At 44.7% G+C, this 57,671-nt stretch carries 46 protein-coding genes (1 of these 46 cut by a window edge); 20 read left to right on the forward strand and 26 right to left on the reverse strand.

The genetic code is table 11. The annotated features are described in order from the left end of the window. Positions 1-380: the beginning of an ABC transporter substrate-binding protein gene (locus LIX84_RS16870; RefSeq protein WP_047008619.1), read on the reverse strand. Its footprint begins 781 nt before the window's first position; only the first 380 of its 1,161 coding nucleotides appear in the window; the start codon lies at positions 378-380; its stop codon lies off the left edge, out of view. 466 nt (positions 381-846) lie between these two features. Further along, a complete protein-coding gene (locus LIX84_RS16875) occupies positions 847-1,293 on the reverse strand; it encodes an META domain-containing protein (protein WP_005393252.1) in 447 nt (148 codons plus the stop codon). Between the two features lie 210 nt (positions 1,294-1,503). Between LIX84_RS16875 and LIX84_RS16880 the strand changes: the two genes are divergently transcribed. Beyond that, positions 1,504-1,752, forward strand: coding sequence for a DUF1289 domain-containing protein (locus LIX84_RS16880; protein WP_012841935.1), 249 nt, complete (start codon positions 1,504-1,506; stop codon positions 1,750-1,752). Between the two features lie 98 nt (positions 1,753-1,850). On the opposite strand, the gene LIX84_RS16885 is transcribed toward LIX84_RS16880, so the two are convergent. Both LIX84_RS16885 and ushA read right to left on the reverse strand, forming a co-directional pair. Next, positions 1,851-2,072, reverse strand: coding sequence for a hypothetical protein (locus tag LIX84_RS16885; RefSeq protein ID WP_005393249.1), 222 nt, complete (start codon positions 2,070-2,072; stop codon positions 1,851-1,853). Between the two features lie 414 nt (positions 2,073-2,486). Beyond that, entirely contained in the window at positions 2,487-4,175 is a 1,689-nt protein-coding gene (ushA, locus tag LIX84_RS16890) for a bifunctional UDP-sugar hydrolase/5'-nucleotidase UshA (RefSeq protein WP_104974244.1), read from the reverse strand. Between the two features lie 749 nt (positions 4,176-4,924). Here ushA and LIX84_RS16895 point away from each other — a divergent pair. Further along, positions 4,925-5,440: a GNAT family N-acetyltransferase gene (locus tag LIX84_RS16895; RefSeq protein WP_145474226.1), complete on the forward strand. Its 516-nt coding sequence runs from the start codon at positions 4,925-4,927 to the stop codon at positions 5,438-5,440. A gap of 147 nt (positions 5,441-5,587) precedes the next feature. Here the strand turns inward: LIX84_RS16895 and rplY are convergent, their stop codons facing one another. The 5 genes from rplY to LIX84_RS16920 form a co-directional block, all read right to left on the reverse strand. After that, positions 5,588-5,866, reverse strand: a complete 279-nt coding sequence (gene rplY, locus LIX84_RS16900; RefSeq protein ID WP_047008623.1) for a 50S ribosomal protein L25 — start codon at positions 5,864-5,866, stop codon at positions 5,588-5,590. A 284-nt stretch (positions 5,867-6,150) separates the two neighbouring features. After that, positions 6,151-7,500: an ATP-binding protein gene (locus LIX84_RS16905; RefSeq protein WP_226421802.1), complete on the reverse strand. Its 1,350-nt coding sequence runs from the start codon at positions 7,498-7,500 to the stop codon at positions 6,151-6,153. Continuing rightward, positions 7,490-8,149 (reverse strand): response regulator transcription factor, encoded by a 660-nt coding sequence (locus tag LIX84_RS16910; RefSeq protein ID WP_005378073.1) that lies wholly within the window; start codon positions 8,147-8,149, stop codon positions 7,490-7,492. The genes LIX84_RS16905 and LIX84_RS16910 overlap by 11 nt, the downstream gene beginning before the upstream one ends. A 76-nt stretch (positions 8,150-8,225) precedes the next feature. Continuing rightward, positions 8,226-8,651 (reverse strand): PepSY domain-containing protein, encoded by a 426-nt coding sequence (locus LIX84_RS16915; protein WP_012841930.1) that lies wholly within the window; start codon positions 8,649-8,651, stop codon positions 8,226-8,228. 95 nt (positions 8,652-8,746) lie between these two features. Beyond that, positions 8,747-10,498, reverse strand: coding sequence for a DEAD/DEAH box helicase (locus tag LIX84_RS16920; protein ID WP_226421803.1), 1,752 nt, complete (start codon positions 10,496-10,498; stop codon positions 8,747-8,749). A 121-nt stretch (positions 10,499-10,619) separates the two neighbouring features. On the opposite strand from LIX84_RS16920, the gene rsuA reads away from it, so the two are divergent. From rsuA to LIX84_RS16935, 3 genes are all read left to right on the forward strand, one after another. Then, entirely contained in the window at positions 10,620-11,321 is a 702-nt protein-coding gene (gene rsuA / locus LIX84_RS16925) for a 16S rRNA pseudouridine(516) synthase RsuA (RefSeq protein WP_226421804.1), read from the forward strand. A gap of 436 nt (positions 11,322-11,757) precedes the next feature. Continuing rightward, positions 11,758-12,960 carry a Bcr/CflA family multidrug efflux MFS transporter gene (locus LIX84_RS16930; protein WP_226421805.1) on the forward strand — a complete coding sequence of 401 codons (1,203 nt, stop codon included), beginning with the start codon at positions 11,758-11,760 and terminating at the stop codon, positions 12,958-12,960. Beyond that, complete coding sequence (locus LIX84_RS16935; protein ID WP_005393239.1) at positions 12,960-13,619, forward strand: DUF2913 family protein; 660 nt, start codon at positions 12,960-12,962, stop codon at positions 13,617-13,619. Before LIX84_RS16930 ends, LIX84_RS16935 begins: the two co-directional genes overlap by 1 nt. 86 nt (positions 13,620-13,705) lie before the next feature. Here the strand turns inward: LIX84_RS16935 and LIX84_RS16940 are convergent, their stop codons facing one another. The 3 genes from LIX84_RS16940 to LIX84_RS16950 are packed head-to-tail and all read right to left on the reverse strand — an operon-like array spanning position 13,706 to position 18,996. Next, on the reverse strand, positions 13,706-15,688 hold the full coding sequence (locus LIX84_RS16940) for an MtrB/PioB family decaheme-associated outer membrane protein (RefSeq protein WP_226421806.1): 1,983 nt from the start codon (positions 15,686-15,688) through the stop codon (positions 13,706-13,708). A gap of 9 nt (positions 15,689-15,697) precedes the next feature. After that, complete coding sequence (locus tag LIX84_RS16945) at positions 15,698-16,678, reverse strand: DmsE family decaheme c-type cytochrome (protein WP_025604768.1); 981 nt, start codon at positions 16,676-16,678, stop codon at positions 15,698-15,700. Between the two features lie 53 nt (positions 16,679-16,731). Next, a complete protein-coding gene (locus LIX84_RS16950) occupies positions 16,732-18,996 on the reverse strand; it encodes an OmcA/MtrC family decaheme c-type cytochrome (protein WP_226421807.1) in 2,265 nt (754 codons plus the stop codon). Positions 18,997-19,448: 452 nt separating this feature from the next. On the opposite strand from LIX84_RS16950, the gene LIX84_RS16955 reads away from it, so the two are divergent. Both LIX84_RS16955 and LIX84_RS16960 read left to right on the forward strand, forming a co-directional pair. Beyond that, positions 19,449-20,072 carry a c-type cytochrome gene (locus LIX84_RS16955; protein ID WP_139059472.1) on the forward strand — a complete coding sequence of 208 codons (624 nt, stop codon included), beginning with the start codon at positions 19,449-19,451 and terminating at the stop codon, positions 20,070-20,072. A gap of 22 nt (positions 20,073-20,094) precedes the next feature. Beyond that, entirely contained in the window at positions 20,095-20,679 is a 585-nt protein-coding gene (locus tag LIX84_RS16960) for a NapC/NirT family cytochrome c (RefSeq protein WP_226421808.1), read from the forward strand. On the opposite strand, the gene LIX84_RS16965 is transcribed toward LIX84_RS16960, so the two are convergent. Then, complete coding sequence (locus tag LIX84_RS16965) at positions 20,636-22,114, reverse strand: DUF2867 domain-containing protein (RefSeq protein WP_012841926.1); 1,479 nt, start codon at positions 22,112-22,114, stop codon at positions 20,636-20,638. The genes LIX84_RS16960 and LIX84_RS16965 overlap by 44 nt on opposite strands. Before the next feature lie 95 nt (positions 22,115-22,209). Between LIX84_RS16965 and LIX84_RS16970 the strand changes: the two genes are divergently transcribed. The 8 genes from LIX84_RS16970 to fabV all read left to right on the forward strand — a co-directional run bounded on the left by LIX84_RS16970 (position 22,210) and on the right by fabV (position 34,574). Then, complete coding sequence (locus LIX84_RS16970) at positions 22,210-23,586, forward strand: MATE family efflux transporter (RefSeq protein ID WP_226421809.1); 1,377 nt, start codon at positions 22,210-22,212, stop codon at positions 23,584-23,586. A 187-nt stretch (positions 23,587-23,773) separates the two neighbouring features. Beyond that, complete coding sequence (locus LIX84_RS16975; protein ID WP_005393230.1) at positions 23,774-24,445, forward strand: ABC transporter ATP-binding protein; 672 nt, start codon at positions 23,774-23,776, stop codon at positions 24,443-24,445. Next, positions 24,426-26,879: an ABC transporter permease gene (locus LIX84_RS16980; RefSeq protein WP_005393229.1), complete on the forward strand. Its 2,454-nt coding sequence runs from the start codon at positions 24,426-24,428 to the stop codon at positions 26,877-26,879. Before LIX84_RS16975 ends, LIX84_RS16980 begins: the two co-directional genes overlap by 20 nt. Further along, positions 26,879-28,003 (forward strand): lipocalin-like domain-containing protein, encoded by a 1,125-nt coding sequence (locus LIX84_RS16985; RefSeq protein WP_005393228.1) that lies wholly within the window; start codon positions 26,879-26,881, stop codon positions 28,001-28,003. The genes LIX84_RS16980 and LIX84_RS16985 overlap by 1 nt, the downstream gene beginning before the upstream one ends. A gap of 329 nt (positions 28,004-28,332) precedes the next feature. Continuing rightward, complete coding sequence (gene nhaA, locus LIX84_RS16990; protein ID WP_006742626.1) at positions 28,333-29,484, forward strand: Na+/H+ antiporter NhaA; 1,152 nt, start codon at positions 28,333-28,335, stop codon at positions 29,482-29,484. Positions 29,485-30,207: 723 nt separating this feature from the next. Beyond that, positions 30,208-30,852: a TetR/AcrR family transcriptional regulator gene (locus tag LIX84_RS16995; RefSeq protein WP_005393225.1), complete on the forward strand. Its 645-nt coding sequence runs from the start codon at positions 30,208-30,210 to the stop codon at positions 30,850-30,852. A 62-nt stretch (positions 30,853-30,914) separates the two neighbouring features. Further along, a complete protein-coding gene (locus tag LIX84_RS17000; protein ID WP_226421810.1) occupies positions 30,915-33,197 on the forward strand; it encodes an acyl-CoA dehydrogenase in 2,283 nt (760 codons plus the stop codon). 174 nt (positions 33,198-33,371) lie between these two features. Next, entirely contained in the window at positions 33,372-34,574 is a 1,203-nt protein-coding gene (gene fabV / locus LIX84_RS17005; RefSeq protein ID WP_006742624.1) for an enoyl-ACP reductase FabV, read from the forward strand. 76 nt (positions 34,575-34,650) lie between these two features. On the opposite strand, the gene LIX84_RS17010 is transcribed toward fabV, so the two are convergent. Beyond that, positions 34,651-36,333, reverse strand: a complete 1,683-nt coding sequence (locus tag LIX84_RS17010) for an aspartate:alanine antiporter (protein WP_006742623.1) — start codon at positions 36,331-36,333, stop codon at positions 34,651-34,653. A 174-nt stretch (positions 36,334-36,507) separates the two neighbouring features. Next, positions 36,508-36,774, reverse strand: coding sequence for a GrxA family glutaredoxin (locus LIX84_RS17015; RefSeq protein WP_005378026.1), 267 nt, complete (start codon positions 36,772-36,774; stop codon positions 36,508-36,510). Positions 36,775-37,151: 377 nt separating this feature from the next. On the opposite strand from LIX84_RS17015, the gene LIX84_RS17020 reads away from it, so the two are divergent. Further along, positions 37,152-38,396 carry an iron-containing alcohol dehydrogenase gene (locus LIX84_RS17020; RefSeq protein WP_005393219.1) on the forward strand — a complete coding sequence of 415 codons (1,245 nt, stop codon included), beginning with the start codon at positions 37,152-37,154 and terminating at the stop codon, positions 38,394-38,396. A 78-nt stretch (positions 38,397-38,474) separates the two neighbouring features. Here LIX84_RS17020 and LIX84_RS17025 read toward each other — a convergent pair whose 3' ends face one another. The 5 genes from LIX84_RS17025 to LIX84_RS17045 form a co-directional block, all read right to left on the reverse strand. Next, positions 38,475-39,329, reverse strand: coding sequence for a MurR/RpiR family transcriptional regulator (locus LIX84_RS17025; protein ID WP_005378021.1), 855 nt, complete (start codon positions 39,327-39,329; stop codon positions 38,475-38,477). A gap of 311 nt (positions 39,330-39,640) precedes the next feature. Further along, a complete protein-coding gene (gene panP, locus LIX84_RS17030) occupies positions 39,641-41,287 on the reverse strand; it encodes a pyridoxal-dependent aspartate 1-decarboxylase PanP (protein ID WP_006742621.1) in 1,647 nt (548 codons plus the stop codon). A gap of 199 nt (positions 41,288-41,486) precedes the next feature. After that, positions 41,487-41,999 carry a hypothetical protein gene (locus LIX84_RS17035; RefSeq protein WP_012841922.1) on the reverse strand — a complete coding sequence of 171 codons (513 nt, stop codon included), beginning with the start codon at positions 41,997-41,999 and terminating at the stop codon, positions 41,487-41,489. 206 nt (positions 42,000-42,205) lie between these two features. Continuing rightward, complete coding sequence (locus LIX84_RS17040) at positions 42,206-43,111, reverse strand: lysine exporter LysO family protein (protein WP_006742620.1); 906 nt, start codon at positions 43,109-43,111, stop codon at positions 42,206-42,208. Between the two features lie 152 nt (positions 43,112-43,263). Continuing rightward, positions 43,264-44,184: an HDOD domain-containing protein gene (locus LIX84_RS17045; protein ID WP_005393212.1), complete on the reverse strand. Its 921-nt coding sequence runs from the start codon at positions 44,182-44,184 to the stop codon at positions 43,264-43,266. A 369-nt stretch (positions 44,185-44,553) separates the two neighbouring features. On the opposite strand from LIX84_RS17045, the gene LIX84_RS17050 reads away from it, so the two are divergent. After that, a complete protein-coding gene (locus tag LIX84_RS17050; RefSeq protein WP_005393210.1) occupies positions 44,554-45,141 on the forward strand; it encodes a TfoX/Sxy family DNA transformation protein in 588 nt (195 codons plus the stop codon). A gap of 190 nt (positions 45,142-45,331) precedes the next feature. Here LIX84_RS17050 and LIX84_RS17055 read toward each other — a convergent pair whose 3' ends face one another. The 3 genes from LIX84_RS17055 to LIX84_RS17065 all read right to left on the reverse strand — a co-directional run bounded on the left by LIX84_RS17055 (position 45,332) and on the right by LIX84_RS17065 (position 48,604). Further along, positions 45,332-45,880, reverse strand: a complete 549-nt coding sequence (locus LIX84_RS17055; RefSeq protein WP_226421811.1) for a hypothetical protein — start codon at positions 45,878-45,880, stop codon at positions 45,332-45,334. Positions 45,881-46,169: 289 nt separating this feature from the next. Then, positions 46,170-46,667 (reverse strand): response regulator, encoded by a 498-nt coding sequence (locus LIX84_RS17060; protein ID WP_012841921.1) that lies wholly within the window; start codon positions 46,665-46,667, stop codon positions 46,170-46,172. Next, positions 46,664-48,604: an ATP-binding protein gene (locus LIX84_RS17065; RefSeq protein ID WP_226421812.1), complete on the reverse strand. Its 1,941-nt coding sequence runs from the start codon at positions 48,602-48,604 to the stop codon at positions 46,664-46,666. The genes LIX84_RS17060 and LIX84_RS17065 overlap by 4 nt, the downstream gene beginning before the upstream one ends. Positions 48,605-48,790: 186 nt before the next feature. Between LIX84_RS17065 and LIX84_RS17070 the strand changes: the two genes are divergently transcribed. From LIX84_RS17070 to LIX84_RS17080, 3 genes are all read left to right on the forward strand, one after another. Continuing rightward, a complete protein-coding gene (locus tag LIX84_RS17070; RefSeq protein ID WP_005393205.1) occupies positions 48,791-50,059 on the forward strand; it encodes a DUF945 family protein in 1,269 nt (422 codons plus the stop codon). Between the two features lie 138 nt (positions 50,060-50,197). Then, positions 50,198-51,292, forward strand: a complete 1,095-nt coding sequence (gene serC / locus LIX84_RS17075; RefSeq protein WP_005393203.1) for a 3-phosphoserine/phosphohydroxythreonine transaminase — start codon at positions 50,198-50,200, stop codon at positions 51,290-51,292. Between the two features lie 83 nt (positions 51,293-51,375). Continuing rightward, positions 51,376-52,707, forward strand: a complete 1,332-nt coding sequence (locus tag LIX84_RS17080; protein WP_226421813.1) for a D-serine ammonia-lyase — start codon at positions 51,376-51,378, stop codon at positions 52,705-52,707. A 97-nt stretch (positions 52,708-52,804) separates the two neighbouring features. On the opposite strand, the gene cydC is transcribed toward LIX84_RS17080, so the two are convergent. The 3 genes from cydC to trxB form a co-directional block, all read right to left on the reverse strand. Further along, the gene (gene cydC, locus LIX84_RS17085) at positions 52,805-54,526 is read right to left on the reverse strand and encodes a heme ABC transporter ATP-binding protein/permease CydC (RefSeq protein ID WP_226421814.1); all 1,722 of its coding nucleotides are present in this window, start codon (positions 54,524-54,526) and stop codon (positions 52,805-52,807) included. Then, positions 54,519-56,306, reverse strand: coding sequence for a heme ABC transporter permease/ATP-binding protein CydD (cydD, locus tag LIX84_RS17090; RefSeq protein ID WP_139060751.1), 1,788 nt, complete (start codon positions 56,304-56,306; stop codon positions 54,519-54,521). Before cydD ends, cydC begins: the two co-directional genes overlap by 8 nt. A 103-nt stretch (positions 56,307-56,409) precedes the next feature. Next, positions 56,410-57,369, reverse strand: coding sequence for a thioredoxin-disulfide reductase (gene trxB, locus LIX84_RS17095; RefSeq protein WP_005393195.1), 960 nt, complete (start codon positions 57,367-57,369; stop codon positions 56,410-56,412). Positions 57,370-57,671 lie beyond the last annotated feature (302 nt).

Below are 57,671 nucleotides of genomic sequence, written 5' to 3' on the forward strand. Positions count from 1 at the left end.
AAACCTTCAACAAAAGGACCAAACAGCAATTGGTTATCCTTCATAGATTTGAAGTTTTCGCCATTGATCCAAACCATATCAACACTGCCACCGCTGTTTTTACCTGCGGCTTTTTCTGCGATAAGTCGAGTGGTGGTCTCAGAAATATCGGTGACTTTAACGTGGTTTAGCGTCACGTTATAACGCGATTTTAGCTCTCTACTCGCCCACTGGATGTAGCGATTAATTTCTTGGCTTCCGCCCCAAGCATGAAAGTAGACGGATTGTCCGTCGGCTTGTTGTTCGATTTTTTGCCATTCACTAGCAACCGATGAGTTGGCAAAAGAAGATGTCGCGAAAGTGGTGGCTAAAATGCCAACGGTACTGAGTAGCTTTTTCATATCTATTCCGTGTTATGTCTTTTTATTCTCGTTTCCGGCGTTATTGACGTCTAAACAAGTCGCTCCGCTTTGTTACAAGGATAGTAATCCATCTCTCTCTATTATCAATGCCAATCCCAAACGGAATCACTCATTGATTCAAAGAATTATTCTCAATGTGAAGCAAAACGAAGAAAGGACAATTCTGGTGTCGTTTTAGGTATACAGGAGCGGACCGCTTGTTTGACGATATTCTTTCAAGTAATTGAAAATTATTGTCCTCAAGCAACTTCGATATGTTGATTTGGAAGACTGAACCCGCGTCGTAGACGTGGCGTTGAGGGCGTAAAGAGGGAAAGAGTTTGTCGTTTTAAACGATTTTGCTAACCGAAACGTGCGAAACAGACATCCTGCCTGCTTTGATATGGATTAGGAGGCATAAAAAAAGCAGCCATTTTATGGCTGCTCTTAGAATATGAAATGGGACTTAGTTTACCCAATCACGCAACTGAAACGTTAGTTCGTGATCGTCATTTTTAAGCATTAGCCCTTCTTTGGTTAGCGTTATATCACTCCATTCAGTAAGAGTTTCAGACATCGCTTGCTCAATTTTCATTTGGTCATCCATACACATCTTCATGGTCATTCCCATTTTTTCGATGCGTAGTTGATTGTTTTTTAGTTCAGCTTGACCAAAGAAGTTGTTACACCCCGCGTTACCATTTGCAGTCAGATTTTCTCCGATTTCTAAGCGAGGCGCTTGCTGACGTTCTTTTAATTCGATGTTTTTACCATCAATCTGAACCAGCTCCCAATTATGGTGCTGTAAATCTTGAGCCGTAATTTCTTTCACATTGTCACCGTTGCTAGCACATGCAGTCATAAGAACAGGAAGAGAGATTGCTGTAACTAACGTTTTTAGGCTAAGCTTCATTTTATAGACTCCGTTTTTAGAAAACGTGGTAAGTATAGGTAATAAAACACTGTTTTTGTCAGCATAAGGTAATAGTTTCGTATTACTGTGACAGAGTCCAGTTTATATACTCAAACGGCTTCAAGGTGCAAGATGTATAGCACTGTTGGGAGCTTATATTGAAGTCGTTATAATATCATTACAGCACAGCGAGCAAAAAACGGTTAGAGCATGGAGCAACTAGAGTTTTTTACCGTCCCAAACCCTTGCGTTGGTATTTGTAGTGTGGACGAAAAAGGGTATTGCAAAGGATGTATGCGTAAAAGAGAAGAGCGATTTAACTGGCTCACTTATACCCCTGCTCAACAGTTGCATGTAATTAAGCTATGCCGTCAGCGCTATAGAAGAAAGGTATTGGCAGGGAAGGGCAAGGCAGAAGAGTCTCAAGAAGAATTATCACCACAGCAAGATCTCTTTTAAATTTCGAATTATCCCGGCTCGGCAATAATCAATGATGAGCCGGGACTGTATTAGCTCTTACTATGCGGTGCGTGTAAGGCATACTCGTTAAATTAGCGCTACTTCATTGACCAACGGTCACTGACCCATCCCCCAGCATGTTCGTCAAAGTGGCTTCCTGAAAATCGATGATTGAATTCAACATCTAATTTACTTGTCGGGCGTTCATCCATCAGCTGATGAATGTATCTCGCCATAGGATCCGTGCAAGCTTCGCGCTCTCTACGGGTAACCACTTCTTTGATCATTTGAAGTCTGTAGCTATTGCTGGCTCGTTTCATTTTTGACCTCCTGAACTCGATGGCAGCAGTTTGAACATATTGACGTCCAGATCGCTGCTCATTGGTGAACGCTTGGCGGCGAATCACCTTCGTTTTAGGTCAAAAAGACAAATTGTTTGAGAGCAGTGTTTGTAACGCCATTCACATCTTTCCTAGAATCATCCACTAAGCTACGAAACTTCATAGCGAAAAGTTAGTTGATGAATCTGTATTTTCGAAAGACCTTATCAAACATAGAAGCCCAGCACATGGGCGTCAACAACACAAATGAATAATTTTTGAACACTTTATGAAGGGCGATAATTTTCAGCACTTTAACGAAAATAAAAAAACCGAAGCGTCACGCTTCGGTTTTTAGGGAGGCTCTGACGGAACAACTTCTAAAAGCTCTTCACGTCAGAGTGTAAGGTGTTTTTAGCTATTAGTTGCTGGGCAACCTTTCACAGCTTGACCGTTACTGAAGTACTTGATGTTTTCTAAGTTCTTGTTGTAGCTATCCGCAGAGATCTGTGGGTTATTTACGAAGAACTCACGTAAAACGTATGCATCGGTTAGCTGGGTAGATTGAACATCGATGATTGGATAGTTATCGCCACCAGCAGCACTGAAGCTGATTACAGAGAATGTGTACGTTGCGTCTAGATCGAAGCCTTTATCGTTAATGTCGGTAATGGTTACTGAGCCAGCATCACAATCTACATCTAAAGTGATGTTATCTAGTTGAGCGTAAGCGCCAGAGCCTGCAGATTTCGTTGCTACGACATCAAGGTACTCTTTTACTTCTTGACCAGTCATTGTCGCTTTAGTCACGAAGTTACCGAATGGTTGCACTGTTAGTACGTCACGGTAAGTGATGTCACCATCTTGGATTGAATCACGCACACCGCCAGAGTTCATCACACCAAAGTCAGCACCTACCGTTTTGTAAGTACGGTATGCCTCGCCCAGTAGATGACCTAGGTTAGTTTGTTGAGAGCGAACTACGTTACGATCACCTTCTAACTTACCCGTCGTATTAGAAATCTTCTCATCTAATAACTCTTGACCTTGCTGTTGGTATGGCAGTAGTAACGCTTTTACCGTCGCATCTTGTTGAATGCGTTCACCGATCACTTCATCGTTGTCGTCCAAAAGGTTTACAGGAATCAGTGCGTAGTTCGCTAAGTGAAGCTTGCCGTCGTAATATTCGAAGTCCGCACGACCCACATATTTACCCCACTCATGCGCTTGCATAATCCAAGTGCCTTTTTGTTGGTCTGGCGCGCAATCATCACCAGGTTTGAAATCAGCATACTCATTGGTACCTGGCTCCATACACACTGGGTTTTGTGAGTGACCACCGATGATAGCGTCTAGTTGTCCCTCTTCGAGAGAGCGAGCGAGCTTCACGTCCCCTGGTGCTTCACTACCATTATTACCATCTTGGTAGTGACCCATGTGCGTCGTTGCAAATACTAGGTCTACTTTTTCGTTTTCTTCGATTTCCTTAAGTACTTTTTTGATTTCAACTTGAGGGTCTTCGAAGTGGATGTTTGATACGTTGTCTGGATTAACTAGCTTCGCCGTGTCCTGGGTGGTTAGACCAATAACAGCGATCTTAAGGCCGTTGATAGTAAATACTTTGTAAGGGTCGAAGTAACGCTCATTGGTATCTTTCTTATAGATATTCGCAGCCAGCATAGGGAAGTCAGCTAGCTCAGCTTGCATATCGAGAATATCTAGTGAGTTATCAAACTCGTGGTTACCGACAGCCATTGCATCGTAACCAAGTAGGTTCATCCCTACGAAGTCTGGAACCGCATCTTGCATGTCTGATTCTGGTACGCCGGTATTAATATCACCGCCAGATAGCAGAATGGTTTCACCGCCTTTTGCTTCGACTTCTGCGCGAATAGATTCGATTAAAGTGTGACGCGCAGCCATGCCATATTCGCCGTCGCTGTTATGCCAAAAGCGACCGTGGTTATCGTTAGTGTGGAGAACGGTGAACTTAGTACAAGAATCTGCAGTCTCGCAGGTTACTGGAGAATTATCGCTGTCTGAGCCGCATCCTGCTAGCGCAGCGCCCACTGCCATTACCAAAAGAGATTTGGAAAACTTCATAAGGGATCCTTTCTTTGTGATTTTGTTATTGTTACGGCGTGAAATATACGGAATTAATGTGAAACTTTAGTGATCTATCTCTTATTTATACTTCTATCGGAGACATGAATTAATAAGCCTGCAAACTACGTCTCCAATTAAACAGAAATAGTTTTTAGTATGTTGAAATTAGAGGGAGGGGGTTATTTTGTGAAGTGGCCAATTGAATGAATGTGGTTTGTGTGAATCAATGCGCATTTTTGCGAAGTATAGCGCTGATTTTGGTGATTATTTTGCCAAGTTCATGTTTTTCTTAGCAGCTATGACACAAATCGTTATAAATTTTCGCTCTGATGATGAGGGAAATGTTTTGTATATAAAATGATCACTGTAAAACCCAAACTCGTTTGATCTTGGCTTACTCTGTTTAATACAACCAGAAAGGGTATTTCTCTCTGTACTATAATTGCGACCGTTTAGAAATCTTATGCCTTAGATATCGTTTATTTATTCTTATTCGATACCTTACCGTGTTTATCCCGCTTTCGATACCCGGATGTTAAAACAAATAGATTCAATCTAATGAGCGAAAGTGAAACGTAAATAACGAGGCGTTTTCTTCGGATATTACGATGTGCACTATCATTGAATTAATGAAAATGAAATGGAGTAATGTAAAGCGTTGCATCTGTGGCTGCTCGCTTTGAGCTTCGATCTAAAGAGTAGGGTTGAAAGAATTTGTAAGTGGTGAATTTTAAGAAAGGATAGTAATGAGATACACAGTAAGGAACGCAGTCAGAGAGGAAGCAACTCAAATCGCCAAGATACATGTTGATTCGTGGCAGGTAGCATACAAAGGGTTAATGCCACAGAGCTACATCGATCAGTTTACGATTGAGCGCCGAGAAAGGATGTGGACGCAAGTCATGACTGAGCAACTGGCCCAATTGATCGTCGTTGAGAGACAAGGGGAAATCGTCGGCTTTTTAAGTTACGAACTACCTAACCACACCTGTGAAGATAAAACGGCGTGGGTAACATGTTGCTATGTCTCTCCTTTGCATTATGGGCAAGGGGCAGGGAGTGCATTGTTAGATGAACTAGAAACGCGTCTACTCTCTACGCCCGTTATGCAGATAAGCCTGAAAGCACTGGATACCAATAAACAGGGGCTTAACTTCTACAAGAAGTGTGGTTTTGTACGTACTGGAGAGGAAGAGACGGAAATCATAGACCGTATGACGCTGACGGATCTCACTTTAGTGAAGTACGTTGCCCGTTCATAAATCAATTGTTATATGCCACATATAGTAAAACCCCGGAGGTGGTAAGACTCCGGGGTTTTGAAATTTTTTAGATGTCTCGGTTGGTAAGTCCGATTATCTTTAATGCAAAAGGTTTGGATTTAATCCGATTAATTCCTTGGTAGGGAATTAGATACGGATGAAGTCCATGTGTTCAACTTTTGGCTTGAACGCGTGACGTTGAACGTCTTGTGGCTTAACTTTAACTTCTTTGCCATCGATAACTAGAACTAGGCCTTCGTAGAATTCAGGCTTGTCCATTTGGTTTACGATCTCGTCGTGGTTAAGAACGATAGCTACTGCTGCTTCTTCACCGCCGTATACAACTGCAGGGAATTTGCCAGCGTGACGTAGGCGGCGGCTCGCACCTTTACCTAGTTCAGTACGTACTACTGCTTCGAATTTCATAGTATTTACTCTCAAATTAGTAAAAATCAAATGTTCACAATCAACAATGCGACCTTGTTGTTCGTGGTAAAGCTTGAAACAGGAACTGTTCAAGCGAGCGCGGATACTATCATTCCACTTATAAATGGGCAACCCAAATCGTATCCAAATCAACAAAAAGGTATGATTTGGCTAGGTGTAAGGCTATCCCTTTTAACGCTTTGCTTGGATTTTGTTCACATCGGCTTCATTTTCATCGGTTTACTAATCATGGTCCGAAGAACAAAGTTTATGCGTTATATGCTTTATGTTCGGCTGAGGTGTAAGACTAAAGATGCTTTTAAGCCACCTAAAGCGCTCGCTTCCAGTGTTAATTGACCTCGGTAACTGTGTGCCATTTCACTGACTATATTTAGACCAAGACCTGAACCAGGGGTTGCTTCATCCAATCTAACACCTCTCTTGATTACTTGACTCAGTTTCTCTTTAGGGATACCTGGTCCGTCATCTTCAATGATGATGTGTATGTTGTCTTTATCCTGAGAGGAGTGCACACGAATCATGTTGTTGGCCCACTTATAGGCATTTTCAAGCAAGTTACCCAGCATTTCGTCGAGATCGGTCTGCTCTACCGCTACATTCAGCTCTGAATCAAGTTCATTAATTAAGGAGATATCTCGGCTCGCATACACTTTATCAAACGCCATTGAGATAGCATCCACACGCTCTGCTGGGTTCGATTTCACTGATAAAATATTCATAGACCCCGCCATGCGGGCACGGCCCAGATGGTAATCGATATGATCTTGTATTTGATTGATCGGAGTACGCAGACGGGATTGCGTATCAGGTTCTAACGTCTGTACTTCATTTTTTAGGACAGAAAGGGGGGTTTTTAGCGCGTGTGAAAGATTGCCTGCATGATTCCTAGCTCGTTCTAACAATTCCTGATGATGGAAAAGCAGAGCGTTGAGGTCGAAGATAAGAGGAGAAATCTCTTTCGGATAGGTTTCTTCTAGACTCTTTTTGTTACCAGACTTCAGCTCGGCCAACTCTTTTTGTAACTTTGTAAGCGGACTCAATGACCATGCAATTTGCAGCAAAATGACGGCAAGAACCCCTGCGAATAATAAGCCTAAAATAAGCCAGAGCTGCCCGATTAGCGTTTGCAGGGTGCTTTTGATAGGCTCTTCGTCAATACCAATAATGATATGGATAGGCCCATCGTAATCTGGTAAGTACAGAGCTTTTTCGATGGTAATCAGCCTTTCGCCTCTCGCGCCGTAAGCATCGTTATCCAGACCTTTATATTCGATTTTTTTGTCCCACAAAGAACGAGAACGCTCGAGACTCGTCTCGGTAGAGGCACTCCAATATAAACCACTGTAAGGTCGGTTAAATCGAGGGTCTGAGAGCAGAGCAGCGAGTGAGAGGTGCCCAGTCTCATCGACTTCTAACTGAGCGGCGATTTCATCCATAAAAATGCTCAGCTGTGAGCGAGTGTCGTCAACCATATAGTTGTACACTTGGGTCGGTATCGTCACACCAGCTGCGAGGATCATTGCCGTCAACCAAACGATCGCCGCTAAAACGAGGCGACTTTTGATACTCAGTCGTTTTATTGCGTTCAACGGTAGCCTGTTCTTATTCGGCATTTAATTGGTATCCCAACCCTCGGACAGTTTTTATGATCTTTGGCGCGATTTTTTTGCGAATTCGGCCGATAAAAACTTCGATTGTGTTGGAGTCACGATCAAAGTCTTGTTTGTAAATGTGCTCGACGAGTTCGGTGCGAGAAATTACTTTTTCTGGGTTATGCATAAAGTAAGCGACCACTTTATACTCCAGCGCCGTTAAGCTTACTGCTTGCCCTTGCCACATGACTTTAGAAGTGCGCGTATCCAAGCTCAAGTCGCCAATTTGCATCACAGGAGAGGCGTTACCTGATGCTCTTCGTAGTTGTGCGCGAATACGAGCGATAAGCTCAACCATTTCAAACGGCTTAGTTAGGTAATCGTCTGCACCTGCGTTTAGACCTTCAACTCTCTGCGTTAGGGTATCGCGAGCACTCAGGATAACGACAGGGGTATTGATGTTTTCATCACGAATGCCTTTTAGCACGGTGAGGCCATCCAATTTCGGCAGTCCTAGATCAAGAACAATAGCGTCCCATTCTTCCGATGTCGCGCGATACAGAGCGTCTATGCCATCTTGAGATAATTCTGGTACCCAGCCGGTACTTTCTAATGTTTCGATGATTTGCTCGCCTAAACGAGGGTCATCTTCAACGACAAGTATTTTCATATTGGTGATTCTTATTATGTTTGGAGTGTTATCGAAGTAAGCTACGCATTGCGTCGGGATTACGCATTAGACCAGTTTAGTTGTTTTGTGGCTTTAACGCTTTGTTAAAGCTGCGACCTTTGATCTCAAGCATTTCCAGCGTGGCGGCGTCATACTCAACTTTCAGGACGCTATTGTTGTACAGGATTTTCAATTCATACACCCAAGCATCATCATCTTCTTCAAGCTCAACCTTGATGATACGGCCGTATAGGTCGTTTTCTACTGCGGCGTAAAGGTCCGAAAATGGTCGTATATATCCTTGTTGAACCGCGCGATAGACCTCATCTTGATCTTCATCGAATTCAATACGTGTTCCAGGCTTTTCGACATCTTGCACGATGGCGTGACCATTTTGTGATGCATAGTAGTCGTCATGCTTGGCGAAACTTGGTGCACACATCAATGTCGTGATAAGGCCGAAAAGTAACGCAGAATGTTGAGAAGTCGTTGCTTTATACATAGTCAAACCTTTTCTAGAACGTTAGCCGCAGTATATCGGATATAGATGAACAGAGAGTGAATCATCGAGTTCAGTTTTACTAAATGTTGCAGACGTTATTTCAACTCGTCTTCAAAAATTTTGTCTCGCAATTTCCAAAAGCGACCGGATTTCCTTGCAATAACAAACTGAGGTAAACGGAAACGATGTTGATTGGCAACAACACGTGTCGGTGAAGCCTCTTCAAAAGGGCGATGCTTGTCTGCCAAGTGAGGGCGCACAAATTGGTCTTTAAACGTTTGTTTTTGTTTTTTGGTACTCAATGACCAAAACTCATGAACTAACGCATTGCCTTCGCCTTGGTATGGTTCGCCAGAATACGTCACCTTGAGTTGAGATTTACCGTCACTGGACTTGAATACTGACAGGTCCATTTCTGTGCATTCAAAGATTAATGCATCTTTCAGATTAAGGGCTTCTTTTAATTTTTTATCTGGATCAACAAGCGTTGCGTCACACTCATGACAAATGCGCGCAGCGATATCGTTGTCGGCACCACATTCACCACAGTATTTGGCACGAAAACGGTATCCACAGTGTTCACGCTCGCCTGTGTCTTCATCTTCAAAGTAACCTTGGCAACGTCTGCCAAAGTGTTCAACCAAGAAACCGTTACTATCCAATTTACCCCAGAAGTTGTTATTGAATCCGCAAGCCGGGCAGGGAATCGTGATAATTTCACTGTCAGAGTCTGGTTTGGGATCACCGACTTCAGGTTGGTATAAATCGTAACTGTTACCTGCATAATCAAGTACTAAGCATTCTGATTTTCTGTCTGATAAGCGTAATCCTCGCCCTACAATCTGCTGGTATAGACTGACTGACTCTGTTGGTCGCAAAATCGCGATTAAATCGACATGCGGCGCATCAAACCCGGTAGTCAGTACCGAAACATTGACCAAATATTTTATTTGACGATTCTTGAACGCTTGGATGATCGCGTCACGTTCCGGCGTAGGTGTATCACCAATGACGATTTCAGTTTCTCCTTCTGGCAGTAAACTGTGGATCTCTTGTGCGTGTCGGACAGTCGCGGCGAAGATCATGACACCTTGACGTTCTCTCGCATATTGCATGATTTGCTCAACAATTTGCGGAGTCGCACGTTTGGCTTTATCGATCACCATGTCCATTTCTGCTTCTTTGTAGCGTCCGGTGTTTGCGGGTTTCAGTTGCGAGAAGTCGTAAGACAAAACGGGCGCGTCCATAATGCGGGCTGGAGTGAGGAAGTTTTCGTCGAGCAAGTAACGGATCGGCAGTTCGAAAATACAATCGCGGAAGAATCGCGGCTCTTCGGTGCGTACTTGACCTCGGGTATGGTACTGATAAATCCAGCCCATTCCTAAACGATAGGGCGTTGCAGTTAGTCCCAGCACCTTAATGCCTGGGTTGAGCTCCCGAAGGTGCGTAATCACTTTTTGATAGCTGCTGTTTTTATCGTCTGGCACACGATGGCACTCATCAATAACGAGCAGAGAAAACTGGTTTTTGAACGAATCTAAGTTACGTACGACCGATTGAACTGAAGCAAACACGACTTGCTGATCAGTTTCTTTTCGTCCTAATCCCGCTGAGAAGATGGAACCTTTTAAACCATAACCTTCATACTTCGCGTGGTTTTGCTCGACCAGCTCTTTTACGTGGGCAAGGACTAACACTCGTCCTTTCGCAAGGCGAGCAAGCTCTGCGATCACCAAGCTTTTTCCGGCACCAGTAGGCAGTACGATCACTGCTGGTGTCGAGTGTTTACGAAAGTAGTGAATGACGGCTTTAACCGAGTCGGCTTGATAAGGGCGAAGTGTGTACATGAAAATATGTGAAATTGCTCAACTATTCGAACGAGGAACGCTATAATACCTGACTTTTATACCCAAGTGACCTTTAAACCGAGATTTGGAGGTTACTTGGGTATAATTCAATGAGGTATTCATGCGTTTAGATAAATATTTGTGTGACGCTCTGGGTGCAACACGCAAACAGGCAACAAAGATCATCAAAAGTGGTGACATCACCGTTGACGGTGAGGTTCAAAAAAGTGGTGCATTTAAAGTACCTGAAGGTGCGGAAGTAATGTGGGAAGAGCGTGTTATTGGTGCTCCTGGCCCTCGCTACATTATGTTGTACAAGCCTGCTGACTTTGTTTGTTCACATGAAGATGGCTACAACCAAACTGCATTCGCATTGCTCGATGAGCCTAAAATTGAAAACCTTCACTTTGCAGGCCGATTAGACGTAGACACAACCGGTTTGGTGTTGATTACGGATGATGGTAAGTGGTCTCACCGTATTACCTCACCTAAGCATAAGTGTGAGAAAACGTACCGTGTTTGGCTTGTCGATGCGATTCAGCCTGATTACGCGGAAAAGCTCGAACAAGGCATCATTTTGCGCAATGAATCAGAAGCAACATTACCTGCTCGTTTGGAGATCGTGAACGAGGCCGAGAATGAAGTATTGTTAACTATTGTGGAAGGTAAGTATCACCAAGTGAAACGCATGTTTGCGGCGTTAGGAAATAAAGTTGAGTACTTACATCGTGAGCGTATTGGTTCGATTGAACTCGATGAGGCACTAGAACCTGGCGATTATCGCTACCTCACGCCGGAAGAAATTGATTCTATTTGGAATTAATTATCGGCATGGGAAATTCTTTAGTTCCCAATTGGAACTAGTTTTTTGGTAGGAATTGGCTCAAAATTAATTTTCCTACCAAAATTAGTGCCTAGACGATTCCGGTGTGCTTACTCATCTCAGTGATATGCCTTTGCATTTAGCTGAGCCATGCATACTCTTATTGCAAAGCCTTCGGCTGTGGTGAATAAATGGTGGAATCAATTCCATCATTTTTATTGCATTGTGTTTATTTCCCATAAACACACTTCGCTTTCACACGCTTTTCTATGTCGAGTTCGTCAAGGTCACACCTTGGTACATATTTGCCCTTATGATTCTCGAACGTTGATAGAACAGGCCTTTGGCTTCTAGATATCAGCGATATGAGAACCGTCCGTTATTTTCACTTTGTTCTGCAAGTATTGACGAAAGGGCTCCAACAAGAGGTAAAAGAATGACAGAAAAAGCGCAAAGCGCTCCGCAATCCCAAATCAGTTTTCTATTGTTTCTTGTATTAGGAGCGATTGGTGCTTTGACGCCTTTGGCGATCGACATGTATTTGCCTGCAATGCCAACCATCGCGAAGGATTTGGGTGTTGCGCCTGGCGCGGTTCAGATTACGTTGACGGCTTATACGGCAGGTTTTGCGATTGGCCAGTTAATTCATGGGCCGCTTGCCGATAGTTTTGGCCGTAGACCTGTACTGATTTTGGGTGTGCTTTTCTTTGGATTAGCGGCGGTAGTGAGTGCGACCACAAACGGCATTGATGCATTGACTTATGTGCGAACAGCGCAAGGCTTTGCTGGCGCGGCAGCGGCGGTCATTATCCAAGCCGTCGTGCGTGACATGTTTGACCGTGAAGACTTTGCCCGTGCAATGTCTTTCGTCACCTTAGTGATCACCATGGCACCCTTGGTCGCGCCTATGATAGGCGGTCATCTAGCAATTTGGTTTGGTTGGCGTTCTATTTTTTGGGTATTAGCCATTTTCGCTGTGGTGGTAATTCTACTGGTACTTTGGAAAATTCCAGAGACGCTGAAACCAGAAAATCGTCAGCCGCTTCGTTTTCGCACTACGATGAGAAACTACGTCAGATTATGCTCCAACCCTGAAGCGATAGGTTTGATGCTTTCTGGAGCGTTTTCATTTTCCGGAATGTTTGCATTCCTGACTGCGGGTTCGTTTGTTTACATTGATTTATATGGTGTTCGACCAGACCACTTTGGTTATTTATTTGGTTTGAACATTGTTGCGATGATCATCATGACCAGTATTAATGGTCGCTTGGTGAAGAAAGTTGGCTCTCATGCCATGCTTCGTTTTGGGTTGTTCGTGCAACTTTTGGCGGGGATTGGTTTATTCGTAAGTTGGTTAATGGACTTCGGATTATGGGGCATCGTACCTTTTGTTGTGCTGTTTATCGGTACATTGTCGACGATAGGTAGTAACGCGATGGCGCTGCTTTTAAGTGGCTACCCATCAATGGCGGGTACAGCTTCGTCTCTGGCGGGGACGTTAAGATTCGGTATCGGCTCATTGGTTGGCGCGCTGGTGGCATCACTACCAGGTAATGTGGCGTGGCCGATGATCATTGTGATGTTTGCTTGTTCTGTGCTTTCAGCACTGTTTTATTGGACTTTAGGAAGAAAGGCGTAATGTCGAATTACACCAAAGAAATTCAAAACTTAGTTAACTCAGCACTTGAAGAGTTAGATCAAGAGCATCGCTCAGGTAAGTTAGCCAATGCCCCTGTTGCGAATAACCATTATTTAGTGCGCTGGGTTACCAAAGCACTTAAATCTCAGCGTTTCGGTCGAGCCGTAGGCGATGACTTAACACGTTGGCAAAAAGCGGGTCGTTCAAAGGGTAATGACGCTGGTTTGTTGTTTATCTTCAAGCGTATTTCCGCTTTTTACGCTCAGTTTTTTCCTGAAGATGAAGATTCAAAAGTGATCAAAGACTCTGACGTCGAAGCATTTTTAGATGTGATGGAGCAAGCAGGTTGGGAAGTTTCTACCTCTGAACAATTGGTTGGTTGTGGCAAAATCCAAATCTTCACGGAAGGTCAAAACTCTTTGGCGCTATGTGCAGATCAATGCGAAAGCTGCTTCGACGGCGAGCTGCTCGTCAAACCAATGAGCTGGTTTGTGCGTGGCAACCATGCTGAGTTTGTTGAGAAAGCAGCGCAAGCGGGCTTTATGGTGCATAAAGTGACGGACTACAAATCGATGGTGAAATACCACGGCGAGTACCTTATCTTCCCTGCAAACGAGGGTAACCAATTGGCTGAGATTCCTTTGAGCTTCCAAGCTTAATCAACTTCTCACAGCAGTAGAATTGAAATACGAAAGCATCAGGCGCTTGAAACGTCTGATGCTTTTTTTGTTACGTCACACTGTGCTTAAAAGCGATATTTCCAATAGACGCCGCCATACAGACCTTCATAGCTTTGCAAAACGTCGCCCATCGTTTCGGTTTCGTTGTTAAACAAGTAATCCTCTTCTGAGTAGTCTTCATAACGAAGGTTAAGCTGCACGTTTTGATTTTCAGATACTTCATAGTCAGCGATGACTTCAAATCGATACGAGTTCGCCTCGTTATCAGGATATTGGTAACCACCAGATGTGGTTGAAGATTTACTGTCCGCTTGGCTGTAGCTGTAATCAAATGAGATAGAAAGTTTGTCGTCCAGCAGTCGCTCTTTACTCACACCAAAACCAATGGTTGTGATGTCATCTTTGAGCTTGGTGGTGTAGCGATTCCAGCCGACAACGTCAGAGTTTGCTTGTTGTTGCTCGGAGCGGATGATCTGTTGATTGTAAAATACATGCCCGCTTAATCCGTCGAGTAAATTGAAGTTGAGGCTGAGGTCGTAGCCGTAATCTTCCCCTTCGCTTAAACCAATATCGGGTTTTGCATAGTCATCATTTCCGTACCAAAGTTCTGCAAGTAGCTGGACATCGTCTGTCATGTCATAACTGCCGTCGCCACGGAGCTCAATCCTCTCTTTGTCGGCTAAATAGTATTGGCGCAAATTAGGCGAGTCGCTGCTGTCGTCCTGCCAATCAGAGCCATTGCGGAAAGAGTAGGAGACTTTACCGCCTAATTGCCACGGTCTATTTGGTCGGTACTGGGCCCCAACAAAAACGCGTTGTTCATCGGTACGTTTCCTATCAGCATAACTTCGCTCATCTTGTCTAAAATGGTAACCCGTATTCACTTTTACATCAGAAGTAACACGATACTTGAGTGTTGCTTCCAGTTTGGTTTTGGTGTGGTCGTATTTTTCTCTCGTCGCTCCGATGATGGTGTTTCTATCGGAGTTATCGTCTTTATCTGAATAGTCCGCAGAAATGGCGAAAGCAGTGTCTCGCGAAAGTTTGTTGTGGTAATCCGCGCTCATTTGCCAAGTGTTAGTTTCGCCATGGAATGTATTGGAGTTAACGGGGGACTGCGGGAATGGATTTAACCCGCCTTCAGAAGACGTCTGTGACCAAAGTAAGCGGCCACTGAACGTTTGTTGATTCAACCGATAATTCCCCGTGACAGCAAATTGGTGAAAGTCGTTGTCAGGCTCATACGCAAGGTGGTTGGCGTAAGGGTTAGTAACACCGCCGTAATAGAGTGCGGACTTGTCATTGCGGAAAAACGAGCCGCGATACGCAATATCCACCAGCCACAAATCTTCAATGTAGCTTACTCCTACTTGAGTATTTAAGGTTTCATGATCGACGGCTTTGGGTATGAATCCCGGCGCGTTGGCGTAACCCGGAATGGTCGATGAATAGAGCGAAGTTGTGCCTTCTTTACGTTCGTGCTTCATGGATGCATATGGCTTCCATGGCGTATGTGGTGTGTACTTGAGTTCTAGCTTAAATGTCTCTCGCGTCACTAAGTTTTCATATTTCGATAGGTCACCACTAACGAGTGCATCTTCTCTTGGATGATACGCACTGAGTGAGGACTGATTCCAGAAATAAGGAGTTTCACTGTAACTGCCGAGGACACGTAATCCGTCGTACTGGCCCATTTCCCACTGCAGTAAGAAGCGTTGCAAACCAAGATCTTCGACGACGATTCGATTGTAGAACCCGTCGTCTTCATATTGTTCGATATCGGCGTTTAGGCTCGCGTTAAAGTGTTTGTTGTCAGAGTTTGTACCGTAAACGGGCGGATTCCAATTATAGAATCGAGAGGAACCGTCGTTGTTAAGGTAACCGACGCCCGCGCTGACTTCTCCACTCCATGTGCCGTCGCTGCTGCATTCACTGCACTGCCAGCGGCTAGTGTCGGCTGGTTGAGAACGTTGTAACGAATAATCGTTGGCGTGCGCTTGCACAGCAAAAGCAAGGGAAATAGCGATGCACAGTTGAGATAGTTTCATGCCTCCCTCCTAATAACTTAATGTTTGACCACGTGGGTGGTTAGAGCCATGCACTTGATTGTGGCAGTTCAAACAACTTCCGCCTCGCACTCTCAAGTCGTTTTCAGGAATGGCTACGTTTGCATGTGGCACACGGTGACATTCCTGACATAGCATTGGCAGTCGTTTATTGAGCAGGGCTTTGTTCACTGAACCATGAGGTGTGTGGCAGGATGTGCAATCTTCAGTTACAGGCTCATGCTCCCATAAGAATGGGCCGCGTTTTTCTGCATGACACTCGTAACAAGCGTTATTGACGGTTGACCAGTTCAGGCTTGCTTCATTTAATGTCTGATGTGGATTGTGGCAGCTAGAACAAGTCATGACGCCGTCGATAATAGGATGACGACTGCGTTTGTGGATATCCGATTTGGTGCGGGAGTGACAATCGGTGCATTTGTCTGCTTGCATTTCGGCAACCATCATCGGATCGTCTTTTTGATGCAGTTGGTGACAGCTTGCACAAGACAGCCCTTCAAAAGCGTGCTCGCTACTATGCCAAGTCGAGCGTTTCGCATCTTGGTGACAAGATAAACACACGCTGTTTTGCTTTTCGGCTGGAACAGGGGAGTTTGGCCCAAAAGTGATCATCGGCTCGCGAACTTGTCCTTTTCGCGGGTTGCGCTCGTGATTGTTTGCTGGGCCATGGCATGCTTCACACTGTTTATCATTCATTGGCCCATGCAGGTTTGCGGACTTGCCATGAATGTTGTCGAAAATACCCGTTGCAGGTTTATCTGATGTATCGTCATGGCAACGAAGGCAGCCATCTGGCCCGCGGCGTGAATATTTCCCCTCGGAAAACTTGGTGTCTAATATGGTTTCCATTTCTTCTTGAGTTAACGTCGCCGCTTCGGGTTCTGGCTTGGCGACATCTTCCGAACTGACGGTGAAGATGACGCCTAACCCAAGTATCCCAGCTACCAACCACCGCAGAAACATTGCTTTCATAGCTCTTCCTTTTCTTATCCTTAGTTGTCAAAGCATTGTGTTCAATGACGAATTCAACGGTAGTCGTATACCTTGTGAACCTTATCTACCCCTTGGGACTGACCAATAGCATGGCAAGTCGCACATTGTTCGGAGCCCGTTGCTTGTACTGCTGTGTCTGCTCCAAATACCGCGCCGTGATTCAGCATATGGTTCAGAGGCGCATCTCCTGCCACGGTATCCGGGTCAGCATTAGCTAAAGATGACTCTAAGTGACACGCGCCACAGGCGACTAATGCAGGACTAAAGTATTTACCACTCGCAAGAGAAGGGCGCGTATTTTGTTGGCTAGGTAAGTTGTATTGAGCATTGGTATGGCAGGCCTCACAGTTGTTGACTGCGCCAGGGAAAGGCGCTTCACCGCTATGAGCGGAGCCAAAGGCATGGAATGAGTGCACGTGGTACTTTAGATCAGCCGCCATTCCAGGATAAAACGCAGAACGTTCTGAGTTATGGCAATTTTTACATTGTTGGAAGTCGGTGGCAGCATGTGGATGCTCACCGAGCTTATGGATAGTCAGCTCTTTGTGACAATCGTTACACGATGAAATGTCCGCGCCCACTGGCAGTTTGTGTTGCTTGTTGATACCAGACACATCAAACGAGCCAGATGCGTTATTGGCGGCAATGACGAAAGGCGATTTGATAAGATCGATGCCTTCAAACGTGACGCATTCGGCGAGCTCGCCATCTCTACGGTTGGCACAAAGTGGCATGTCGGCGATGTTAACCGTCAACGTAGAGTTGGAGGTTGGCTTAATCGCAGCGTCAGTGAAGTCTTTATGACACAAGAATAGGCCTTCTCCTTGAGCCTCACAGCCGTCACCAAGTGCGCCATCATCGGCGACGTTGAGACTGTTGTTTGCGACTATCGGGCCTTGGCCGTTATCCCAGTTCAGCAACAAATTGAGGTGCCCATGTTCATTAATGAAAGGGGTCAGTTCGTTGATAGAGCCAATACCTGAGCCCGCTTTCGACACTCTTAGTTCAACCTCAAACTGGTCATCAATAAATCGCGCGCTTTCAACGTTGATTTCGAGCGAATCACGTGCCTTTGCAAGATTCTCTAAACGCATTACGTGAACCGTTTTAGCACTTCGGCTTGCGTCTTGACCGATGATTGGATCGCCATTGTCATCTCGGTCATAAGGCCGGTGACAGCCCGAGCAGGAGTTTTGTGGCTCGCCGTTTCTTACCCAAACCGTACCGACTTGGTTATCATGCGCACCTCTGTCTCGGTACAAGTGACAGGTCTCACAGGCAACTTGGCTTGGGTGTTCAAACCAATTGTTGGCGTCTGATGCTTTCGCGACATCGGTTGAATGGCAGGTTGTACAGTTGCGGGCATCTTGCGGGAAAGGGTTGCCTTCAATGACTAAACCATTGATGTCGGTAACGAGCATGTCATTGTCGTCGACCGGCTGTTTGTAAGTATTGGTGTTATTTCTGTCGCTACCTAATTTGAAAACATTACCGTGGTATTGATGAACAACGGCAGCGAGAGGGCGTCTGGCTGGCGCAGCGCTAGGATTACTGTCATTGTGGCAAGCGGTACAAACGGCAATGTTGTTATCAATTGAGCGATAGCCCGGTCCATGATGAAGCGGTTCACCCATATGACAGTTTTCACAGGTGCCTGTTTCAATCACATTGCGGGAGACAGCCGTATCTGAACTTTCTTGCGGCACCCATTCAAACACGTAGGTAAAACCGTTGCCTTGCTCGCCATACGCCATGACGATTCGGTGGAGTTTATCCGCATCCCAAGCGATAAAACCGTTGTTGCTAGAAGAGTCGGCAGTATAAGGATCGGACACTTTTAAAACGTCAGGAATGGCAAACGTGTAGCGATACCCTTCGTCTGTTTTTACTAGTGTTCCATCCCAAACACTCTCCATGCTGGCACGGTTATTTACGGTATTACTTGAGTGATGGAAACTCTTCCAATAAGTGTTGCCATGGCGCCCATTGAAGGCAAAGGCTGGATCGCTCGAGTTTTGTGTATCGACACGAGAGGGCATTGCTTTGAGAAGTGCGATGCGAAAATCTCTCGTTTCGTCTAGCTCATGAGGTCTGCCACTGCCGTCTTTGACGGTAAAATTGACCACCAGTTTGGTTTCCCCGGTTTCTTGAGTGACCAATGATGGCTCGGAAACACTGATCTCGAAATCACCAACTGCAGGTGGCGGTGTATTCTGATCGTTTTTGCTGTCTGGACCACATCCGGTGAGCAGTAAAATAAAAAATATTAATGTAGCGATCGACTTTAAACCGTTCATAGTCCCTCTCGATTCGTCCTAAAGTAAGTGGGAATGCATAGGAATGGTTGAATATTTCAATAAACGATTGATTGAAATATTAATTTTATATTCAAGCCAAAAGAAAAATATCCATATTTACATCACTTGAATAAATCGAAATACATGGCTTGTAAGAGTATAGACGCAATATTAAATATTATTAAAATAAACCGCTATTTTTATGTGTGAATTTTTGGATTTAAATTATTGTCATTTCAAATCAATTGTTTGGGTTGGTTTTTTCTGTGATTGAAGAGGTCGGTGCAGAAAAGTTAAGGGTGTTGAACTACGCTACTTTAAATAGTTGACGGCTTAATATTTTTATCTTGGATATCGTTGGTTTTAAGTCGCGTTTATAAATTGATTTTCCTATCGTTTATTCGCTGTCTGGTTTTGATTAATAAAGATAATTACTACGGAGTCAGTCTAATATGCACCAGATAATTAAATTCTCACTAAAAATTTCCTCAGTGTTAGCCATCAGTTCTGCTTTGGCTTCCCACAGTTTAGCGTCACCAAGTGAGCTAATTTCACAATACGAATGTGAAGCTTGTCATGGGCCAAACGGTGTTAGCTCAGACACGAATATTCCTACCATCGCAGGGATTCCCGAATTCAATTTTTTTGACCAGATGCTACGTTACCTAGAAGGTAGGCCTGCAAATTCTGTTAGTCACGCTTACGGAGACACGAGCAAAAAAGGCGACATGGTGTCGATAGTTAAATCTTTATCTGAGGCGCAGATTGAAGAGTTAGCAAAACATTATGCTGGGCTTGAGTTTGTGCCAGCTAAACAGTCTTTTGATCAAGCGTTAGCGATGAAAGGTAAGGCTATCCACGCGAAAAGCTGCGAGAACTGTCATTCGGATGGTGGCAGCAACGCTCTGGATGAAGCTTCGATTTTAGCTGGTCAGCAGAAGGGATATCTCGCCACGACATTGAAACAGTTTAAGCAAGGGAAACGCTCCGTTGATAAAAAAATGGATGAGGCGTTCAAAGGGCTTAGTGCCGATGATTTAAACGCGCTCGTAGAATACTATGCGAGTTATCGCTAGCGCTGCTTTGGGATGAACACCAATGAGTTTATGGCGTAAACCAAACAGAAAATGGATGCTCGGCATACCAATTGGTGGCTTATTGGCGTTTATCCTTGGTGGGGCGGCCCTCAGTGTTTTTCACTTTGGTATGGATTACACCAATCGCAACGAGTTTTGTTACAGTTGCCATATTGGGATGGATACGATAGTTGAGGAGTACCAAGCATCTCCACACTTCAAAAATGCTCAGGGTGTGGTTGCCGCTACGTGCAGTGATTGCCATGTCCCTAGGGAGTTTTTTGCTAAAATCGCATTGAAAATCGGCGCTACAGCCGACATCTATCACAAACTGACTGGAGAAATTACGTTAGAGAACTTCGAGGCGGAGCATCGTCCGAGGTTGGCTGCTGAAGTCACACAGCAGTTTATCGAGAATAAATCAAAGCAGTGTCGATATTGCCATTCCGTTGACAAGATGGATTTCGAAGCGCAAGGACGAACCGTTGCGCGTCGACATCAAATGATGGAAAGTCGAGAGCAATCGTGCATTGATTGCCATGCGGGGATTGCTCATCACCTGGCTATTTCTCTAGATTCTCCAGAGACTGTCCCACCTGAGGAGTAATACTGATACTTTCGGCTTCTTTCGCGATGGCTTTGACCATGCCTTTGAATATGAATAGATGGGCTGGCATCATGGCAAACCAGTAAAGCAGCCCGAGAAACCCCTGTGGGTGCCACCAAGCGGTGATATCCAGTTCTCGTTCATCACCATGGTCTTTGATGGTAATTTCTAAACGTCCAAGCCCCGGGCCTTTCATCCCAAAAAACAGTGAGAGGAACTGATCTTCCTCGCAGCGAATCACTTTCCAAGAGTCAATATAATCGCCGACTTTGAGCTCCGGCCCCGGAGGAGAAACGCGAATCGGTTTCCCGCCACCAAAAAAGATGTCGAGCCATTCACGTGTGCGCCACAAAATGTTGGCAAAGTAATAGCCTTTTTCACGACTCCCGATTTTTTGAGCCACTTTCCATAATGCCGCAGGGGAGGCTTGAGTTTTTATGCTCGCACCGGCTTGTTTAGGGTAGTAGCCATACCCCGGTTGCCATCGACGAAGTGCCGCTGGCTCAAAGCCCCAAACATTACTGCGCACAAACGTGCCTTCATCTTGGATGGTATCGGATACCGCTTGCTCGTAGTTGATCAGCGTTTGCGGAAATCGTGCTTCAATCGCTTTGGAATCGGCAATGTAGTCATGCTCTAACCCCGCGAGTAATGCTTTGCCGATGTTTGCTGGTACAGAGGTGACCAAGCCGAGCCAGTACGATGCCATTTTGGGGGTAAGCAACGGTGTCGACCACAGCCGATAAGGCTTGTTGGTGATTCGGCAAATGACTTTAAACTGCTCGCGGTAGCTGAGTGTATCTGGCCCACCAACTTCATAAATTTGGTTTTCTTCTGGGGGTGATGCTTCGGCCAGCTGCAATAAATAGTGATTGAGGTTGGGTAGGGCAATAGGGTTGGCTTTTGAGTCGACCCATTTAGGCGCAATCAAAATAGGTAAGTTGTAGACAAAATCTCGCATGATCTCGAAAGCCGCGGAGCCGGGGCCAATGATGACGCCTGCACGCAATTCAGTTACTGGAACGCCAGACTGTCGGATAATTTTGCCCGTTGCTTTGCGTGCGGCTAAATGGCGCGAGTTTCCGGTTTGCGGTTGGATGGCACTTAAATAAATGACATGTTTGACACGGCTTTGCTCCAACGCGTATTTAAAGTTCAAAGCAAGGTTTAGCTCGTACTCAACAAAGTCATCGCCTTGTGCCATTCCGTGTACTAGGAAAAATACCAAGTCAAAATCGTTCACCACAGCGAGCGTGGCTTCTGCGTCGGCTAGGTCCAGATACCGCAACGTTAAATTAGGATGGGGTCGAGTCCTTGACTCCAAATAATCGATATGTCGCGCCGCAGCCGTGACGGCGTAACCTTTATCTAAGAGTAACGGAAGAAGTTGAGAACCAATGTAACCCGAGGCGCCTAGCACCAACACCTTTTTCATTATCTGTCCTTTTAATCGTTGGTTGAATAAACACCACAGAGTATAATCATGAGACACTTTCCCCATTCTATCAATAAGTTGTCGTTGGAGCGCTTGTGACTTTTCTCTCTCAACTCTCAATACATGCAGATAAAGCATTCTTACGTCGCTTATTCGCGATCGCGCTACCAATTACACTGCAAAGCATGATGTTTTCTAGCCGAAGCCTCGTTGATGTACTTATGCTCGGCCAACTTGGTGAAGCTGAAATAGCCGCTGTTGGGGTAGCGGCGCGCGCGACGTTTGTTACTACCATCATGTTAGTTGGGGTGACGACGGGTGGTGCATTACTGACCGCACAATATTGGGGGGCAGGCGATAAAGTCGGGGTACGTCGCAGTACCGCTTTAACATGGATGATAGCCATGGTGTTTGCCGCCATTGCCGTTGCTTTGTTTGTTATTTTCCCACAGCCAGTTATGAAACTGACTACAGACTCACAAGAAGTGATTGAGTTAGGAGCCAGCTATCTAATTATTTCATCCGTTAGCATGTTTGCTGTTGCGTGTGTCGCTAGTATGTCGGTGGGCTTGAGAGCGATGCACCAACCGGGGCTGAGCACATTTTTTAGTGGCATAGGCATTCTGTCTAATGTTTTCCTCAACTGGGTGTTAATTTTTGGTCACTTAGGTTTTCCTGCTTTAGGGATTACAGGGGCAGCCATTGCAACGGTTATCAGTGGCGCTATCGAAGTCGGTTGTCTATTTGGCTATTTATGGCTGAAGAAACACATAATTGCATTTGGTTGGGATGATATACGCGCAGGTTTGGTTTTAGACAAAATAACGCGTTTCTTGAGCCTTTCCTTACCGACCACATTTAACTTTTTGGCATGGGCTGGTGGATTGTTCGCTTACCATGCCATCATGGGGCAAGCGGGTGTGCAAGGTTTGGCAGCGTTGTCGGTGATGACGCCCGTTGAGTCAATCGCTCTCGCTATGATGATTGGCCTATCGAATGCAGCTGCGGTTTTAGTGGGTAACCAACTCGGCGCGAAAAACTTTGAACCTGTGTATTACCAAGCTTGGGCTACGGTCATTTTGAATGTGTTTATCGCATTTGTGGTCGCTGTTGTATTGATAGTGTCCAATCAATGGATCCTTAATGCGTTTAGTGCACTGACAGCGGATACTCGCCAGTTAGCTGAACAGTTTATGGTGATTCTTGCTTTAGGTGTCGTACTACGCTCGGTGCCGATGATGGCCATTGTTGGGGTATTACGTGCAGGTGGTGACGTTAAGTTTTGTTTGTATCAAGACATTCTTGCGCAGTGGGTGATCGGGATTCCACTCGCGGCATTTGCAGCGATTCAGCTCGGTTGGGACCCACAATGGGTTTACTTACTCTTTTTGACCGAGGAAGTTGTGAAGTGGACGATTTGTCTGCCAAGAATGGTGAGCCGAAAATGGATGAAAAACCTTATCGGTCAATAGAGGTAAACAGAGCTTTCTGCAGCTGCAAAAATCTGCTCAATACGTCAACAAAATTAGGAACAGAAAGTGAATCGAGTTGCATTTGTACTCTCATAGTGTGATCAAGCATTCAAAATACTTTCTACTAACAGGATTTTAGTGTAGATTCTGATCCCAATTTTTAAATACCATCCGAGCGGCATAATCAATGTTAAAACTGTCAGACCTATGTAAAGGCTATGTAGATGGGGGAGAATTTCACCCTGTATTACAAGGGGCAGAATTAACATTACAGCAAGGTGACCAAGTCGCTCTGATGGGAGAAAGTGGTTCGGGTAAAAGTACTTTGCTGAACTTAATTGCCGGACTGGATACTGCAGACTCTGGTGAAGTTCAGTTTCCAAATTTTGCCATGCATGATGCGCCAGAGCATTTGAGAACCCTTTATCGCCGCAACAATATTGGTAATATCTTCCAACAGTTCAACCTGCTTCCTACGCTCAATATTGCCGACAATATTCGTTTTTGTCGTCAGTTAAAAGGTTTGCCAGAAGATAAAGAGTTGTGGCGTCAAATTCTTTCTGCTCTGGATTTAATGCCTCTGCTAGGCCGTTACCCGGAAGAAGCATCTGGTGGTCAGCAACAACGTGCTGCTATTGCTCGCGCACTCTATATGGAACCTAAAATCCTACTCGCTGATGAGCCAACTGGTAGCCTAGACGAGCGAAACGCAGAAGCGGTAATGCGCTTATTGACGAGTCTCGCTCGCCAACTGGAGTGTACTTTGCTGTTAGTGACGCACAGTGAAAAAGTGGCGGCCCATATGGAAGGTAAGATTCGACTTCAAGGAGGGCAACTGCATGTTATGGCCCGTAGTTAAGGCACTACTCGGTCATTACCGTCGTTACCCACTACAAATTATTCTTGTCTGGCTAGGGTTAACCTTAGGCGTGTCCCTTCTTGTTGGTGTTACTTCTATCAATCAGCATGCAAAACAAAGTTATGCGACAGGAGAAAAGCTTTTCTCCAATCCTTTGCCATACCGAATCCGAACTAAACACTCTGCCAATAAAATCCCTCAAGGTTTCTATATCCAGTTGCGTCGAGCTGGGTTTAACCAATGTGCGCCGTTTGACGTGCTACATCTAGATGCTAAAACCGATATGAGCTTGATGCTGGTGGGGATTGATCCTGTCGCGATGATTCCATTGCAGCAAGGCAAATCTTTGGGTGAGATGCCCGTTTTATCATTAATGAAACCTCCTTATCCCATTCTAGTCAGTCAAGATTTGGCCGCTTACATGAGTTGGCAGGATGGGGACTTTATTGAGATGAATGACGGAAGTCGTCTCGGACCGATTCAAGTCGATAAAAACAAAATGCTCTCAGGGACTCGGCTGGTTACCGACATCTCATTACTGCGTATGCTCAAGCGGAGCTCAGGTTTGTCTGCGATTTCTTGTGGTGAAATGCCAGAGGAAAAACTAATAGCACTGAAAAACATGCTTCCCAATGGTATGACGCTCGTTAGGAATACGCGCACGGAGCTTGAGTCGTTAACTAATGCATTCCACATGAATCTCACTGCGATGGGGATGCTGTCATTTTTGGTCGGGTTGTTTATTTTTTATCAAGCGATGTCTTTGTCATTTATTCAGCGACAACGTTTGGTGGGTATTTTGAGACAGACGGGGGTCAACGGAACGCAGTTGGCTCAAGCATTGTTGTTAGAGTTATCGTTGCTCGTCTTTATCGCGTGGGCGTGTGGTAACTTTTTTGGTTTGATCTTGGCAAATGAGCTAATCCCTGCAGTCTCATCGAGCCTGAGCGATTTGTATGATGCCAACGTAGGCTTAACAATAGGATGGTCTTGGCAGTCCAGCTTATATAGTCTGATCATGGCAGCGATGGGCGCATTAATATCGTGTTTGTGGCCATTGATTCGCTTGCTGAAGTCACAACCTATTCGTCTCTCTTCTCGACTGTCATTAATGCGATTTGCTGGGCGTGAGTTTTCTTGGCAAGCGCTTGCTGCGTGTGCGTTTTGTGTCGCGGCAATTGCGGTGTATCAAGCACCGAAAACACAAGAAACTGGCTTTGCCATTATTGCGCTGATGTTGGTTAGTGTGGCCTTGTTTATGCCATTTATTATGTGGCATATGTTCCAAAGCTTTTCTTACACCATGCGTTGGGTACGTGTACGTTGGTTTTTTGCCGATGCGGCTGCGAGCATGAGTTATCGCGGTGTGGCAACAATGGCGTTTATGTTGGCACTGGCGGCAAATATCGGCGTAGAAACGATGGTAGGCAGTTTTAGGGATACAACCGATAAATGGCTCAGCCAGCGATTAGCAGCGGATATTTATATCTACCCGACAAATAACTCAGCAGCTCGGATGAGTGCGTGGCTGCAAAACCAACCAGAAGTCAACTCGGTTTGGTGGCGTTGGGAAAAGGATATGCCAACCGAACATGGTGCCTTGCAAGTGGTGAGTACAGGCTCTTCTGAAGGTGAGCTAGATGCACTGACGGTAAAACTAGGTGTCCCGAATTACTGGTATCAACTGCACGCGACCAAGAGCTTGATGGTGAGTGAATCGATGGCCTTGAAGTTGGATATTCGCCCAGGAGACTTCATTAACTTGCAAGAACCACTAGGTGGAGACTGGCAAGTCGTTGGTGTTTATTACGATTATGGAAACCCGTATAACCAGGTGATGATGTCGCACCGGAATTGGCTGTATGCATTTGCAGGGACGGGCAATGTTGGCCTTGGTGTGGTGTTAAAAGATAGCGTTAATGGGGAGGGGCTGAAAAATCGCTTAGAAAATGTATTCCGCCTCCCGCAAGACCGTGTGTTTGATAATGGTAATATTTATAGTCAGGCAATGAGGGTATTTGATCATACCTTCGCTATTGCAGGAACCTTGGGCAACATCACGCTGATTATTGCTGTGTTTGGCTTATTCTTCGCGACATTGGCGGGCGAGCTGTCGCGGCAGCGGCACTTCTCTTTGCTGAGATGTATGGGTGTATCCGGAAAGGAACTTGTCGCATTGGGTGGTTTGCAGTTGTTTGTCTTCGGGGCCATTTCCGCGATTATTGCGGTGCCACTTGGTCTGGCACTTGCACACTTGATCGTTGATATTATCATTAAGCAATCATTCGGCTGGTCTCTGGAGCTTCAAACGATCCCTTGGGAATACGCTCAAACTATTGCTTGGGCGATGCTTGCCATCATGATTGCTGGCGCATTGCCAGTTATTAGAATGATTAAGAGTACGCCAATGAAGTCATTAAGGGACGCGTTGTAATGAAAAAAGTGGGCTCTAAAAAACGCTTGTTAGTTTCAACGATCATTGTTATTACGTTTGCCTTTTTGACCGGGGCTGTTTTTTACTCAACTTTTTGGTTGGAAGCGACAGCGACACAAGAAAGCGAGCTTAATTCTATTCTAACGCGTGAAAATCAAACGATTTTCGAACCTGTATTACCTGACGAGCATGTCTCTTTACCGTCAGACTTTCGCTTTCATCCTGAGTACCAACATGAATGGTGGCACTACTTTGCGAAACTGAAAGATGAACAAGGGAAAATATACAATGTTCAATGGAGTTACTTCAGGGTCGCGACGGACGAGAGAGAAACCAGCGGATGGCAAAACCCTCAACTGTACATTTCACATGTTGTCGTTAGCCATGGTTCGCACGTCTGGAAAGAGCAACGTGTAGCGAGAGGCGGGATAGGCCAAGCTGGCATGACTAATCGTCCTTTCAGGTTATGGATTGATAATTGGACGTGGCGTTCACTTGGTGCAACGCCTTTCCCTGGTAACTTGAATGTGACTACCGATACGTTTGGTTTAGATCTCAATACTATGACAAATGGCCCCTTTGTCGTGAATGGAGACAAAGGTTTTCAGGTTAAACATGCGTTGCAATCTGTTGCCTCTTTCAGTTTTAGTGCGCCATTTTTAAAGGTGAAAGGGAGTTTGAACATTAATGGCAAACGCTTCTCTGTTGCTGGCTCTGCTTGGGCTCAGAAAGAGTGGGGCAGTGGCTTAATTGGTGAAGGGCAACAGGGTTGGGATTGGTTTGTATTCAATTTAGATGATGGTCGAGCACTGACTGTCAGCCGCTATCGCCACCATGGACAAACACCGCATGTATTTGGCACCTTGTCCACACGCTCAGGTAAAGTCATTAATCTCTCAGATGATGATATCAGTATTAAACCAATGCAAGTGACCAGTTTATCAAATGGAAGAAGGCTGCCTTTGCAGTGGATTATTAATATTCCAAAGCATCAAATTAACTTGACCACTCGTATTATCAAATCAGATATGTGGCTTCCGTTTGTTATACCGTATTGGGAAGGTCCTACCTTAGCTTCTGGCTCCAACGAGGCTTGGGGCTTTATGCAGCTCACTGGTTATTAAATTCTGATAAAAACCACCCTAATGGGTGGTTTTTTAGTGGATGAAACTTCCTGAGTTTTTCTCAAAAGTATGGGGTTATCATGACAGTACATGCCATGTTATGCTGATTTTCTCATAATCTTGATAAACATTTGGCGCGATAACAACAAGTACGCGCTGTAATCAAAATTGAGTGTTATGTTGGAAAATACGATGTATAGTAAACTTCATATCGGAAAAATCGAAGTTTATACTCTGAAGAAGCGATTATTCTAAAGTTTTCGACCGCTATACACTCTTATCATTCTTTGTTAATCGTTTATTAAGATAATAAATATAAGGACGAAACCATGAACGATGTCATTCGTGACTTTTTCAAAATGGAATCAGCTGGTGGTATTCTTCTCGTGATTGCCGCGGCAATTGCGATGACCATTGCTAACTCACCGCTGGGCGAAACTTATCAATCTGTACTGCATACTTATGTATTTGGTATGTCAGTTTCTCACTGGATTAATGACGGCCTAATGGCTGTTTTCTTCTTACTCATTGGCCTTGAAGTTAAGCGAGAGCTACTTGAAGGTGCGTTAAAATCAAAAGAAACCGCAATTTTCCCTGCGATTGCAGCGGTTGGCGGTATGTTAGCTCCTGCTCTTATTTACGTAGCCTTTAATGCCAACGATCCTGAGGCGATTTCTGGTTGGGCAATTCCAGCGGCGACAGATATCGCTTTTGCTTTAGGTATCATGGCGTTATTAGGTAAGCGTGTACCAGTAAGCCTAAAAGTGTTCTTGCTGGCGCTTGCTATCATCGATGATTTAGGTGTGGTTGTTATTATCGCGCTATTTTACACCGGTGACCTGTCGACCATGGCGTTGCTTGTTGGCTTCATCATGACTGGTGTCCTATTCATGTTGAATGCGAAGGAAGTAACAAAACTTACGCCATACATGATCGTCGGTGCGATCTTATGGTTCGCGGTGCTTAAATCTGGTGTTCACGCAACATTGGCAGGTGTAGTGATTGGTTTTGCTATCCCACTAAAGGGAAAGCAGGGCGAACATTCTCCACTTAAACATATGGAGCACGCGCTTCACCCATACGTGGCATTTGGTATTCTGCCTCTATTCGCATTTGCCAATGCGGGGATTTCGTTAGAAGGCGTATCGATGTCAGGTCTAACTTCAATGCTGCCACTCGGTATTGCTTTGGGTCTGCTGGTTGGTAAGCCTCTAGGTATCTTTACCTTTAGCTGGGCAGCGGTAAAAATGGGCGTTGCTAAGTTACCTGAAGGCGTTAACTTCAAGCATATCTTTGCGGTATCTGTGTTGTGTGGTATTGGCTTTACAATGTCTATCTTCATTTCCTCTTTAGCGTTCGGAAATGTAAGTCCTGAATTTGATACCTATGCTCGACTAGGCATCTTAATGGGTTCGACGACAGCAGCATTACTTGGCTATGCCTTACTGCACTTTTCTTTGCCTAAGAAAGCGCAAGCGTAAGATAAAAATGCGCTATTTTGTAAAGCCTCCCAATCGGGAGGCTTTTTTATACCCATAGTTCAGTACATCAGCGACTTAATAGCGACACTTTCGTATTGAGCGGATGTCTAGACCATGGAGATGAACGGAATCATCGAAAAGTTAGGTTGTAGATCTGCGGGCGAAAAAAAGCCCAGCCGAAAATTTGACTGGGCGGATACAAACATAGGAGTTAATAAGAAAAAAGCAGCAACGTAACAATTAGATGGAAACAAGTTTGACGGCCAGTGAAACTTAAAATGCCCTAGTTGTTACATTTATTCAGACCGAGCCTTTTCCAAACAGTTCCATTTTTTTTCAAAAAAAATTCGATTTAATTCTTTCTGCCCGCTTGTATCGTAAAGAAGTAAGAGAAGAGGCGAACAGCGTAACCAACTTAATGGCGGTTTGAAACTCGAAAGCCCTCTTTTCTATAGTAGCTATAAACTTAAATTGCATTTCAAACCCGCACCTCCTGCTCCGACCGCCTAACGACATTGCTAGCGTTTCAAATACGATGGTTTGCGAAACTTGGTCATTTTCTTCAGGCGAGCATCATTTGCTTATTAGGCTTAAATTCAAAAGATTAGATCACACCTTCTAAGTTCTGGTCAGACCAATTGGTGAAAGTGTGATGTTAATCATTTGTTAATCTAAAGTTTCAGGAGTATATTTTCAAACAGTTGTTTAATACGAGTGATTAAAATGGCCCCGAGAACATCAACAAAAGAAAAAATACTCGATGTCGCAGAAGGACTCTTTGCTGAACATGGTTTTAATGATACTTCGCTAAGAACGATAACAGGTAAAGCGAACGTCAACTTAGCATCGGTAAATTATCACTTTGGCGATAAAAAAACGCTAGTTAGAGCGGTTTTAGATAGATACCTAGAAGCGCTCATGCCGAGCATTAAAACCTCACTAATTGAGTTAAACACGCGTGATAGCTACGACATGGACGACGTCTTTGAGTCATTGCGTTTACCTTTGCGTACATTAAATGATGTGCGCCCCAATGGTACTGCATTATTCATGTTGTTAATTGGCCGTGGTTACACAGACGTACAAGGTCATCTGCGTTGGTTCATCACCACTCGATATGAAGAGGTACTTAACCTCTTCACCTTCTCGATAATGAAGGCAAACCCGGAACTATGTGAGGAGCAGCTGTTTTGGCGACTGCACTTCACGCTAGGTACCTGCGTATTTACGATGGCTTCAAGCCAGGCTCTTTCGGAGCTTGCTGAAAGTAAATTTGAAAAGGAAGTCGATGTGAAATCTGTCGTCGATTTACTGATTCCTTATTTGTCAGCAGGAATGTCAGCGAAGCAGTTGGCACAAGACAAATAAGAAAGTTAAACCAATAATAAAATTATGCCCAGAGCGGTTACGTGAACAAAAGGATCTGAACTATGAGCTCTCTACGAAGAAAATGGATTAGTGACCCAGCTTTTAAAGTGTTCAAAAAAGTATTGCCACCTCTCTCTAGCACCGAGAAAGAGGCGATGGAAGCGGGTAGTGTGTGGTGGGATGCCGAACTATTTTCAGGCAAGCCTAACTTCACTACATTGCACCATTATCCAACGCCGACACTGACAGCAGAAGAGCAGTCATTTATGGATAATGAGCTTGAAACCCTGCTAGAAATGCTTGATGACCAGAAGATTGTCAAAGAAGACAGGGATTTACCGCCTGAAGTATGGGAGTACTTACGTAAAGAGCGATTTTTCTCACTGATCATTTCAAAAGCGTATGGTGGTCGTGAATTTTCCGCTTTAGCGAACTCAACCATTGTTTCTCGTATTGCGACTCGTAGCATCAGCACCGCTGTCTCGGTAATGGTACCGAACTCTCTTGGTCCAGGTGAGCTTTTATCGCACTATGGCACGCAAGAGCAAAAAGATTACTGGTTGCCTCGTCTTGCTGATGGTACCGACATTCCTTGTTTTGCATTAACAGGGCCCGAAGCGGGATCTGACGCCGGTGGTATACCAGATCAAGGCGTAGTTTGTTATGGCACTCACGAAGGCAAAGAAGTGCTTGGCGTGCGAGTTAGCTGGAATAAACGCTACATCACACTTGCGCCAGTGGCGACAGTGCTCGGATTAGCATTTAAGCTACAGGATCCAGAAGGGCTACTTGGTGATAAGAAAGAGGTTGGAATCACATGTGCGCTGATCCCCGCTGACCATGAAGGTGTCGAGATAGGCGAGCGCCATGATCCTCTGGGTTCTGCATTCATGAATGGTCCGACTCGTGGTGAAGATGTCTTCATCCCTATGGACTGGTTGATCGGTGGCGCTGATTACGCAGGTAAAGGTTGGCGTATGCTGGTGGAGTGTCTTTCTGCTGGTCGTGGTATCTCTCTCCCAGCGCTTGGCACAGCGATTGGCCACCTTACTACACGTACAACCGGTGCTTATGCTTACGTACGTAAACAGTTTGGTATGTCGATCGGTAAGTTTGAGGGTGTCGCAGAAGCTATGGGGCGTATTGGTGGCCTTACTTATCTACTAGAAGCAACACGTACGCTGACGACGACTTCTCTCGATATGAAAGAAAAACCTGGGATTGTAACCGCGATTGCCAAGTACCACATGACGGAAATTGCGCGTACTATTCTAAATGATTCGTTTGATATTCATGCAGGTCGTGCGATTCAAGATGGCCCAATGAACTATCTTGCTAAACACTATCTCGGTATCCCAGTTGCGATCACTGTTGAAGGCGCGAATATTCTGACTCGTAACCTGATGATATTTGGTCAAGGTGCGACTCGTTGTCACCCATATGTACTGAAAGAAATGGAAGCCGCGGCGAATCCAGATTCTGAACAAGGGGCGAAAGAATTTGACAACTTGCTCTTTAAACACATCAAACATGCGGTAGGCAATACATTTGGTGCATTTGGCGCGGCGCTAACTGGTTCTCGGTTTGTCAAAGCACACATGAGTGGCCCAACACAGCAATACTATAAAGAAATCACAAGATTAAGCCGAGCGCTTGCTGTTAGTGCTGACTTCGCGATGTTAACACTAGGCGGTGATTTGAAGCGTAAAGAAATGATTTCCGCACGTCTGGGTGATGGCTTAAGTTATCTATATATGGCGTCTGCCGCACTGAAAAAGTATGAAGATGAAGGACGTCAACAAGGCGATCTAGATTTTGTCCACTACGCCGTTCAACATTGTTTGTATAACGCATCGAAGTCATTAAATGAGGCTTATACCAACTTCCCTGTGAAATACGTTGGCGGTGTGCTGAAAGTGTTATTGTTCCCACTTGGTAATCATTTTAATAAGCCAAGCGATGAACTGTGTGTGAACCTGGCGGAAGCGATGATGACGCCAGGAGCACAACGCGATCGACTCACGCATCTTTGCTACATCGGAAAATCCGACGACGACAGCGTAGGCTTAATGGAGAAAGCCTTCCTCGCAATGTACGAAATCAAACCTTTAGAGCGTAAGCTTATGAAGGCGGCGAAGGATGGGAAAGTGGCTCGTAAAGGTCTTTTACACGACCGTTTGCTGCAAGCATTTGAAGCTGGCGTGTTAACTGAGCAAGAAATTGACCAAATCATGGCGGCAGACAAATTGCGTTACAAGGCGATTCAAGTTGACCACTTTAGTCATGACTTTTCTGAAGTACGAACCGATTGCCCAAAAAAGTCGCATTTGAACCCGGCGGCATAGTAAACCGTTAATACTAAGAAAAGCACCTCAATGAGGTGCTTTTTTGTGTTCTTGCAGAGTGGATGTTGGGATAGTGCTCCAACCACTTGCCTTTTCAGAGCATTTTTACAGAAATTAGATGCGAAATCCCGACGAAACTTTTATCCTAACAAGGTTTTTTAAAGGAAGTTGAATATGATCATCAAACCTAGAATTCGTGGATTTATCTGTACTACAACGCACCCTGTTGGTTGTGAAGCTAACGTAAAAGAACAAATTGCGTACACTAAAGCGCAAGGCCCAATCAAAAACGCACCTAAGCGCGTTCTTGTTGTCGGTGCATCAAGTGGCTACGGTCTATCTTCTCGTATCGCTGCGGCATTTGGTGGCGGTGCATCAACTATCGGTGTTTTCTTCGAAAAAGAAGGCACTGAGAAGAAACCAGGTACGGCAGGTTTCTACAATGCAGCTGCTTTTGAAAAGCTAGCGCGTGAAGAAGGCCTGTACGCAAAAAGCCTAAACGGCGACGCTTTCTCAAATGAAGCGAAACAGAAAACTATCGAACTGATCAAAGAAGATTTAGGTCAGATCGATATGGTGGTTTACTCACTGGCTTCCCCAGTACGTAAAATGCCAGAAACTGGCGAGCTAGTTCGTTCAGCGCTTAAGCCTATCGGTGAAACTTACACATCAACTGCTGTTGATACCAACAAAGATGTGATCATCGAAGCAAGTGTCGAGCCTGCAACAGAAGAAGAAATCAAAGACACAGTAACCGTTATGGGCGGTGAAGACTGGGAGCTTTGGATCAATGCACTGTCTGATGCTGGTGTTCTTGCTGAAGGCTGTAAGACAGTCGCGTACAGCTACATTGGTACTGAGCTAACTTGGCCAATCTACTGGGATGGCGCACTAGGTAAAGCGAAAATGGACCTAGATCGTGCGGCGAAAGCGCTAAACGACAAGTTAGCAGCGACAGGCGGCAGTGCAAATGTTGCTGTACTTAAATCTGTTGTAACTCAGGCAAGTTCCGCAATTCCTGTTATGCCACTGTACATTGCAATGGTATTCAAGAAAATGCGCGAAGAAGGCGTACACGAAGGCTGTATGGAACAAATCTACCGTATGTTCAGCCAACGTCTGTACAAAGAAGATGGTAGCGCAGCAGAAGTGGATGAGATGAACCGTCTACGTCTGGATGACTGGGAACTTCGTGACGACATTCAGCAGCACTGTCGTGAGCTATGGCCTCAAATTACGACTGAGAACCTAAAAGAACTGACTGACTACGTAGAGTACAAAGAAGAGTTCTTGAAACTATTTGGTTTCGGTGTTGAAGGCGTAGATTACGAAGCGGATGTAAATCCAGCGGTTGAAGCTGATTTTATCCAAATCTAATCGAATGACTGATTAGACAACCGATATACAAAAGGCGCTCATTGAGCGCCTTTTTTGCTTTCATCAGTCAAAGTTATTAACTTAATATTATCAGGATCGTACCGGCTAACGTCATCAGAATATTAGCAATCGCATAGGTACCCGCATAGCCAAGAGCAGGGATGGTGGATTTAGCGTAGTCGTTGACGACATCCATAGCTGGGGCACAAGTTCGGGCACCAATAATGGCACCGAAGAGCAGGGCACGGTTCATCTTGAGTATGTGTGCGCCCACTAAATAGGCCAGTACTACAGGCACAACACTAACAATGAATGCTAAACCAATCACCTTTGGACCAACTTGGGTCAAGTGCTCGAACATCTTTCCGCCTGCACTTAGACCTATTCCCACCATAAAGAACATCAAACCCAAATCTTTGACCATATTCAGCGCCCCCTGCGGGACGTAGCCGAAAGTAGGGTGATTTGCTCGTAAGAAACCAAGTGTAATACCAGATAACAAAAGACCTACCGCGTTACCCAAGCTGAACGAAACCTGGCCGAATGTCATCGTGATGAGGCCAAACAGAATACCCAAAATAAAGAAGCTGCAAAAAGCGAGTAAATCGGCCATTTGACTGTGGATCGAGATGAAACCGATTTTTTCCGCGAGTCCATGTACTCGGCTTTTCTCGCCGCTTACCTGAAGGACGTCACCTTTAGCGAGAACAATGTCTAAATCCATCGGCATTTCTATTTGCGCACGTACCACGCGGTTTAAGAAACAGCCAAACTCAGATAAGTTTAAATCAGATAAACGCTTGCCTGCGATAGCGTCACTTTTTACGACAATTTCTTCTTCAACGATGCGCAAATCAAGCAAGTTACGATCAAATACTTCTTTACCGTTGCGGAAGCTAGGATCCAAGCGAGCATGGCTATCAGGGAAGCCAACCAGTGCAATTTCATCACCTTCTTGCAAAATAGCATCACCATCTGGATGGGCGAGAATACCGTTACGGCGGATTCGCTCAATGTAACAGCCAGTTTGACGATAAATGCCTAGTTCACGCAAGTTCTTGCCGTCAGTCCAGTCAATCAATTCTGGACCGACTCGGTAAGCACGAATAATCGGTAAGTACACTTTTCTTTGGCTTGAATTTCCAAGGCCACGTTCTTGAGCAATTTGCTGCGCAGAATCAGACAGGTTCTGCTTCTGTAGTTTTGGCAATAGCTTCGCGAACATGATCATGCTAATTAAGCCGACCAGATAAGCCATCGCGTAACCCACGGATAGATTTTCTAATACCAAAGAAAAATCCATATTGCGCGGTATAGTCGCAAGGCCAGAGTTAAGAGCGTCTTGTGCACCAACCAGTACAGGTGTTGCTGTCAACGCGCCAGCCATCATACCGGCTGACAAGCCAAAATCGAGGCCGAAATAGTGGCTCAAGCCATACGTTAAGCTGACTGCGGACACGAGAACGGTCATACTTAAGATAAAGTAATGCTTACCATCTCTGAAGAATATGCCAAAAAAGTTTGGTCCAGCTTCAATGCCAACGCAATAAATAAACAGCATAAAGCCAATGGTTAATGCTTCTGCATTGAATGAGAAGCCAAGGTGACCCATTACCAACGAGGTAATTAGAACGCCTATGGAGTTGCCTAGTTGTAATTTGCCAAATCGGATTTTTCCGATGGCAAGGCCAATGGCTAATACGACGAAGATTAGAAGGATAGGGTTTTGCTCAAGAAGGTATACGACGTCTATGTTCACTGTGTGGCTCGGTAAAGTGTGTGCCAAAAAGATTAAGAATTGCGAATTGTAACTAAATATAGCAAAAAGATAAGTGAATTTTTTTAGGTTTTACCATTAGTTGACGTAAGGTAATAACCAACTGAAAAATAATAAAAAAGCCGCATGAAGCGGCTTTCTTAAAAACTGTCTTGATTACTCGTCAAATAGACCTAGGTGCTCTTTCGCGTATGCTTCGAACTCGTCGCAGCCACCGATGTGCTCTTGGTCGATAAAGATTTGAGGAACAGTTTCAACTGGTTTACCAACTGTTTTCTCAAGATCTGCTTTAGAAATGCCTTCAGCATGGATATCAACGTAACGGTAGTTGAAGTCGTCACGCTTCGCTTTTAGCGTTTCTGCGTGTTCTTTTGCACGAACACAGAAAGGACATGCAGGGCGACCAAAGATAACAACGAACATAATCTTATTTCTCCTAAATCTATTCTTTTTTGAAAGCGTACAAAACATAGCGGCTGAGTGCGCTCTCTTTTGTTGCAGTAACTATGCCCGATCCAGATACGGAAATAAAGCGGCAATTACCTCTTGGTTCTATAGGTGAAATCTATCGAATAAAAACTAAACGCGCTCCCTTATTCTATGGCTCTAAAGTATGTGAAGTGACGCATAAAAAACATACATTTTAAGGGGTTAATGATGGCAAGGTGGAATTGGTCAATTTTTTTTATTCAAAAACATAGCAATCTAATCTGGCTATACGCAAATGACTTCAACTCTTACATAAGTGTTAAATCAGAGGGCAAGAGGTTATTTGGGTATATTATTTTGGGAGGATGTGTATGTTTCAGTTTATGACTGCAACAAGGATTATATTTGGTGAAGGTGCACTTCAGTCTTCATTATCCGTTATCAACCAATTTGGCTACAGTGTTTTGCTGGTAACTGGGAAGGACACCCAACGAGCCACGCCCATCATTAACTACCTTAAAGCTCAAAATATGCGTTACCAACACGTAGCAATCAATGGCGAACCTTATATCACAATGGTAGAAGAGACCGCGGTACTCGGTAGAAAATTCCAGCCTGATATGGTGATTGCTATTGGCGGTGGCAGTGTCATCGATATGGGTAAAGCCCTAGCCGCTATTATTCCTAATCAAGGCAATGTTTACGATTACGTCGAAGTGGTAGGAAGAAACGTACCATTAAAGGCAAAACCTCTTCATTTTATTGCAATTCCTACGACAGCAAGCACGGGCTCAGAGGTGACTCGAAATGCGGTGTTGAAGTCTGGACAAGATAAAGTGAAAGTGAGTCTTCGAAGCCCTGATATGCTGGCAGACGTTGCCATTGTGGATCCGACGCTCACTTATGGAACCGATCAATACACATCCGGGCGTGGCGCGATGGATGCGTTCACTCATTTGATGGAAGCGTATGTGTGTGGTGAGCCAAACCCTCTTACAGATATGGTGTGCGAAGAGGGACTTCGTCGTTTAAGCCGTTCAGTGATTGCTGCTTGTAAGCAAGATAATCATAAGGCTCGGTCGGATTTATCGTTCGCTGCGTTGCTCGGTGGCATGGCCATTACTAATGCCAAATTAGGTGCTGCGCATGGGCTTGCGTCGGCGTTAGGAGGTAAGTTAGATGCTCCCCACAGCGTGATCACGGCGCGTCTTGCACCGCACGTGATGCAGGAAAATATTAACGCCGCGAAGCTCGCTGGCAGGAATGATGTGATAAGTCGTTATCGTAAGCTTGCCCAATTGGTTACCGATCGTGCGAACGCGAATGAGCACGATGGGGTTCTTTGGGTAAATATGGTGTTAGATAAGTTAGCGTTGCCGTTACTTGGCCAATTCGGAGTATGCCAAACTTCTTTTGAACAAGTGGCGAACGATGCGCTTAAGTCGATGGCGATCAAAGGCAACCCGTTACCCCTTAATCAGGAACGTTTGATATACATATTGCAGCAAGTCTGTGATTGCAGTGGAGAGTGTGTGGCAGAGAGCACACAACACGTGAGCTCTGTAGAAGTGCTTGAATCAAGAACGGACTTATCGAGTGTGAACGACTTGGGTTGATGTATTGATCTAAAACACATTGAAAAAAGGGGGAGCGTCGAGCTCCCCTTTATTAAATCTTTCACTAAACAGCAGGACTTAGTACTGACTTAGCTTGTCATAGCGACTATCTTTCAACGCATCTTTTACGCGTTTTAGGTTCTCACGGAAACCTGTACCACGGCGGAGTGTGAAGCCAGTTGCCAGTACATCAATCACCGTCATCTGTACAACTCGACTCGCCATTGGCATATAGACGTCGGTATCTTCAGGAATATCAAGCGTAATAGCGAGTGAACTTGCCTTTTCTAGCGGTGAGTCCTTTGCTGTAATCGCAATGACCGTCGCGCCGTTTTCACGAGCAAGGTTTGCTATTTCGACCTGACTCTTCGTTCGACCTGTGTGAGAAATAAGAACCACAACATCATTATCACTGCAGTTAATACAACTCATGCGCTGCATGACAATGTCTTCAAAACAAGTAATTGGAATGTTAAAGCGAATAAACTTGTTTTGTGCGTCTCGGGCTACAGAAGATGATGCACCAAGGCCAAAGAATGAAATGCGCTTCGCTTGCGTTAGCAAATCGACCGCACGGTTCACTTGCATTGGATCTAGGCTGTTTTTCGCGACATCTAAACACGCCATGGTCGATTCGAAAATCTTATGGGTGTACGCGTCTGGGCCATCGTCTTCTTCCACGTTACGGTTAACGTAAGGGGTACCGTTGGCTAGGCTCTGTGCCAAGTGAAGCTTAAAATCTGGAAAGCCCTTGGTGTCCAGACGACGACAGAAGCGGTTTACAGTGGGCTCACTAACATCAGCCATTTTAGCCAACGTTGCAATGCTTGAATGAATTGCAGTTTGTGGAGACGCCATAATTACTTCCGCAACTTTGCGCTCTGACTTACTGAAATTCTCCAGGTTTTTTTGAATTTTTTCTAATGTATTCATAGTGTTCACGAGGGTATAGAGAACAACTCGCTGGCTCTGTTAACGAAAGGAAACACGAAGATTCCAGAGTAGAGTGGGGCGTTAACGAAAACAACCAGCGCCATAGAATCAGTATAAACCTGATCTTCAATCAGTCTAAACCAATAACGGATACTATTTAGTGAGAATTTGACAGGCCTCAAACAAAATGTTGTAAAAACTACAGAATTGGATGTGTAATCGATGTTTTGTTGCGCCAGTCGCACGAGAATGATGTTTGAGTTACATCAAAACGAAAAAAAATTTCAAATTGATGTAACTCTTTCGGGCCATTAAGACGATTGGATATCAGTGACCACCTGCTGAATTCTTTCCATCAAATTTGGCGCTTGCTTGGCGATTTCACGCTGTTCATCAAGCACCGAACTCAAAATCTCTTTGGTCGTCAGCGGATTTGCCAAAACCACTCGGAACACAATTGTGTTCATGCGCTGCCATTGGTCTGGGTTCAGTCTTGTACGTGAAACAAACGATTTGCCCGTTTCGCGCTGACGCTTTTGAATAAACTGTGTTAATTCATTAATCAGTTCATTCAGTTGTTCTTTTTGTGAACCTTCCGCTTTTGCTAATGCCTCACGGATGAATGGCGGCAAGTAGCGGTACGTGAGGAGACAAAGCTCTGGTTCAGAAACCAATTCGAAATCATCTTGCTGCTTGATTAAATCTGCAAAGTAGCGAGCTTTTTCAATGCTTTGGTCTATCAGCAGCTCATAGCCAGGGCGGCTGATGATGTGCATTGCGGCATAGACTAACATTGCCATGCCCGAACGAGAGCCTTCTAATGTATGGCTGCCTAGGTCTTTTGAGCCTTTACGCAAGATATATTGAGCGTGATGCTCTATGGATTTCATTGCGTCAGGGTCTTTGAACAGAACCATACCAGCGCCCATCGGGATGTAGAGTTGCTTGTGCGCATCAATGGTTACTGAGTCTGCCATTTCCACACCGTTAAGAAGGTGACGGTGGTGATTAGACATAAGTGTTGCGCCACCCCATGCGGCATCCACATGGAAATGACAACCGTGAGCTTGACAGACTTCTGCGATTTCAGGTAGCGGGTCGACATTACCTGTCTCTGTTGTACCAGCTACACCAATAACAGCAATAGGCTTGATGTTTTGTTTCTCTAGTTCAACAATTTTCGCTTTAAGGTCGTCGACAATAATACGGTTGTTGGCATCCGTTTTAACCGCAACCAAGCCTTCTTGACCTAAACCTAGTACATCGGCTGCTTTCTTAAGGGAGTAGTGACCACGCTCAGACACCAATACCGCTAAGCCATCGTAGCCATAATGCTTCATGGCTTTAAATAGGCCTTCTTTCTCAACGCCTTTAAATGAACCATTGGCTCTTAACGCCTTGTTACGTGCTACCCAAAGTGCAGTGATATTGGCAATGGTACCGCCGGAGCAAAATGCGCCCAATGAGTGGTTTGCGCTATGCATCCACTGATCGTAAAACGTATCGCTCTGACCATAGATCAAGCGATGTAGCATGCCCAAAACTTGACGTTCAAGCGGGGTAAAGGCTTTAGAAGTCTCTATCTTTACCAGGTTTTGGTTTAAGGCGATCATGATCTTTGACAATGGCATCAAGAAATAAGGCAGTGCCGATGTCATATGACCAATGAAGCTTGGTGAAGAAGTGTGAACGGAGTGCGACACCAAAGTGTCGAGTAAGTGTTCTGTATGATCTGACACGAACTCTGGCTGCTCAGGAATCTGAGCAGAAGAAAAGTCTTTTTCGATTTCGCGTAAAGGCTTTTCTTCTGCCACGATGTGTTCACGAAGAAATTGATTTAGGTTTCGCGAGAGGCTCTCGTCAATTTTGGTTAACGTTGAGTCAGGACCTTCTGGGACAGTGAAGATCTTTAGCAAGCTCTCAAAGCTAACGTCAGCGGTTTTTTGTTCCTTAACCATAGCAAAGAATCTTTGTAGTTATTTTGGTAATGCGAGCGGCACAATCTAAACTAAAACGGGCGCAAAGTCCCGTTTTAATTGTTGAAACCCATGTTGCTGAAATGAAAATTTTAGGTGAGGGCTACAATCTTCGCATTAAAAAATCGTTGATTTTAATATGTTAAAACACTCGGCGTTTTCGAGCATCCTCAACGATTAATTAATCACACTTCTGCTTTTCAATCTTCTCTATTGACTGATTGTACTTATTAAGCGCGGTATCAATTTGTTGTGGATGGCTAAGCAGGTCGGCGAATGCTGAACGGAGTTCGTAGTTTTTTGGATGGTTAGTCGATTGACGGTCACTAAACGTTTGTTTTGCGACTTCACCTAACTTATCACTTCGGCTTGCTAGCTGCTTAACGTCGTGTTGTTCTAATTTTAGCCATGCTTCGATTGGCTGTTCTGTTGCAACACGGCTAGGATCGTTCTCTAGAAAATAGTGCACTGCTTCACGGTTTAATTCAAAGTGATGTTTACGGCCGTCCAAGAACCACTGGCTAACTTCTTTTAGATCTGGATACTGGGTAACCGTCAAATCGACAAGATCTTGATACCACTGTAGTGAGGCATCAACATAGCCGTCGTATTTGCTTGCAAGACATTGTTGATCTGCGGCAAACGTAAAAGTTGAGCTTGTAGCGAGGAGCGCTGCAACGACAAAGCGTTTCATTCTTCTTCCTTCTGGTTGTTATCCCTTTATTAACGCAAGGCACATAAGTTGATGTTTCACCCTTCTTTCTCTTTAGTCGTGATAAATCATTGGGCTAATTGACAAAAAGAAAGCGGATTATTGCCAAAATCTTGATCACTTTGACGTTAACTGGGTATTTGAATTTTTGCCGTATTGTAATGGATGTTAAAGCGAAAACCTGAGATCTAGCTAGCAAGTGATACAAAGAAAAGCATCATAACTGGTACCAGTAAACTCAAAATAAACCCACTAACGATGGCGACTGGGACACAACGCACACCACCTGTAGTCTGAATAACAGGTAGGGTAAAGTCCATTGCTGTTGCACCTGCATAACCAATTGCTGTGCACGGATAGCTGCGAATAAAGAGAGGAATGGCTACCAGCGCGACCAGCTCTCTCATCAATTCGATCAGGAAAGATGCTCCCCCAAACACGGGGCCAAAAGCGTCTCCCATCAAAATTCCTGCGAGTGAATACCAGCCAAAGCCTGAAGCCATCGCGAGGGCTTGATAGAGAGGAAGGTCCAAAAGTATCGCTGCAATAACGCCACCAAGCATACATGTTGCGATCACAACTGCCGCAATGGCCATACCCTGTTTATTTAATAGAATTTGGCGAAGAGTAAGACCACTATTGCGAAGCTGAATACCAATAAAAAATAGGAGCAGGAAGAGTATCCATTCGCTCGCTGTATCCACCCAACTTAAATCGATGGGTAACAGCAGACCAACTACTAGCCCGCCACCAACGACAACAATCAGCTTTACTGATTCTAAAGCCATCGAGGATAGTGGCAGCTTCTTTTGATTCTGATTGGTCTGGAGAGGAATAATCCTATCGATAATAGGCAGCGCCAACAGGTTACAGGTACTTAAACATAAAAAGAAAGTACTCGCATAGAGGAGAATACTCTGTAAGTTGCTACTTAAGTTATCGAGCGCTGCTAGGCTAAGTCCCATCAACGACAAAATGACGTAAATAAGGTAGGACGTTGATTGATTGATCTTCTCCAGTAACGAGGCTCGAGATATAGGAATTAGATACCCCACAACAAGTGGAGCGAAAATAAATAGCATCCCTGAGAACATAAAGCTCTATGATTCCTTTTTTGAGATAATACCAACACACATAAATTAAATTATTTATCGGTTGAAATTAGAGAGATATTTCACCAAATACCAAACGCTGCTCAGCCTTGAGCGAATCGTTTATCGCGAATTAGGTGTGAGAAAACGATAAATTACAAGCCGCTAGCACTTAGCACTGCACGTATTTGGTCATTGAAGTCAGTATCACTCATATTGCTGAGTTCATACAAGACCTCTGCACCTGTTAAGTTGAATTCAACTTCGTGTTCATCAATGCGTTCATCATGATTGCGGAACATCAATAGGTGATGCGCGATTCTTGCAATGTCTAAATAACTCACTTCCGGTCGCGTTTGCTCGTACTTCTCGTTTGAGGAGACCTCTCTAAAGTCATTGTCAAATCCCCAGCGCTCGAGCACCAGTTTGCTTGTTGCTGAACAACGAGTTTGGAAGATTTGCAACGCAATTTCAGGATCTAGGTAATTGCCTCTATCTAAGTACAGGTGGTACTCGTTAATTAGACAAAACAAACCGATATCGGCTAGCAGACCAACCAGCAATGCTTTTTCTTGCTCCAAGTGCCCATAAGTACCTGGCTCGTGTTTACGAAACGCTTGAACCAATATCACCATGACGGCACCGAGTTCTCGGGATACCGCTGCACTTTTCACCAAGATGGCATTACATTCTTTGGTTAAATTTACTGAATGTTTAAGTTGTTCAATCGCTTGTGCGGTAACAATATCACGCACGCGCAGTATACCAAGGCGAGATACCGCGGTAGTTAAGTCGTTGCAGGTAATGTTTCTGCGATTGAAAATTACAGAGTTTGCTACTCGCAGAACGACCGCCGCCAAGCCGGGATCTTCTAACAAACAGTTAGCAACATCTGAAATAGTGGTGTGTTCTTCGACACATAACTGCTGAATTTTAAGCACGACATCAGGAATAGGGGGTAATGAAATCTTACCCGTTGAGATGGACTGTTCTACCAGCTGAGCAAACTCGGATTCCAGTGCGTTTATAAGCTTATCTTTATTATTTGGCAGCCAAAAAAATGATAAATGTTCCATTGTGACGCTGTACTTGAGATCTTTCGTACAGTGTACCCTTACAGCGTATTCTTTATCAATTAAATGCGTATCACGTGCTCGTAATTGCCAGCGAGATCATAATGATGGCGTGTTTTGGGCATGCCGTGCGTCAAAAAAATATCACCACATGAATAATAAGTGTGAAACTAATCACGTATGCTGAATATATACTTTTTTATATGTGACCTATGTCCTAACTTATTTTTCAACGTTAAGTATGATTAAGCAAGTTGGTGAGCACAACTCACAAAAATATCGCCAACAAATCGACATTTATAATTCGCTATAAGCTGCTGTTTATCTGGTGACATCGCTAATCGGGGTAATTTATTCAGATTAAAGAGGTCAATGGACATGACAGACCAAGCTTTTTTTAAATATGTACGCAACTTTAGTGAGTATCAAAAACGTTCTATGTTCGGTGGTATCGGTTTATTCACCGATGATGCTATGTTTGCGCTTGTCAGCAATGATTGCTGCTACTTACGTGGTGGTAATGGATTGGACGAAGTGTTTACTCAACTGAATTGCGAAAAATATAAGCACGTCAAAAAACAGACGACGGCAACCGTAAATTATTATGACGTAACAGATTTGTTTGAATCCGGATATGCAGGACTCGATGAACTGGTACAAAAATCAATTGAATACTCAATTAAGGAACGAAAATATCAAAAGTCTTCTGCCAGTAGACGTTTGAGAGATCTGCCAAATATGCAGTTAACTCTTGAGCGAATGGTCAAGAAAGCAGGTGTTGATGACGTAGAAACCTTTTTAGAACTTGGACCTGTAAAAGTCTTCAACAAAGTTAAAGTGGCTTATGGCAATGACGTTGATGTTAAGTTGCTTTGGAAATTCGCTGGTGCCACTGACGGTGTTCATTGGAAACTGATTCAAGAGCCGCGTAAAAAGCAGTTACTGGCGCTGTGTGAGTAAGCAAGCTGAACGCACGATGATTGACTCGTTTTGATGGAGTTAGCGGGTCGTAAAGGCAAGTGTTGAAAGCGGAAAAAGGACATTGAAGTTTTTGACCACTTCATTGAGTTAGTCATTAGATTAGACAAAAAACCGAGGCATGGGCCTCGGTTTTTGTTTTTTAATTTGCTCTTTTCTTAAAGCACAAATCTTAAAACTTAAAACGCGTGGTGAACATTACCTGATCACCATAAAAGTCGTTGATACGCGCTTCAGCACCTAGAGAGAAAAGCTCAGTTGAGTGGAAACGCGCGTATGCTGCACCGGTCCAGTCGTCATCGTTATCAATAGAAACGTAGCCGACTTTGCCGCCTACTTCTAATTGAGGACCTAACCATTGACGAACACCTAAGTTCAGTTCCATACCTACGTCAGTGCTGCTATCGCTTGAAGGTTGTACAACGCGCATTAGCATTTCACCTGTAAGGTCAGCCCAGTTGTTTAGTGGCGAATGAAAGCCAAAACCAGCGGCTGAGTCAAAATCACTTTCAAACTCAGAGTCGATACGAGCAATAACATGTGCGTTAGGGTGAATTGATTTGCTGAATCCAGCACCAAATGTCACAGGACTTGCGCCAATACGTGCTTCGAAATAGTCGTAGCTAAAGTTGCTCATAGTTGCTGGCGCATTGCGGTCGTTTGCGGCTAGGGCATGGTTTGATGCCACTAGTAAGGCAGCGGCTAATAGTGTTTTACGCATAACTAACGATAAACCTTGTTCATTATTTCCATGGATTCAAGCAACCACTTGAACCGTAATCTGATTTGTCCGACATCATAATAAAAAGGAAGGTCCACGACCAACAAAAATGTGTCGATGTTTTGTCAATTAACTTAATAGTTAGTGGGTTTAAGCAAAAACTACGCCATATACATAACGTCTAAGAGCATCAATCGGATAAATAGTGATGCTTTTCCGTACTCGCGCTATTGCGCGAAATAACGTGGATCAGCTGGCTTTGGTGACATTCAAGCTAGAGCCACGCATATTACTCGCCGAAGCTTGCTCTGCGTTCAGCCATGGCATTGAGGATCGCCTCAGAATCAAGGACTTGAGTCCAAGATAGTAAGTTATCATCATTTGCAATCATAAAAGCAGTAAGCTGAGACACGATTGCTTTTCTCAACTCTTCACCTCTCCATGGTTTGGCTATGTAATAGTCCAGACTTGCGTTATTGACGGCCTCAACGGTGTCTTCTAAGCCGGCTTGTCCTGTAAGTAAGACTTTGCGGGCCGCTTTTGTGTCACCATTTTGACTGAGTTCGATTAAGAAGCTAATCCCAGTTTGCTCCGGCATAATGTGGTCGCATAAAATGAGCGCAAGCTGAACTTCCTCTTCCGCCATCTCCTCGATCACTTGCCTTGCTTCAGTGACTGATTCCGCTCCCTCGACAATAAAATGTTCCTCAAAGGGAGCGAGATCCTGGAGCACGCTATCCAAGACTTCTCGTTCGTCATCGACACATAAAATTAAATACTTGGTCATATTTCATCTCCTTTTTCGATGACTGGTAACCAGACTGTCATTCGTGTGAACTTGTCGAGCTCTGATTCGACGTCAATCCATCCTTTATGTGCTGTCACGATTTGCTGGCAGATGGACAGTCCAATGCCTAAACCAAAGTTGCCTTCTTTTTTCGTCGTGAAGTTGAGCTCGAAAATGGTTTCTCTTTGCGATTCAGGAATGCCACACCCATTATCTTCAAATGAGATAACGGCGTAATGTGTATGATCTTTTTCTGCAAGACGTGTTTGTATTTTTAAAACGCCTTTTTCCGGAAATGCATCAATGGCGTTAGAGACCAAATTCGTCCATACCTGTTGGAGCGCGATTGGTTGACAAAGGATAGGAGGTAAATCCGCATAATCAGTGGAAACCTGATGCATTTTTAGTTTGTTTTCGAAGATCACCAAGGTGTCTTCAATACCTTCATGAATATCAGCATAGTGCTGGGTCTCATCATCTGAGCGTGCGTAACCTTTAAGGCTTTTCACCATATCTGCAATTCGCGCAGCACAGACGTTAATCGAGCGAAGAGTGGAACCTGCTTTGTGGTATTGCTCAAGAGTATCGAGAACATGAGAAGACACTTGCTGTTTTTTCGTTAGTTGAGTGAGTAACTCGTGATCTGACTCTAGCCCAAGGTTCACCACTTTCTTAGCCAGTGTTCGGTCTGGAAGGGCATGATTAAGTGCTTTAACGCGTGATCTGAGCTCTGCGGTTGAAGCGGGTTTTGCGGTTTGAGCTTTGCTCAGTAACTCAATGCCTTTGATTTGTATATCGGAACTGGGTACTTCGTTAAGTAATCGTGCAAGCGTATGCGTTAAATTCTCTACGCCCCTCAATATCGCTGCTATCGGATTATTTAGTTCATGCGCCACGCCCGCAACCAACTGGCCGAGCATCGCCATTTTTTCTCTTTCAATGAGTTGCTGGTGGGCAGACTCCAGCGATTCGAGCGTTTTTTGAAGTTGCAGCTTGGTGTTGATGCTTCTTTGTAATCGGCGGTTGAAGTGGCGTAAAAGCAAGTTTGTAAAAAGAGGCAGCAAGTTTGAGTCGCTTTGCATCACTTTATTGAATACGTTGCGATCGAGTTTGATGACCTCTGTCTTTGTCAGCGTTAGGGCTGTCGAGAAAGAACATTCCCCAGTAACAAACGACATGCCTCCGACAATATTACCTTTGTTATGGCGTACAACCTCTCGCTGCATGCCTTGTTCATCGCGCTTGTACAGAGCCACTTCACCATCGGTAATAAACCACAAAAAGCTATTTGGCTCGCCTTCTACGGTTAATAGGTGTTCAGTTGAATAGGTGCGGCACGCTCTTGTTTCGTCGTTATCTTTGAAAAACTGCTGGAGAGCGGAGATCACTTGCTCGGCTAACTCGGCATCAGACATCGAGTGGTAGTCGTGTAAAAAGCCCGCTTGATAATGGCTCATCTGATTATTGATGTGCGCTCGCAACAAGCTGTGATGATCCAATATCTGACTGTAACTTAGCAGGTCTTCTTTACCGTTTCGCAAGATAAATTGGGTCAGCTCTTTTTGCACTGTGTTAAATAAGACGTGATCTGGCAAAGGTTTTGTGAGGCAGTGGTCGAGCCTGCCTTCATTAACGGCAGTGAGAATTGCGTCGATATCAGACGAGCAGCTAATAAGAATTTTTCTTGCTTGCTCGGTATGCGGCATCCGGTCTAAACCAATAAGAAAATCCACGCCATTAAAATGAGCGTGATGGCTCGCTATAACTAAAGCAACAGTCTGCTCTCTTTCCTCTAGATACTCTAAAGCGCTTTGAGCCTCTTCTATCGATTCGACAGAAAAAATATCAAACTTACTTGAGAAGGCAGACAGCTCCAATCGAAACTGTTCAGCACTGATTGGGTTGTTGTCGAGACACAACACAGCATAACGATTCACAGATGTTTTAGCTCCGGTTAAAACTTCGCCACGCAAACTTTAACAATAAAAGGACATGATGAGTGGGAGCCAAGTATGATTCCTGATTAATGGACTAGAATAAGCATCAATAGTCTGATTTGTCTCAATGTTTTCTCCGCAGAAGGTTTGGGGTAGACTGACCGAAAATACCTAATAAGTGACGTTATGCAAAATCTTAAAAAAATCGGCGCCATTGGTGGTGCTATCTCATTAGCGCTGTGTTGGCCATTGGCTGTCGGACAAATTGGTCAGTCCATCATTGAAGATGGTATTACCAATATGAATGATGAAATGATTAAAGGCGAGGTGGTTGAGTATCAGCGTGGCTATTTGTCTTCAGTCGTGCTGACTCGTTATTCAGTTGTTGATCCTGAGCTTAAAACGCAGCTAGAGCGTGATGGTATGCCAACGACGTTTGACGTAACCAGTGATGTTAGCCACGGTCTAACAAGCCTAACAGCAGATTCAAAATTGGTGGACAATGACTTTTTGCCTCTCACGATGCACAGTCAGACTCAACTAAATGGCAACACGGCATTCACCCTTGACCTAGACAGTTGGCATTATCGTAACGAAGCGCAAGGTGTTTCTGTTTCTACAAGCCCTGCAAAAGTGACAGGGGATGTGACGGTATTGGGTGATCTCAATTACCAAGTTTCTGTTCCTTCTGTTCAAGTGGATTTTGAAAACGGTGAAGAGCTTCATCTGAATGCATTGACAGGTCAGGGTAAAGGTAAGCAAGCAAAAGGCTATTGGCTGGGTGAGCAATCTTTTTCTCTAGAGAAGCTGGATGTGGTTGATTCGAATTTAACGCCTGTCTTTTTGATTGAGAATGCAAGTTACCGCGGCAACACTACGATGAATGAGTCTGGTGATAAGCTGAACAGTCAGCTGAACCTAGATGCTAAGAAACTGCGTTTAACTGATGGTACGGATGTCGATAACTTTAAGTTGGATTTCTCAATTGCAGATGTGGATAGCCAGTCATTTGACCAAATTATGTCTATCTATCAAAGCTCTCCAATGTTAGACGAGCAGGAAATTGCGAGCTTATTGCCGCATGTTGACACGCTGTTTAGCAAAGGCTTTGATTTATCAGTGAATGAGCTTTCACTTGCGTTTGGTGACGGTAAGTTCCATAACGAGTGGCAATTATCCATTCCTGAAGGTACTGACCACATTACTCAAGACCCAATGAAGTTGATGACGGCGACTACTGGTGAGCTCAGCACTTACTTCTCTGACGAATTAGTGACGCACTACCCATTTATTCAAGAAGGAATTGATGAGCTGCTCATCATGGAGCTGATCGAGAAAGTTGAGGGCGGTTATCAACTCAAAGCAGAAATCGGTGAAGGCAAATTGAAGTTCGAAAATGGACATGAGTTCCCATTGGTGGCACTACTTATGCCTGCCTTGATGCAACAACAGTAGCCAAGTATTGTTGCGGAATTAATCCAATTTAACGCTTAGTCTTTAAAAAGAGGTCGTAAGACCTCTTTTCTTGTTTTTATCGCTGCGAAAACGTGATATTAATTTCGTAATATTTACATAGCAGGAGCAATGAGCATCATGGAACAAAATACGGACAACGTATTTAACTTCAGTGCAGGGCCAGCGGGTCTGCCGAAAGCAGTCATGCAGCAAGCACAACAGGAACTAATCGATTGGCAAGGCCTTGGTACTTCGGTCATGGAAATTAGCCATCGAAGCAAAGAGTTCATCAAAGTTGCAGAAGAAGCCGAGCAAGATTTACGAGATCTTCTGAATATTCCGGACAACTATAAAGTGCTGTTCTGCCAGGGTGGTGCTCGTGCTCAGTTTGCTGCTGTTCCTCTAAACCTACTTGGTGATGCCGAGACGGCAACTTACATCGACGGTGGTTATTGGGCTGAAAGTGCGGTAGCTGAAGCGAAGAAATACTGCGAGCCAGACGTATTTGATGCAAAAACAGAAATCAACGGAAAAGTAGCCGTTCTACCTGCAAACGAATGGAAAATTGCTCCAGAAGCGGCTTACGTGCATTTCTGTCCAAATGAAACCATTGACGGTATCGAGATTAACGATCTTCCTGTCACCGACAAACCAATTGTTGCTGACATGTCTTCGACGATTCTTTCTCGTGAGATTGATGTATCGAAATACGGTGTGATTTATGCGGGCGCTCAGAAAAACATTGGCCCTTCAGGCATTGCTATCGCTATCGTGCGCGACGACTTGTTAGGTATGGCGAAGCAGGTACTGCCAAGTATCTTGGATTACACTGTTCTGGCTGAGAAAGAATCAATGTTCAACACGCCACCAACCTTTGCATGGTACCTGTCTGGCCTAGTTTTCAAATGGTTGAAGGCGCAGGGTGGGGTAAAAGCGATCGAGCAAGTGAACCGCGCTAAAGCCGCACTACTGTATGATTACATCGATCAGTCTGATTTCTACCGTAATGGCGTGCACTCAGCAAACCGTTCTTTGATGAATGTGCCATTCCAACTTGCGAAACCTGAACTGGATGCGACGTTCCTTGAACTAGCCGATGCCAAAGGGCTGAAATCACTAAAAGGGCACCGAGCCGTTGGTGGTATGCGAGCTTCCATTTATAACGCCATGCCGCTAGAAGGTGTACAAGCGTTGGTCGATTTTATGCAAGAGTTTGAGAAAAACTACGCATAAAATCAAATTCACTGTTATTCATGAAAGCGTCGCAATTGCGGCGCTTTTGTTTATCTCAACTCACATCACTCCAGGAAGGTAAAATGACCAAGGCGAATATTGAAGCGCTGATCAAGCAGTTCCCACTCTTGGCGCCACTTATCGATCTTAAGGAGGTCTGCTGGTTTAACCCAAACATAACCTCTTTAGCAGAAGGTTTGCCTTATGTGGGGCTAGATGAAAAAGATATTCAAGCTGCGAGTGAACGGCTAGCACGATTTGCGCCTTATTTGATGAAAGCGTTTCCCGAAACGGAAGCTTCGCATGGCATCATTGAGTCTTCTGTGGTGGATGTTCCCAAGATGAAAGTGCGTTTGGAGCAGCAATACGACACGCCAATATTGGGCCGTTTAATGCTCAAAAAAGACAGTCATCTGCCAATTTCTGGTTCTATCAAAGCGAGAGGTGGCATTTATGAAGTGTTGACCCATGCAGAAAAGTTGGCGTTTGAAGCTGGCTTACTCTGCGAAACCGATGATTACAGCAAATTGTTCAGCAATGAGTTTCGGCAGTTTTTTAAGCAGTACAGTATTGCGGTTGGGTCAACGGGTAACCTCGGTATGTCCATTGGCATCATGAGTGCAAAGCTTGGTTTTTCAGTCTCGGTTCACATGTCTTCTGATGCGCGGGAGTGGAAGAAAAATAAGCTCCGGTCACATGGCGTCAAAGTGGTGGAGTACCAGCAAGACTATGGTGTTGCCGTTGAGCAAGGTCGTAAAGAAGCTGAGCAAGATCCTAACTGCTTCTTTATTGATGATGAAAACTCGCAGACGTTGTTTCTAGGTTACTCTGTTGCGGGTGAGCGTCTAAAGCAGCAGTTTGATGACTTGGGAATCGTGGTTGATGAGCATCATCCGCTCTTTGTTTGTCTACCCTGTGGTGTTGGCGGTGGGCCTGGTGGCGTGGCATTTGGTTTGAAAGTCGCGTTTGGTGATCATGTTCATTGTATTTTCGCAGAGCCAATGCACTCTCCGTGCATGTTGTTGGGCGTGCATACGGGCTTGCATGACGAGATTGCGGTACAAGATTTGGGTATCGACAACATGACCGCTGCTGATGGATTAGCAGTAGGGCGTGCGTCGGGATTTGTCGGTAGAGCGATGGAAAGGCTAATTGATGGCTTTTACACCATTGATGATGCTCGTATGTATCACCACTTGGGTGAGTTAAGTGAACTCGAAGGCATTAACCTAGAGCCTTCTGCATTAGCTGGTATGGTTGGGGCAGTGCACGTCTCGAATAACCATGCTTATCAGTCTCAAATGCAATTTGACGAAGAAAAACTCAGAAACGCAACGCATCTTGTTTGGGCAACAGGTGGAGGCATGGTTCCGGAAGACGAAATGGCGGCTTATCTCAAAAAATCAGGTCGGTAAATCAGCCCTGTATACGTACTTAACTAGGCAATTAACAATACAGGAATAACAAAAGGGCTCATCGTTTGATGAGCCCTTCTCGTCACTGAATATCGAATTATAGAGACTGTAATAGCTGGTAGTAACGACCTTTCTGAGCGAGTAGCGTTGGATGATCGCCTTGCTCGATGATCTCACCTTGTTCCATCAAGCAGATGCTATCCATGCTTTCTAATTCTATTAGTCGGTGTGTAATGAATACCACTGTCTTATTAGCAAAGTGCTCATTGAAAAGCGCCATCACTTTCTGTTCCGTACGCTTATCGAGACCTTCAGTTGGTTCATCCAAGAGTAGGATTGGCGCATCACGTAGCAATGCGCGAGCGATACCGATTCGGCGTTTCTCTCCACCAGATAACTGACGACCACCGTCGCCTAACCAAGCGTCTAACCCTGGAGCCTCAAGAAGGCCACCAAGTTCGACTTTTTGAAGAATCTCAGACAGTCGATCATCACTTGCTTCTGGAGCGGCCATAAGTAAGTTGTCACGCAGTGTTCCATTCAGTACATCAACGCGTTGACTGACCACTGTCATTGCTTCTCGTAGGTCAGACTCGCTCCAATCTTGCAGTTTTGTACCACCGATTCGAACTTCACCTTGGTTAACATCCCAGTAGCGACAAAGAAGCTGAATCAGTGTTGATTTACCTGAACCTGTTTGACCTACAATCGCTGTTTTAGTGCCCAACGGTAGTGAGAGTGACAAGTCTTTCAGCACCTTTTGCTGACCGTCAGGGTAAGTGAAGTCAATGTTGTCGAATTCAATGTCTAACGTTGTGTCTTTATGTTTCGACTGCTCAGGGAAGACAACGTCAGGTTCAGCCAAAATTACTTCATTTAAACGACGAGCAGAAGTCAACGTTTGACCGAGATACTGGAATGCGCCCGCGATAGGCATCAGAATCTCAAAGCTCGCCATGGTTGCAAACGCAAACAGCGCAATCCAAGGATCAGGAGCACGACCACCTACGCCGTCTGCAGCAAACCAAAGCATCACAACCAGTGTAAGGCCGTTCACCAGCATAAGCAGGCCTGAAGCCATGCCCGTTAAATTCGCGTTCACAAACTGATTAGACAACAGCTGCTTTTGCTTCTCTAGAATGAGATTGCGATAACGCTCTTCTGCTCCAAAGATACTCAGTTCGCTGTAGCCTTGAAGCCAGTCCAAAGTCGCCACTCGCAACTGCGCTTTATGATGAGTGAGATTCTCGCCATTGTTTTTACCCAGTTTATAGAACAGCACCGGCCATACAAACAACATTACGGTAAGAATCGAACCAAGCAGCAGCGCGAGATGCCAATCAAAGAACGCCAGGACAGCCGTTAAACTCAATATGCCAAAAATGCCAATCACGACAGGGCTGATAAGTCGAAGATAAACGTGATCCATCGCGTCAACGTCCGCCACTAGGCGGTTGAGCAGATCAGCATCACGCATCGTAGAGACACGACCCGGAATCAGTGGTGCAAGTTTCTTAAAGAAGAAGATACGTAGATCGGTAAGTAACTTGAACGTCGCATTGTGGCTGACGACACGTTCTCCCCATCGACCTGCGGTTCGAGCCATTGCAGCGCCGCGTACCCCGGCACCTGGTAACATGTAGTTGAAGGTCTCACGAGCTACCGTCAAGCCTGCCACCGCTGCGGCTGAAATAAACCAACCCGATAGCGTTAATAGGCCAATAGATGCCGCTAAGGTTAGAAATGCCAATAGCATACCTAGAGAAAGACCAAACCAATGTTTCTTATAGAGTTTTAGATAAGGGAGTAAATCACGCATCTAAGTTCCCCTTGTCTGTTTCACGTTGTGCGAGGTTCGCTTCCAACATGTCTTTAAATAAGCCATCTTCTGTCGACAGTGTGTCGTAATCACCACGTTGAACAATCTGGCCGTCCTGCATAACAAGAATTTGCGATACGCTTTGTAAAGGTGCCAACTGGTGAGTAATCATCAAATTCGTTGTGGCATGTGCGTACTTGTTAATGCCTTCCATGACGAGTTTTTCACTACGAGCATCTAAGCTTGCGGTCGGTTCATCTAATAACCAAAAACGACCATTTTGTAGCATAGCGCGAGCCAACGCTAAACGCTGGGCTTGGCCGACAGATAAACCACCAGAGCGGTCAGATATCGGGTAATCCAACCCATGCATTTCAACAAATTCAGCAGCATGAGAGTCATTCAAAACAGAATGAACGTCTGCATCTTGAATGTTGTGTTTGCCTAACGTGACGTTATCTCGAATGCTGCCATGTAATAGCATCGGGTTTTGACCAATCCAGCTTACGGCCTCTCGCCATGTGGCGAGATCCAGTTGTGACAATTCACAACCATTAATCTTCAAGCTACCTTGATAAGGCATGAAACCGAGGATGGTGTTGACCAAGCTTGTTTTACCTGCGCCACTTGGTCCAACTAAAGCCGTACTTTTGTTGGCTTCAAGAGAGAAGGATAGGGGACCTGCGAGCTGCTTACCTTCCGGACTAAAAATGGTTAGCTCGTCCGCTTCAATATGGATAGGGCTGTTTTTATCTAACGCTTGGGTACCATCTTTGACTTGATCGACTTCCAAATCTAGAAACTCGACAATACTTTCTGCTGCGCCAACCGCTTGCTGTTTCGCATGGTAGAACGTGCCCAAATCACGTAATGGCTGATAAAACTCTGGCGCAAGAATCAGAATGAACAAACCAGCAAACAGCGTAACACCTGTGCCGTAGTAGCCGAAATCGAGCTCTCCGATATAACTAAAGCCAAAGTAGACGGCGGTAATTGCGATAGAAATGGAAGTGAAAAACTCTAAAACCGCAGAAGATAGAAACGCGATTTTCAGAACGTCCATGGTACGAGTACGAAAGACTTCCGAAGCACCCTTCAGAGTTTCAGTTTCAGATTTTGTTCTATCGAATAAGCGAATGGTCGTCATTGCTTGCAAGCGGTCATAAAAGTGACCGGACAAACGCTGCATCGCTTTAAAGTTTTTACGGTTTGCTTCTGCGGCTTTCATCCCAACCAGTGCCATGAAAATAGGCACCAGTGGTGCAGTGACTAGGAAGATCAAGCCTGCCGCCCAGTTTACTGGGAATACGACAACCAAAATAATGAAAGGCACTAATACCGATAATGACATCTGAGGCAAGTAGCGAGAGAAGAAATCTTGCATATCTTCTACCTGCTCTAAGATGAGCGTCGCCCAGCTGCCGGCAGGTTTGCCTTTGATGTAAGCTGGCCCAAGTTTATGAACTTTATCTAAAATGAGTTGGCGAATATAAACTCGAATTTGCTCACCGCAACGGTAACCGGCAAGCTCTCGACCCCAGGTACAAGCAGCTCGACCGATAACCGTGCCACCAAGCCCAACAAAATGCCAAATGAGGTCGGCTTTGTCGACTTGATCAATGATTAACTGGTGCAGAATGGAGGCGAGCAGGGCTGCTTGAGCCAATAAAAACACGCTTGAAAGTACGCCTAGGCCTATCGCAATCATAAGCCAGCGCTTGGCTAACTTACTTTGTTGCTTAAGCCACTTATTCAAGCTGCTTTGCTTTTTCTTATCCATCGTGAAGGCTTAATGATAATTGTTTTAATGAGGCGGTAGTATACAAAAGAAAACCCAGCGGGAATACCGCTGGGCTTTAAGGATATGACACAAATGTGAAAAGTTATTTGTCACCAAGTGAGTCTAAGAAACGCTCAGCATCTAATGCCGCCATACAACCTGTACCTGCAGATGTGATAGCTTGACGGTAGTTATGGTCCATAACGTCGCCAGCTGCAAATACACCTTCAATGCTAGTTTGTGTCGCGTTGCCTTCTAGGCCAGACTTAACGATGATGTAGCCATCTTTCATGTCTACTTGGCCTTCAAAGATTTGTGTGTTTGGCTGGTGGCCGATCGCAATAAACGCGCCCATCACTTCAAGGTCTTCAGTTGCACCTGTGTTGACGTCTTTAATACGAACGCCAGTTACGCCCATGTCGTCGCCAAGTACTTCATCGAGAGTTCGATCGGTATGAAGAACGATATTACCGCTTTCAACTTTATCCATCAGACGTTTCACAAGGATCTTCTCTGCACGGAATGAATCGCGGCGGTGGATCAGGTGAACTTCTGACGCAATGTTAGATAGGTAAAGTGCTTCCTCAACAGCAGTGTTACCACCGCCCACAACTGCAACTTTCTGATTACGGTAGAAGAAACCGTCACAGGTTGCACAAGCAGAAACGCCGCGACCTTTAAATGCTTCTTCAGACTCAAGGCCAAGGTATTTTGCTGATGCACCTGTAGAAATAATCAATGCGTCACATGTGTACTCGCCAGAATCGCCTTTTAAACGAAATGGGCGTTGTGATAGTTCTACTTCGTTGATGTGATCAAACACGATTTCAGTTTCGAAACGCTCGGCGTGCTCTTTCATGCGATCCATCAATGCAGGACCTGTCAGACCTTCAGCGTCGCCGGGCCAGTTTTCAACTTCAGTAGTGGTGGTTAGCTGACCACCTTGTTGCATTCCCGTCACAAGCACAGGGTTTAGGTTGGCACGCGCTGCGTAGACGGCAGCTGTGTATCCTGCTGGACCAGAACCAAGAATTAATAGTTTACAATGTTTTACGTCGCTCATTATGGCTCCAAAAAGGGCTGAACATTTCCCTCGATTGTATGGAAATTCTTAGTGCTTTAAAAGCATAAACAACGATTGTGATCGAATAATTGGTTATAGATTAGAACCCACTAAAGATTGATAAAGAACGTTGACTTCTAGCATAAAATTCTATTCGTAGTAGAGAAGTCTAGTTTCAAATATCGCCAAAGCGCAAAACTGAAACATGGTTCTGTATTTGTGCTTTGGATTGGTCTGTTATGTTGTTTTTGTTATTTTGTTGAAGCTATCAACGTTAAAAGCTGGCAATTGCAGAATATTTG

It is taken from the genome of Vibrio sp. E14, from assembly GCF_020515785.1.
Classification (GTDB): Bacteria; Pseudomonadota; Gammaproteobacteria; order Enterobacterales; family Vibrionaceae; genus Vibrio; species Vibrio diabolicus.

What these genes read in the sequence shown, in the direction of transcription:
- LIX84_RS16875 (WP_005393252.1), bottom strand. Translation starts at nt 1,293, where the DNA reads ATGAAGCTTAGCCTAAAAACGTTAGTTACAGCAATCTCTCTTCCTGTT.
- LIX84_RS16880 (WP_012841935.1), top strand. Translation starts at nt 1,504, where the DNA reads ATGGAGCAACTAGAGTTTTTTACCGTCCCAAACCCTTGCGTTGGTATT.
- LIX84_RS16885 (WP_005393249.1), bottom strand. Translation starts at nt 2,072, where the DNA reads ATGAAACGAGCCAGCAATAGCTACAGACTTCAAATGATCAAAGAAGTG.
- ushA (WP_104974244.1), bottom strand. Translation starts at nt 4,175, where the DNA reads ATGAAGTTTTCCAAATCTCTTTTGGTAATGGCAGTGGGCGCTGCGCTA.
- LIX84_RS16895 (WP_145474226.1), top strand. Translation starts at nt 4,925, where the DNA reads ATGAGATACACAGTAAGGAACGCAGTCAGAGAGGAAGCAACTCAAATC.
- rplY (WP_047008623.1), bottom strand. Translation starts at nt 5,866, where the DNA reads ATGAAATTCGAAGCAGTAGTACGTACTGAACTAGGTAAAGGTGCGAGC.
- LIX84_RS16905 (WP_226421802.1), bottom strand. Translation starts at nt 7,500, where the DNA reads ATGCCGAATAAGAACAGGCTACCGTTGAACGCAATAAAACGACTGAGT.
- LIX84_RS16910 (WP_005378073.1), bottom strand. Translation starts at nt 8,149, where the DNA reads ATGAAAATACTTGTCGTTGAAGATGACCCTCGTTTAGGCGAGCAAATC.
- LIX84_RS16915 (WP_012841930.1), bottom strand. Translation starts at nt 8,651, where the DNA reads ATGTATAAAGCAACGACTTCTCAACATTCTGCGTTACTTTTCGGCCTT.
- LIX84_RS16920 (WP_226421803.1), bottom strand. Translation starts at nt 10,498, where the DNA reads ATGTACACACTTCGCCCTTATCAAGCCGACTCGGTTAAAGCCGTCATT.
- rsuA (WP_226421804.1), top strand. Translation starts at nt 10,620, where the DNA reads ATGCGTTTAGATAAATATTTGTGTGACGCTCTGGGTGCAACACGCAAA.
- LIX84_RS16930 (WP_226421805.1), top strand. Translation starts at nt 11,758, where the DNA reads ATGACAGAAAAAGCGCAAAGCGCTCCGCAATCCCAAATCAGTTTTCTA.
- LIX84_RS16935 (WP_005393239.1), top strand. Translation starts at nt 12,960, where the DNA reads ATGTCGAATTACACCAAAGAAATTCAAAACTTAGTTAACTCAGCACTT.
- LIX84_RS16940 (WP_226421806.1), bottom strand. Translation starts at nt 15,688, where the DNA reads ATGAAACTATCTCAACTGTGCATCGCTATTTCCCTTGCTTTTGCTGTG.
- LIX84_RS16945 (WP_025604768.1), bottom strand. Translation starts at nt 16,678, where the DNA reads ATGAAAGCAATGTTTCTGCGGTGGTTGGTAGCTGGGATACTTGGGTTA.
- LIX84_RS16950 (WP_226421807.1), bottom strand. Translation starts at nt 18,996, where the DNA reads ATGAACGGTTTAAAGTCGATCGCTACATTAATATTTTTTATTTTACTG.
- LIX84_RS16955 (WP_139059472.1), top strand. Translation starts at nt 19,449, where the DNA reads ATGCACCAGATAATTAAATTCTCACTAAAAATTTCCTCAGTGTTAGCC.
- LIX84_RS16960 (WP_226421808.1), top strand. Translation starts at nt 20,095, where the DNA reads ATGAGTTTATGGCGTAAACCAAACAGAAAATGGATGCTCGGCATACCA.
- LIX84_RS16965 (WP_012841926.1), bottom strand. Translation starts at nt 22,114, where the DNA reads ATGAAAAAGGTGTTGGTGCTAGGCGCCTCGGGTTACATTGGTTCTCAA.
- LIX84_RS16975 (WP_005393230.1), top strand. Translation starts at nt 23,774, where the DNA reads ATGTTAAAACTGTCAGACCTATGTAAAGGCTATGTAGATGGGGGAGAA.
- LIX84_RS16980 (WP_005393229.1), top strand. Translation starts at nt 24,426, where the DNA reads ATGTTATGGCCCGTAGTTAAGGCACTACTCGGTCATTACCGTCGTTAC.
- LIX84_RS16985 (WP_005393228.1), top strand. Translation starts at nt 26,879, where the DNA reads ATGAAAAAAGTGGGCTCTAAAAAACGCTTGTTAGTTTCAACGATCATT.
- nhaA (WP_006742626.1), top strand. Translation starts at nt 28,333, where the DNA reads ATGAACGATGTCATTCGTGACTTTTTCAAAATGGAATCAGCTGGTGGT.
- LIX84_RS16995 (WP_005393225.1), top strand. Translation starts at nt 30,208, where the DNA reads ATGGCCCCGAGAACATCAACAAAAGAAAAAATACTCGATGTCGCAGAA.
- LIX84_RS17000 (WP_226421810.1), top strand. Translation starts at nt 30,915, where the DNA reads ATGAGCTCTCTACGAAGAAAATGGATTAGTGACCCAGCTTTTAAAGTG.
- fabV (WP_006742624.1), top strand. Translation starts at nt 33,372, where the DNA reads ATGATCATCAAACCTAGAATTCGTGGATTTATCTGTACTACAACGCAC.
- LIX84_RS17015 (WP_005378026.1), bottom strand. Translation starts at nt 36,774, where the DNA reads ATGTTCGTTGTTATCTTTGGTCGCCCTGCATGTCCTTTCTGTGTTCGT.
- LIX84_RS17020 (WP_005393219.1), top strand. Translation starts at nt 37,152, where the DNA reads ATGTTTCAGTTTATGACTGCAACAAGGATTATATTTGGTGAAGGTGCA.
- LIX84_RS17025 (WP_005378021.1), bottom strand. Translation starts at nt 39,329, where the DNA reads ATGAATACATTAGAAAAAATTCAAAAAAACCTGGAGAATTTCAGTAAG.
- panP (WP_006742621.1), bottom strand. Translation starts at nt 41,287, where the DNA reads ATGGTTAAGGAACAAAAAACCGCTGACGTTAGCTTTGAGAGCTTGCTA.
- LIX84_RS17035 (WP_012841922.1), bottom strand. Translation starts at nt 41,999, where the DNA reads ATGAAACGCTTTGTCGTTGCAGCGCTCCTCGCTACAAGCTCAACTTTT.
- LIX84_RS17040 (WP_006742620.1), bottom strand. Translation starts at nt 43,111, where the DNA reads ATGTTCTCAGGGATGCTATTTATTTTCGCTCCACTTGTTGTGGGGTAT.
- LIX84_RS17045 (WP_005393212.1), bottom strand. Translation starts at nt 44,184, where the DNA reads ATGGAACATTTATCATTTTTTTGGCTGCCAAATAATAAAGATAAGCTT.
- LIX84_RS17050 (WP_005393210.1), top strand. Translation starts at nt 44,554, where the DNA reads ATGGACATGACAGACCAAGCTTTTTTTAAATATGTACGCAACTTTAGT.
- LIX84_RS17055 (WP_226421811.1), bottom strand. Translation starts at nt 45,880, where the DNA reads ATGCGTAAAACACTATTAGCCGCTGCCTTACTAGTGGCATCAAACCAT.
- LIX84_RS17060 (WP_012841921.1), bottom strand. Translation starts at nt 46,667, where the DNA reads ATGACCAAGTATTTAATTTTATGTGTCGATGACGAACGAGAAGTCTTG.
- LIX84_RS17070 (WP_005393205.1), top strand. Translation starts at nt 48,791, where the DNA reads ATGCAAAATCTTAAAAAAATCGGCGCCATTGGTGGTGCTATCTCATTA.
- serC (WP_005393203.1), top strand. Translation starts at nt 50,198, where the DNA reads ATGGAACAAAATACGGACAACGTATTTAACTTCAGTGCAGGGCCAGCG.
- LIX84_RS17080 (WP_226421813.1), top strand. Translation starts at nt 51,376, where the DNA reads ATGACCAAGGCGAATATTGAAGCGCTGATCAAGCAGTTCCCACTCTTG.
- cydC (WP_226421814.1), bottom strand. Translation starts at nt 54,526, where the DNA reads ATGCGTGATTTACTCCCTTATCTAAAACTCTATAAGAAACATTGGTTT.
- cydD (WP_139060751.1), bottom strand. Translation starts at nt 56,306, where the DNA reads ATGGATAAGAAAAAGCAAAGCAGCTTGAATAAGTGGCTTAAGCAACAA.
- trxB (WP_005393195.1), bottom strand. Translation starts at nt 57,369, where the DNA reads ATGAGCGACGTAAAACATTGTAAACTATTAATTCTTGGTTCTGGTCCA.